Below are 57,552 nucleotides of genomic sequence, written 5' to 3'. Positions count from 1 at the left end.
ACCTTTTAGCTCATTCTTCATACTATATAAAGTAGTTTAAGAAGGAGCGTGAATAGTAAGAATGGATAATCAGTTCTTTAAAAATATTGAAAAGAAAACTGGCGTCAATATGAAGGATGTTCTTGACCTTGCGGGTTCATTGCAAAATGCAAATTTCAAAGACGAAAATACAGTAAGAAGTGTAATTAGAAGAGTTTCTCAAATCGCAAATAAGCCTGTATCTAAAGAAACAGAAGACAAAATTGTAAAATCAATTGTGGCAGACGGCAAGCAGCTTGATTTTAATACAATCAGCAAAATGATGAATAAAAAATAATCCATACTAAAACAGCTAGGGCCTCCTGTTGGATTGGACCCTAGCTGTTTTTTTATGCTAAGCATTGTTTAGCGGGACTTCTTAAGTAATGAAGTCAAGAACCGTGAAGTATTCGTTCTTTTTCCTCGCCGATTTTGCGGAACCGATATAGCTAAGCTGCTTTGTGCCCTTGTCATGGCGACATACAAGAGACGCCGTTCTTCTTCGAGCGGCAGGGAATCTCCGTTTCGATATGCTTCTAATGCATGATCATGAGGCAAAGAGCCATCGACAGCTCCTAAAATATAGACAGCTTTATATTCTAAGCCTTTGGAACGGTGAATGGTGCTGAGTGTAATTGCGTTTTCGAGCGTGCGATTTTGCTTTTTAATTTCTTTATTCATTGCCCGCATATGGTCGGCATGCTCCAAGAAATCTGATATATGCTTGAATCGTTTAGCTGCTACTTTTAAATCCTTTAACTCATCAGACCCTTTTTCAAGCTTATTTCCTTCATTGCCCCGTTTTTTTATAAAATCACCGTATCCTAATTCTTTTTCTGCTATTTCAATAGCTCGTAATGGTGAGAGCCCTTTTAAGGAGCGTATCACGGGCACTGCCTTTTTTAGCTTTGCTTCCTGAAAGGAATAGCCTGTTTTCACATGAGCAAAACATTCAAGCAAAGTCATATCATTTAATATGCTATTAGCTTTCATGTCTTGAAGGATCTGGTTTTTCATAAATAATGCTGGCAATATCAGTTTTACTGCTTCCTGGTCTTCTTCATCAATGGATAATTTTAAAAAACCAAGCATGCTTTTAATGATAAATTTATCGTAAAAGGATTCTGCATCCTGGTCAATTTTAAACGGAAAGCTTGAATATGCCAGCTTTTCAAAGATTGCCCTGCTGCCGGCATGTGTCCGGTAGAGGATGGCAATATCCTCAGGCTTAAAAGAACCTTCAAGCTTCTCACTTATGTCAGTTAAAATCATGGCTGCTTCTTCTTCCTCGTCATAAGGAAAAAACGCAATAGGAGATACGAGACTTTTATACTGGGCATTCATTTTTTTGAGGCGGCGTTCTTTATTAAGCTTAATGACTTCATTTGCCGCACTGACAACCTCATGACTGGAGCGATAATTTTGACTTAATGAGATGACATTTGCCTGTGGATAGTCTTTTTCAAAGTGAAGCAGAAAATGCGGACTGCTGCCTCTAAACGCATAAATGGACTGATCATCATCTCCAACTGCAAATACATTTTTATGTTTGGCGGATAGGATTTTAATGAGTTCATATTGAACTGTATTAATGTCTTGGAATTCGTCAATGAGTATATGATGAAATCGTTCTTGGTACCGCTGGGCTAAATCAGGATTTTCGGTAAAAAGCCGGTAACAGCCTGTCAGCATATCATCAAAATCAAACAACTGTTTTTCTGCCTTGTATTGCTCATATTTTCTAAAAAGGTCCTTCACTGTTTTTTCCCAATCGTTTTCTGCAGAAGCGGATTGAGGTGTCTGCAAAGAATTTTTCCAGTAGCTTATTTGCTGGAGAGCTAAATCATAGGAAAAATCTTTTTCATCCAGATTCATTTCCCGGCCAGCCATCTTCAAGATTTGTTCTTTTTGCCATTCCTTTGCAAGCAGGGAATCACCTGACCAAATGTCACGTTCATGAAAGCTTAAAATCCGGAAAAAAATACTGTGAAAGGTGCCGGTAACCATCTGCCCAATTGAACTTTTGTTCATACTTGGAAATGTCAGCAGTCTTGCTTTCATTTCAGCAGCTGCTTTACTTGTAAAGGTGACAAGCATCAGTTGATTTGGGCTAACCTGCTTTTCCTGTATTAAGTAGGCAGCTCTTGCGGTTAATACTCTTGTTTTACCGCTTCCAGCACCAGCCAGAACGAGGAGGGGACCTTCATCAAAGCAAACAGCTTCCGCTTGCTTTGGATCAAGAGCAGTTCCTGTTTTCGACAGCTGTTCAAGAAAGGCATTGGAGTGGATTGCAGACTTTGGCTGCTGAAGCATTTCTGTTCCTGTTTTTATTTCATAGGCTTCTTTAAATCCTGTCACAGCAGAAGGCTCAGCTGTAATGGAGCGTGATTGAGGAAGTGTAAATCCATTTATTTCCACTGAGACAGCAGACTCGTCTATAGATGACGCTGCTTGGAGCTGATCTTCGCATTCTTTAGCTGTATTACTGTAATGATAAAAATGAGGCTGTTTATAAATACCTAAATATAATCTGACCTTTTCTCCGCATACTGGACATGTCAATTGACCTTGCTTAGCTTGGTTAGAGATTGACACGAGCTCTTCGCGGGCAACTTGATCAATTTGTATAATTCTTTCATTAAATAGCGCAGTTTTCATTTATGACCCAACTTTTCTTTCATTCTATGAATAATTGATTCATAAAATATACTATAGGAATTATGGGCAAGATGCAAAGGGGCTTTTTATAGTTTATATTTCCGCTGACAAGGGTACTGATATAAAAAAGGCAAAGGAGCAGGTGTCATGGGATATATCTTACCAATTAATCATACGCAATATCAGCAATATGCTGAACGGGATTTAAAAGTGAAACCTGATCCATTCCGTTTTCAGCGAGTGGAAAAGGTTCATAACCATTTAGAAACCTTTGAAGAAAATGAAAATTTAGGCAGGCAGGAAGTATTTCTGACTTCAAAAAGTGAGAAAAGTAAAATTCCTGTTTCGAACGAAAAAGCGGAAAGACTATATAGTGAGTTAACAGGAAAAGGCAGATTCTTTAATGAAGTAGTATAGGAGAAGACTAGTACAACTGTACATATAGTCCTTCTCCTTTTTTCCATTCGGCGATCAAAATATCTTTTTCAGATGATGCACCAGCATTTTTAATCTCCATTTTCAGCTTCTCTAAGTCCCATTTTAGCTCCTCTAAATTATCGAAAATGATTTCGCCATCTAAAATTAAGGTAATTGGTATCTCAACAGAAGGCAATTTCATCTTAAAATCGCTTATCGTTGGAACGGCTAATGCCGGCTTTTTCAAGACACTCACAGTACCATCTGTTTCTAAAATCGCATATTCACATTCCCTGACTGAAAAAATATCTTTTGAGCGAAGCAAATGCTGCAGCTGATTTAAATCAAGATGGTTTTTCTTCAAAATGTCAAATTCAATTTTTCCTTTTTTTATAACAATTGATGGCTCGCCTTCAAGCAGTTTGCGAGTGCTTTTATGTTTTTGTGTTATATATTCTGTTGTTAATATGAGTACAGTCCATATGCCTACAGAATAGAGCATCTGCCATATACTTGTATTTTCGTCATATAGCGCATTTCCAACAAGTTCCCCTAAAACAATCGCAGAAATAAAATCAAAGGGGGTTATTTGTGTGATTTGTGTTTTACCAAGTATTTTTGCCATGACGAATAGGGCAATAAATCCAACTAAGAGGACAAACAATATATGTACATATTCCATTGATAATAACCGCCTTAATTCATTTACAGTTATTATGTGAAATGTTTTGAAGTTTTATGAGGGATATAAGTGAAGTGTCAGCACGGCTCATTAGAAGGCAGGCATAGTATGAGCCAAAAGAAAAAAGCGAACAACCATAAACGTTGTCCGCTTTTTATAATTTATCCCCAAATTTCTTTCGAAATATCAACTATATATTTTAGTTTTGCCCATTGTTCTTCTTCAGTTAAAATATTGCCGTGATGTGTTGAAGCAAATCCGCATTGCGGGCTAATGCACAACTGCTCCAGCGGCACATAGTTTGTTGCTTCTTCAACACGAGCTTTAATATTTTCTTTATCTTCTAAGGTTCCATGTTTTGAAGTGAAAACACCTAAAACCACTTTTGGCCCATCATTCGGAATATAGTCTAATGGAGCAAAGTCGCCAGAACGATCATCATCATACTCTAAGAAAAATCCGTTGACTTTTTCTTTAGCAAAAAGGGTTGGTGCAATTTTAGCATAACTGCCTTCAAATGCCCATTTCGAACGATAGTTTCCGCGGCAAAGGTGAGTCGTTACAATAAGGTCCTCTGGCTTATCCTCTAATACGCCGTTTATAACACGCAATGCTAGGCTGATTAATTCTTCACGGGAATAACCACTATCATTGAATGGAATATTCTCAGCATTTAGACCAGCAATATAGACATCATCAAGCTGCAGATAGCGGCAGCCTGCATCATAGAAGGCTTTAATGGCATCACGGTAGGCAACGATGATGTCATTTGCATATTCTTCAACGTCAGGATAGATCTCAAGGTTCCGAATACCAGCGTTAAATAACTGGTTGGGGCTAGGAATTGTTTGCTTTGCAACAGCGCGATCCCCAACAATTTCTTTAAATTCAACAAAGTCTTTAAGGTGAGGGTGATTCTCGTTAAAGGAGATTTTTCCAATGACACGAACATCATATCTTTCCGTTTCTTCTCCTTTAAATGCAAATCCGCTATCTGGAACATAGCCTTCGACACCATTTAAATGCTCGAGAAAGTCAGTATGCCAAAATCGGCGGCGAAATTCTCCATCAGTAACAGCCTGCAGCCCTACTTCAATTTGTTTATCTACGACTTTTTTAATTTCTTCTGTTTCGATTGCATGCAATTCCTGTGCTGAAATGCTGCCATTTTGATAATCCTTTCTTGCAATATGGATTCTTTCCGGGCGCAATAAACTTCCTACATGATCTGCTCTGAATGGAGCTTGGACGCGTGTTTTCAACATTTGTGATCTCCCTCTTTCTTTCAATATTTTGGTATTGAAGTAAGTATAGCAGTTGAAATTATTATAAAGTAACACAATAAATCTATTCCTTGTTATAGCCTTAAACTATAACGGCATTAGTTCTTCTTGAATTGTTTCTTTTAAATACTGAATATAAATATTGGCTAAAGTACTGTTGGTCACATCTTTACGGGTAATATAGCCAACATTGATGACTTCATCTACTAGTAATGGAACTGCTACAATGTCTTTGCTATTTAATTTATGGCTGATGACTCCAGTTGAAATCGTATAGCCGTTTAGACCAATCAGGAGATTAAATAAGGTGGCCCGGTCTGTTACTCGAATATTTTTTGGTCTTGAAAGGGTACTCAGAATTTCTTCGGAAAAATAAAATGAGTTAAAATCGCCCTGTTCATAAGAGAGATATGGATAGGGAGGCAAATCAGCCAAGGTCACATACTCTTTCTGTGCAAGCGGATTTTTTGAACTGATGAAGATATGCGGCTTTGCTTCAAACAGTTCATGAAAAACCAAATTACCTTCTCTTAAAAACTTCTGAATGACTTTTTTATTAAAATCATTTAAATATAAAATACCAATTTCACTTTGCAGATTTTTGACATCATCAATAATTTCATATGTTTTCGTTTCACGGAAGCTAAACTCATATTCTTCCCGTTCATAATCTGTCAGCAGTCGAACAAAAGCACTGACAGCGAAAGCATAATGCTGAGCGGACACTGAGAAATGCTGCTGAGGAGAGCGGGTATTCGTATATCGATTTTCAAGGAGTTCTGTCTGTTCAACAACCTGCCTTGCATATCCTAAAAATTCGGATCCTTCAGGGGTTGGCAAAATGCCCTTATTTGATCTGTGAAAAATGGTAATGCCTAATTCTTCCTCAAGCTCTTTTAATGCATTTGAAAGACTAGGCTGGCTAATAAAGAGTCGCTGTGCAGCCTTGTTGATCGAACGGCTCCTTGCTACTTCTATTACATATTTAAGCTGCTGTAGTGTCATGTTCTTTTCCTTTCTGAGAAAATAGACAATTTCAATAATTCTAGCATTCCTTAATTGAATTGGAAATAGAAAAGAGCATGGATACCTAGTGCACATGCTCTATGATTTATATAACTAGTTTGTTTTCATATGAATATACCTGGATACGAGTGCTGTTAACACGGCATATGTTGTTGCCTTTACGGTAGTAAGGACCTTATTATCTCGTTGAGGGTCAATGCATACAAAATCCATTCCTCGTATGATTGGATATTTGCCCAGTTCAAAAAGAAGGTCAAAAAGTTCATCTGTACGCATTCCGCCTGGTGTTGAAGCGGGTACGCCTGGTGCATAAGAAATGTCTAAAACATCCATATCTACTGTAAGGTAAACGATATCCACTTTTTTCTGCAGCTGTTCCATAACATCCTGTAAAAGTGCTGAAATTCCCTGTTTGCGCAGCTGTTTAAGCGAGATCATATTAACTTTATGTTTCTGTGCAGCTTCTATTAAAGAGGGAGCATTGTAAAAACCGTGAAGACCGATATTATAAATATTTTCACCTTTTACGATATTGTCTTCAACAAGCTGCCGAATAGGCGTTCCATTTGTTGGTCCCTGGCTTAAATCCCTTAAATCCAGATGCGTATCTAGCTGAACAATGCCAATGGATTTATCAGGATTCTCAAGGTTCAATGAACGCAAAATCGGGGCTGTAATCGAATGATCACCACCAATTGATGTATAAAAAGAATTTGGGAAATGGTGCTGAATACTTTGCATTGCAGCTTCTATGTTTTTGTGGCACTGTAAAATATCTGTATAGTGCATTCTGACATCCCCGAGGTCGGCAACCTTAAGCCCGCGAAAATCAACTTGCTCGTCAAAATAATAGGTAGTAAAAAGCTCCCAAGCACTTCGGAAGGCTTTAGGAAATTCAGAAGCTGCCGAAGCGCTGATCGAGGAGCGGGAGAGGGGGACACCAAGTATTACGGCATCCCAGTCTTGCCGGTCTTCCTCCCAGGCTGGTATGATCCAATCCTTAACTTTCATGTCTTTGCCTTGCTCTCGCACCCAAACGGTTGAAGACTTTTGAATGTATTCATATAAATTTGTCATTGCAGTACAGCATCCTTTATAACAATTTCACCATTTTTCAAAACCATATGTGTATGATTCATGCCGTAATGGTACTGCAGCTGCTTGTAGTTGGCAACATTTAAGATTAAAATATCTGCTTTTTTTCCAGTCTCCAGAGAACCGATGAGATGCCCTCTATTAATGGCATAAGCAGCATTGATTGTCGAAGCTGTCAGTACTTCTTCCAGTGTTAAATCCATGTTCATACAAGCCAGATTCATAATAAATGGCAAACTGATGGTAGGGGAGGAGCCAGGATTAAAGTCAGTCGAAATGGCAATTGGAACACCACAATCAATCATCAGCCGGCCGCGTGCGAAAGGAGCACGAAGGAAAAAGGCGGTACCAGGTAGCAAAACGCCAATTGTGCCGGCTTCGGCCATTCTCCTGATGCCTTCATCCGATGCAACGAGCAAATGCTCAGCTGAAATGGCACCAACTTCTGCTGCAAGCTCAGAACCTTCATAAGGCTCAATTTCATCAGCATGGATCTTCGGTGTTAATCCATATTGCTTTCCAGCCTCTAAAATTTTGCGCGATTGTTCTGGCGTAAACACTCCTTTTTCACAGAAAACATCATTGAATTCGGCCAGTTTTTCTTCTGCAACTTTAGGTAGCATTTCATGAATAATAATATCTACGAACTCATCTTCACGGCCTTTAAATTCTCTTGGAACAGCATGTGCACCCATAAACGTGCTGATCACGTCAACAGCATGGGTATCGTGAAGTTTTTTTGCGACTTCAAGCTGTTTTTTTTCATGTTCCCAATCCAATCCATAGCCGCTTTTTGCTTCAACGGTAGTTACACCATACTTTAGGAATTCGTTTAGATGACGATAGGCTTTATCGTATAATTCTTCAAAACTAGCATTACGGGTGCTTTTTGCTGTTGAATGAATACCGCCGCCAGCATTCATAATTTCCATATAAGATGCACCATTTAACCTCATGTTAAATTCATTTTCACGGGTGCCACCATGCACTAAATGGGTGTGGCAGTCAACAAGGCCCGGCATAACTACCTTGCCTGCTGCATCAATTACTTCTGCCTGTTCTAAAAGGTGTGAATAGTCTTGTTGTAACTCTTCTAATGTACCAACTGCTGCAATTTGATCTTGATCAATTAGAACACAGCCGTTTGCGAGAATAGCCAGTTCGCTCATACCTTCCTTTGTACGGGGACGCTTATCAGATCCTTTTAAAGTAATAATCTCGTTTGCATTTATAATGAGTTTAGCCATTGTGATCATCCTTTTTGTTCAGCATTGGTATTTGAATATTTTTCTCTTTGGCCGTTTGAATAGCAAGATCATAACCTGCATCAGCGTGGCGAATAACGCCCATACCCGGATCAGATACAAGAACACGGTTGATTTTATCGGAAGCTAATTGGGTTCCATCCGCAACTAAAACCTGACCTGCATGCTGCGAATAACCCATGCCAACTCCGCCGCCATGGTGTACACTGACCCAGCTTGCTCCGCCAGCCGTATTAATAAGAGCATTAAGAATGGGCCAGTCAGAGACAGCATCTGATCCATCATTCATTCCTTCTGTTTCCCGGTTAGGAGATGCAACAGAACCTGAATCCAAGTGATCGCGTCCAAATACAATTGGTGCACTGAGTTCGCCATTTGCCACCATTTCATTTACCTTTAAGGCAAAGCGGTGGCGATCGCCATAACCGAGCCAGCAAATCCGGGCAGGAAGGCCTTGCCATTTCACCATTTTTTGTGCCATATCGATCCAGTTTGTTAAGCCTTCATCATCGGCAAACATTTCTTTGGCTAATGCATCTGTTTTATAAATGTCCTCTGGATCACCAGACAATGCAGCCCAGCGAAAAGGTCCTTTTCCTTCACAAAATAACGACCGAATATAAGCAGGGACAAACCCCGGAAAATTAAAAGCATCCTCGACACCCATCTCTTTGGCATAGGCTCGTATATTATTTCCATAGTCAAAGACTTCGGCACCTGCCTCTTGAAACTCAAGCATCGCTTGAACATGCTCAGCCATTGCTTGTTTTGCTTTTAGTTCATAAACTTTTGGAGCCTTTTGGCGCAGATCGAATGCTTCTTCTATGCTCATTCCGTTAGGGACATATCCATTGAGCGGGTCATGTGCCGAGGTTTGGTCTGTCACAATATCGGGAATGACCTTGCGGTTGAGCAATTCTCTATGCACATCTACACAGTTTCCAACTAACCCGATGGAAGCAGGTTGTTGCCTTTCACAATGTTCTTTTACTAATTTAAGAGCCTCGTCCACAGACTCTGCTAAGTAATCACAATATCCTTCTGCTATTTTTCGATCAATCCGTTTGCGGTCGACTTCGACTACTAAAATAACAGCACCAGCCATTTTTCCTGCCAGGGGCTGTGCTCCGCTCATGCCGCCCATACCGCCAGTTAAAATAAATTTTCCTCTTAAGTCAGATGTTCCAAACACCTTTTTTCCAGCTTCCACAAAGCTTAAATAAGTGCCTTGTAGAATCCCTTGTGCTCCAATATAGATCCAGCTTCCGGCAGTCATTTGGCCATACATCATCAAATTTCGCTCTTCTAACTGATAAAAATGCTCCCAATTGGCCCATCCTGGAACTAAATTTGAGTTTGCGATTAATACACGAGGGGCATTTTCATGTGTGCGGAAAATACCAACAGGCTTCCCTGATTGTACAAGCAGCGTTTCATCATTTTCTAATACCTTTAAAGATGCAATAATCTGGTCATAGCAATCCCAGTTGCGGGCTGCTTTTCCGATTCCTCCATATACCACAAGTTCATCTGGATTCTCAGCTACTTCAGGGTCCAGATTGTTCATAAGCATCCGAATAGCAGCTTCTTGTTCCCAGCCCTTACAGGTTAATTGATTTCCTCTTGGAGCTTGTATGTTTTTATTAGTGATCATGTCATCATCTCTCCTTTGAATTTATAGATATTGCGTGAAAAAATCCTTATTAAGTAAGTGTTCTTATTATTTATTTTAATGATGATAATTTTATGAAAATATAGAATTTAATAAAAACAATTGGTAGTTGTTCCGGTTTTTTATTAAAATGAACATATATAACTGGAATAATATGCGTTTTATAAATTTTATAAGGTGGGTGATTAATAATGAACATCTTCATTATTGATCGGGATGAGAATGAGGCGAGAGGTCTGCAATGGTATTTGCAATCTTACTTATTGAATAGGGTAGAAGTCATTATTTTAGAATCGATGGTTCAATTAAATAAGAAGAAAGAAGAAATGATACCAGACATCATCATAGTTGAAATGGAATTAATTCAACAGCCCAATGATTTTTCTCTTTTAGGATATTTGAGGGAAAAGGGAACAGATTTATATGCTTTGACAGCTGAACCCCTATTTAAACATGCTTTAAAAGCAATCCAACTGCAAGTGACTCATTTATTTGTAAAACCTGTTGATTTAGAACTTTTAAAAGAAATAATAAATACTTCAAGAACTGTACGTGTTTCGGATGAGCTGGTTATCAGCGAAAGTGAGAATTCAGATCATTTTTACATGCAGCTATTTTCTAGTAGTAAAAACCTTTTTCCGAAAGAGAATCAGTTATTTTTTTTGATTGAGCCAGACAATAGAAAAGATATCATTTCTTTATATAAATGGTTAAATGACATATCCAGCTTTATGAATCTAAAAATATATCCGTTAACAAAACGAATTATTTGTGTATCAGATTTTGTGGAAATAACAGAGTTTGAACACAGAGCAAGAACCATCATGAGAGAATGGAACTCTATCAATGACACTTATATCAATATAGCCGTCTATGATGGTGTGCCTGTAACCTTAAACCAACTCTATTCAGAAATGAAGAAATCGTTGAACCAGCGGTTTTATAAAGGATTTGAGCACATATTTTACGTAAGCAAGCACCTTGTTGTTAAGCATTTAGACCCTTTGTTAACTCCAGAAGATCAACAGCTATGGATCACCAGCCTTGAAAACCATGATATCTCAAGTATTAAAAACTTTCTTTATACATTATCTGCTCAAGGCAGCTATTATGAGGAGGATTTAATACGGATCTACTTGACGAGTGTTTTAGCGCAAATACGCAGATTTATGAAGAAGTATGATTTTCAGCAGAAACCGGATCTTGAAGAAAAATATCTTAAATTATTCCGCATTATTTTAGAGCATCCGATTTTATATACGATTATTCAAGAAATGATCCTTTTCACCCAATCGCTCATGAAGCTTGCAAAGAATGAAAAAGAAAAAGCGAATTATGGAAAGCTGACAGCTGATTTAATCAATGATCAGTATACAAACACGGCTTTTTCTTTAAGCAGTGCAGCTGATACATTAGGAATTACACCCAATTATTTAAGCGCCGTTTTTAGCAAGTATCATGAAATTCCATTTAAACGTTATTTGCAGCAGTACCGTCTTGAGCAATCGAAAAACACGTTAATTCACACAGAATTAACAATAAGTGAAGTAGCTCATGCAAATGGATTTGAAGATCCAAACTATTATTCAAAGACCTTTAAAGAGTATGCTGGTCTGCCGCCGAATAGATATCGAAAAAGGCAAAGGTGGAAGGTGGAGGGAGGGATGGAGTTATAAGGCAGCGTTTACTGTGCAATGTGAAAATTGACATTAAGAAATAAAAGCCTTCAATCTAAAAGACTGAAGGCTCCTCTGTTAAATGGGCTTCACCATTGTACGGTGGGGAATGCCTGCATCAAGAAATTCCTCTGAAACTGCCTCATATCCTAATTTCTCGTAAAATGGGATCGCATGTGTCTGTGCGTTCAGCTTTAATTTCGTTACACCTTGATCAGCTGCATATTGTTCAATGCTCATCATGATTTGTTTTCCTGATCCGCCTTTACGTGCTTCTTTCATCACGCATATTCTTTCAACTTTCCCATAGCCATCGAGGATACGAAATCTTCCAGCACCAACAGGCTGATTATTGTCGTAAAGTACAAAGTGTGTACTTTCGTTTTCATACTGATCAATTTCTTCTTCTACAGATACATTCTGTTCTTCTACGAACACTTTTTTTCGTACATAAAGAGCATCTTGAAACTGCTCCTCAGATTGAGCGATTTTGACTTCCATTACTATTATTCCTTTCCGAGACGAAAAGTTTCATAAACACTCCAGGATCCATTTTCAAGCTGATATAACAGATGAAAACGGTCAACAATCTCTTCGTGTTCAATTCGGTCCATTTTTAAGGAGCCGAACACGTCTGAATGTTCATCGTTTGAAAGCTTTTGGCCAATTGTGATATGTGGGACAAATGCAAATTCAGGCTTGTCCCCAATGATGTTATCATTCACTTTTTCATGAAGAAGATTCAATTCTTCAGTAGGATTTACCTTTAAGTATATAACATTATTGACAGGCTGAAATGAGCTGACTTTTCTAATGGAAAGCTGAAATGGATTTGTTTCCGCTGCTATATTGTGCAGTGTCTCAGACACAGCCTTCATTTGCTCGTCTTCTGCCGAAAAGGCTTTTAATGTTAAATGTGGAGGAATTAATGCATAATGCGGATCATACCGCTTACGGTATGAATTAGCAAGATCTTGCAGTTTTTTTGACGGAAAGATTACGATTCCGAATTTAGTAGTCATAATGTAACCTCCATTATACTTAGAATGTAAACAGTGTTTTCACTATTATAACAAATTTTCTAAATTCATTATAATTAAGAATCTGACCAGAAACAACAACCGTTATAAAACGGTCTAACCTCAGGACTAACAGACTAACGGAAATCAGGAGAACATGTTAATAAGTGCTCTTTTGAGATCAGGCTGCCAATACTTCCATGTATGATTGCCTTCGAATTCCTCATAAAAATATGGAAAGCCTTTTGCTTTGATTACTTTTTCTAATTCCCTGTTAGGTGTAATGAAATCTTCTACTTTTCCGGATGTAGTTTTCACTTCCGTTTCTTCTGTGCCAATTACATGGTAAATTTCCAGCAAATGAGGCTGATCGAAGGATTCAACTGCATCTATAATTGTTTTATTCACTAAAGGTGATTGGAGAATCAGCTTGCCGAACGTATTTGGATACTGTAATGCCGCCATAAGTGAAACAGTTGCTGCCAGCGAATCTCCAGCAAGTGCGCGTCCTGCTCCCATTTGAAAAGTGGAGAACTCTTTATCAATAAATGGAACAAGCTCATGAGCCAGGAAACGAACATAAGCTTCGTGCTGATCGCCCTCGGGATGATATTTTCTGCGCCGATCCTCAACGCTTTTATATGGGATGCCAACAATGATGACATTTTCAATTTCAGATTTGCTTATAAGTTCATCAGCAATTCGCCCGATTCTGCCAAATTGAAAGTAATCTTTTCCATCTGATGCGATTAACACCGAATACTTATAAAGAGGCGAGTAGGAGCTGGGCAGATAAACGAGCAGCTCCATATCCTCGTTTAATTCTTTACTGGAAAAAGTAAGGTCTTTGATTGTTCCTTTTGGGTATTCCATGATAACTTTCCCCTCCGTCATAATATGTAAAGCCTTTCACGGTATTTTATCATATATACAGCCAAAACGCTTAAAACGCCACTTGCTGTGATCGCTTCATTTTTCTTCCAAGAAAAAGCAGTTTTATTAAAATGTTTTTGCCGCAAAGTATTATTTGACAATTCAATAAATTTAATTGTACTATTATTTAGGATATAATCTAAAATTGAGGGGGTTTGTATATGAAAAAGAAAAAGATTATGTTTCCTTTTGTATTGCTAATCGCTCTTTCAATGCTCCTTGCTGCATGCGGCGGCGGAAGTGATGAAGGGAATGGCGGAGACGGCGGAGATGGTGGAGACACTCCAGATTTCATGAGCCTAGTTACAGGTGGAACGGGCGGTACATATTATCCGCTTGGCGGAGCATTTGCTGAGATCATTACAGATGCTACAGACATTCAAACAAATGCAGAGGTATCTGGTGCATCTGCTGAAAACATGAACACGATTCGTGATGGCAATGCTGAAATTGCTTTCTCACAAACAGACATTGCTTCTTATGCAAAAAATGGAGAGCAAATGTTTGAAGGAGAAGCAGTTGAAAATGTAAGTGCTATTGGAACGTTATATCCAGAAACGATTCAAATCGTAACAACTGCTGGTGCAGGCATTGAATCAGTTGAAGACCTTGCAGGCAAAAAAGTCTCAATCGGAGCGCCTGGTTCTGGTACGGCTCTAAATGCAGAGCAAATTCTTGAAGTACATGACATGACACTAGAAGATATTGAAAAGCAGGATTTATCTTTTGATGAATCTACTGCAGGTATCCAAGACGGTACAATTGATGCAGCATTCGTAACAGCTGGAACTCCTACAGGAGCTGTTGAAGGTTTATCTGCAACTGAAGATATTGTCATTGTTCCGATCGAACAAGACAAGATTGATGCATTAATTGAGGCTTATCCATTCTATATTCAGGATGAAGTTCCATCAGGCACTTATAAATTGTCTGAAGCTGTTCCAACTGTAGCCGTACAAGCGATGCTTGTTGTATCTAATGATCTTTCTGAAGATGTTGTATATGATGTAACAAAGGCTATTTTTGAGAATCTTGATAAAGTAGCGCACGACAAAGGAAAGTTAATTAGCGCTGAAAATGCAGTTAATGGTGTTGGAATTGAAATTCACCCTGGTGCACAAAAATATTATGACGAACAAGGCATTGAAGCAGAATAATAAATAACGTCATCAGGTCTTTTGGCCGTCAGGATTGCCCGCAGACAGGCAAACTGGCGGTCAAACCCGTTTAAAGAAGAGGTTTTCACAGCTTGGTGAAGGCCCAAATAAACCTTTGATTAGGTGGGGCTGTTATGAAAGTAAAAAAACCAGGCATATGGAGTATTTTCCTGGTATTCCTCGTCATTACATCCATCGTGGTCATTTTATTCATTCCCTATAGGCAGGCACTCGTATTCGAATACCAGAATACTGGAGATGTTCTGGCCTTTATTCCATTACCGGAGCAAGGCAAATTTAAAATGAAGTACACCCATTCCATTCATTTGTCAGATGTAGTTGAAAGCTATACAATCAATGAGAATCATGAAATTAAACAATATGAGCTTATGTATGAAGATTTTGCGATTGGTATGCCTGAGAATGCAGCTGAGGGAGAAGTATTTGAACAAAAGGATGGGAAATATTATATTAAAAATATGAATAGAGTTTTTCCCTATTTTGATCTGAGAGTAGGAAAGGTTCGGGCGAATCATACGATTATTTTTAAAAATAAGGAGTATCCGTTGTCTCAGTTTGTTGAACCAGGCACGTGGATACGCATTGAAGCAGAAAAATTAAATCTGTTTCAAGTACTGAAAGGAGTGAATATGCTTGGCGGATAAGGTAGAAACATTATCACAGGAAGAACAGCAGCAATTACTAGAGAAATATGATCCCGAAGCCGGTACAAGAAGTCTTGGCGGTGTGATTGGCTGGATCGTCTTCTTTGGACTCTTAGCTTTCTCATTATTCCATTTGTATACTGGAGTATTTGGCATGCTGACAGCACAGCTGCAGCGATCCATTCACCTAGGTTTTGCTTTGGCACTGATTTTTCTTCTTTTCCCAGCTAGAAAGAAATCGCTGAAAAAAAACAAGGTAGCTTGGTATGATATTATTCTTGCCATTTTAGCAGTAGTTGTTTGTGCATATTGGCCGCTCAATATTGAAGAAATAGTAGGGAGAGCTGGACGGTTAACGGACACTGATTTCTACATAGGTTTATTGGCCATTTTACTAGTTTTAGAGGCGACCAGACGTGCAGTTGGATTGCCGATTACGATTATTGCCATTGTCTTTATCGGATATGCTTTATTTGGACCATATATGCCTGGTTTCCTTGCCCATCGCGGTTTGGATTTAGACAGGCTTGTACAGACCATGTTCTTTACAACAGAAGGTATTCTCGGTACACCTCTGGGCGTATCAGCCACGTTTATATTCCTATTTTTACTCTTCGGTTCTTTCCTTGTTAAAACAGGGGTTGGTCAATATTTCAATGACTTGGCTGTATCCATTGCAGGAAAAAGTACAGGTGGACCTGCGAAGGTAGCTATTTTCTCTAGTGCCCTTCAAGGAACCATCAGCGGAAGTTCAGTTGCAAATGTTGTAACTTCCGGATCTTTTACAATCCCTATGATGAAAAAATTGGGATATAAAAAAGAGTTTGCTGGAGCAGTAGAAGCAACAGCTTCTACAGGCGGACAAATTATGCCTCCTATTATGGGTGCTGCTGCATTTTTAATGGTTGAATTTATCGGTGGCGGAATTACATACTGGGATATCGCAAAAGCGGCAGCAATACCTGCATTGCTCTATTTTGCAGGTGTATGGATCATGACTCACTTTGAAGCAAAACGAGTAGGTTTGCGGGGATTAAAAGATGAAGAAATGCCTAACCGCAAGGAAGTTTTCAAGAAGATTTATTTACTTCTCCCAATCTTAGCGGTTATTGTTCTATTAATGTCAGGTATGAGTGTTATCCGAGCAGCTTTATGGTCAATTGTCATCACAATTGCTGTAAGTGCCATTAGGAAGGATACACGCATTACGTTTAGAGGATTTATTGATGCACTTGTTGATGGTGCGCGCACAGCGCTTGGAGTGGCAGCTGCAACTGCTTCTGCTGGTATTATTGTTGGGGTAGTAGTTAAAACTGGCTTGGGTCTTAAAATGGCAAATGGCATTTTGGATTTTGCTGGCGGACTATTAATTCCGACCTTAGTCCTTACAATGGTAGCTGCCATTATCCTTGGGATGGGTTCACCAACAACAGCAAACTATGTTATCACATCAACGATTGCTGCTCCAGCAATTATCCTGCTGGGTGTTCCTGATTTAGCAGCACATTTATTTGTTTTCTATTTTGGTATCGTAGCAGATATTACACCGCCAGTTGCCTTAGCTGCCTTTGCGGCGGCAGGAGTATCTGGAGGCGATCCGATAAAAACAGGGTTCAACGCTTCAAAGCTTGCAATTGGCGCCTTTATTATTCCTTACATGTTTGTGCTTTCACCGGAACTTCTGATGATTGATACAACTTGGTACTACTTAATTTGGGTAGTATTCACAGCCTTAGCAGGAATGATGGCCATTGGTGCTGGAGTTATCGGCTATTGGATCCGTAAATTAAATTGGATGGAAAGAATTTTAGGAATTACTGGCGGTCTCTTGCTGATCTATCCTGAAGGTATTTCAGATATTATTGGATTAGGTATCTTTATTGTTCTGATTGTACTTCAGTTAGTTGTCAACAAAGGGAATAAAACGAAAGCAGAACCTGCATAAAATAAAAAGGAAAGCCGTGATGGCTTTCCTTTTTTGATTAGTTAAAGCATATTGGGTTTCACATTAATCTTCAGTGCCAATCGTCATGGTTGCATTAATGATTTCGTGTTCATCTGAGGTGAGTACCACAGTAAATGTGCCAGGATCATTACCTTCAAATGATTCCTCACTTATATGCTCTACAAGCAATTCACTTTGATATTCAATGATTTCTTCATTTATGTTTTGGTCATTTGTATTGCGAGACATTTCCTTTGCATCAATGGGGATTCTGCCTTCGATAAATGTCAGCTTTTCATCGTCAGTCATTTCTTCGGCAAAATCAGCAAATTGAAGTTCAACGCTTATCGCTCGTTCATTTTCAAAGTTAACAATCATAAAGTCACCTTGATAACGGGCAATTTCCTCATTATTTTCATTTTCACCGTATGCTTCATTAAAAGAGTCTCGAGGATCTCCCAAGCCAACATGTTCAGTGATTTGCCCTCCTGGTTCTTCACCAAGATCAGACTCTGCTTTTTGCTCCTCCAATGAAGGAGTATTTTCATGTTCTTCTGCTGAGTTTATAACTTCGTCACCTTCGTCGTCGCCACAGCCAGCTATAAATAAAAAGGATGCCGAAAATAAAAGTAATAATGGTTTTTTCATATGATTCCCTCTCTCTCTAGTTCGATGTAATTATACAAACTATACCCGAACAGTAAAGGGATAATCTTGTTTAGTGGTAATAATCTCTTGGAGTAGTGAGGGAAAATAGAGGGAGAAGGGGAAATTCTCTTTATATTATAAAGCTGAAAGACTCATGCTGAAGAATATGAGTCTTTCAGCTAATCTGACGTGACGGCTTTTCAGGTAAAATAGACATAATATTATTGAGATTAAAAATCCGCAGCTGTTTTCTTGTTAAGCAGTAAGCAAGAATACTGCTGCCTTTTAACTCTTTAATAAATATTTTTCTTTGTGTGAATGTATTGTTTTTGGACATATAAATGATCTCAACTGGTTTTCTTTCTTCCATAGAACGAAACAAAATTCCTTTCACTTTTCATCCCGCCTTATACTTTTAATTATATTATACAGAACGTTTGTTCTGTTTTCAAGTGTTTTTGTATCTTTTTTACAAATTTTATTTTCAGTGGCGGATACTTATTTTTACCGTTAAAATAGCAGAAACTATTGACTTTTATGCATAAAAATACTATATTAATTATTGTCCTTACATATTCGATTCCGTAGCTCAGCTGGGAGAGCGCTACCTTGACAGGGTAGAGGTCGCTGGTTCGAACCCAGTCGGAATCATCAAAGAAACGTTGAAATAACGCTATTCCTAGTCAAATGGAGATAGCGTTATTTTTTTTAAATAAAAGTATGCGCAACGTTCGGGCAACCAATTGAGCAACAATAAGTTGGCTGCACTTGACTATAGGAAAATATAATTTTAACCTTTATACAAGTCCAATAAATAGAAGATTCTAACAATAGTTGAGAGAGGTAAAAGATGAGAATCATTTGTATTATTTTGTTAACATTTGTGATCCTAGTAGGTTGTTCAAGTGAAAATGAATATGAAGTGTATGGTACGTTTGAAAGCTTGGAAAACAATGAACTGCATCTTAATGTTACTGAATGGACAATAAATGAGGGCTATGTAGCAAAGCAAGCAGATGTGGGTTATGTAAAAGTTTTTAATATAGATGAAAATACTAAAATCACCTTCGAGAATGGAGAAGAGGCTGATATTGAAGATATTGAATCTAATCAGATTCTGGGTATATCTGATTATGAAGGTGATACTGTTAAAGAGATTACTATCTTAAATAAATAACTTGAAAGGCTAGTGGTCTCTGCTCCACACTCAATCAGGGGTCATCATATGAAAGCCTAGAGCCATAATGGTTCTAGGCTTTTTTGTCTGAATTTAAGAACAGTTATGAAAAAATCTTTACATGAACACTAAAAGGCATTTCACTCATTTGAACTTCTTCCCAAGAATTCACATAGGTTCTTTTCGTTTCGTTTTAAGTAAGCACCTTCCCTTAATTGCTTGCTAGCAGCAGTATAAGTAACATTTGTTTTCTTGCCATTTAAGTAAAAATAAAAAAGCACCTCAAAAGAGGCGCCTTGTCATTATGATTCTGTTCCTTTTGGATAATGAAGTGGTGGAGGAATCAACCACCCTTTTTCTTTATTAAGTTTTAACATCTTTGCACCAAATTGGGCTTTATTCATATGGAACTGTCCATACATCATTGCAACGTCTTCTCTAACTGCTTGTCCAATAGCTTGGCTGCAGGCTACCAAACCTGCTGCTGTATCTGCCGAAATAGCTGCACTAATTTCTGGATCAGTGGATCTTGCGCCAACAGGAATGTCCTCTAAATTTGCATTCGGACGAGCCGGTGGTGCAGGAGGCAGTCCAACACCATTACTCTTTAATAATTCTTCTAACTGCTGGTTTTCAGCCTGCAGACTCTTAATTGCTTCTTCCATTAGTTTCTTTAGGTCGCCATCGCCAGCGTGATTAATCATGGTTTGGTAACCAGAAATCATACCGTTGTTTACAGAAAGATGGGTGAACATAGCAAATACTTCACCATAATGTAAAGGTTCATCTTTGGGGTTTCCACTTAAAATGCCCATCATAGCACTCCCTATCTTATCAAATTTCATTCTCCTTATATAAGGATATAGATTACGATAGGTAGTTATGCATTGGTTATAAATAGTATTTGCATGACCTGTTTCTGAAAGATCATATTTATTTTATAATACATAGAATGTGTTAGATGGGCATGCGACAAAATTCCATTCAATGCATCCAGATGTTACATTAAATTTTTTTTTTACTGAAAAATGCACATTTTGAATATGAATATTTTAAAAATAAGGTTTAAAGAAGATCAGGTGGTTGAACAACTATCCACAGCGCTAACACCAATCACCAAAATTCCTAAGATAACCAATAATATATGCATTAAGCCAACTGCTAAGGAAGTAAAAAGTAAGATAGAAGAATTCTTAATTCGTTTGGAACCATATTCTACAATCAGAAGGACCAGGACAGGGATCTCAAATAGCAGATTGGCAGCGAATATTTTATCTGTACTTAGAAGGTAAACAACAATTATAACAGGAATATGGTATGAAGCTATTTTCAAAATGACAGAAGCTATTTTTGCCTTTATAAATCTGGAAGAATAATCGGTTGTGGTGATCAATAATGCTGCAAAAGGGATCATTAGGATGAAAGCAGCATAACTGAAAATTAGAAAATGAGCGGAGAGGGCAGGTAAGGAATTCTGATCATGTAGGTTAATAACAAAAAGATATCCCATCATAGTCCAAACGCTAAAAATATATGCTTGTATAATATTATTAAATAACCTAGTAAGATAACTCTTATGAAACAATTATTATACCTCCAAAATCTCTCTAATTAACTTAGATATATATACTATTATACAATTATTAGTTAAAATAGGGAAAATATAGATCTTTTTGGAATTTTAATATCCTTTTTATGCTGCTCCAAGTAATCAGAGTATTCACAAATAATATACTGAAGGTGTTTATTATGTTATCTAAACAATTATATATGAAGGAAGTAGAAGGTCGGTTTGTATCAAGGAGGATTCATCCTCAATTTCCGGACATTGTTATTTTAAATTACACAGAAAACACGACATATGAAAAGCGCTGGAATGACATTACTTTGTCATGCAGGGGGTTAATTATTAATGAATCAAGTAATGAAGTGTTGGCCAGACCGTTTCCGAAGTTTTTTAATTATGGTGAACTTCCTGAATATGAAGCTGATATTCCTTTTGATGAAACACCTGAATTTACAGTAAAGCTGGACGGATCTTTGGGGATAAGCTATAAAATAAATGGCCAAACATACTGGGCAACAAGGGGATCTTTTGAGTCAGTTCAAGCCCAAATAGCTCAAAAAATATGGGATGAAAAGTATGCAGATGTCATGATACCGGATGAAACGACGTTATTAGTTGAAATAATTGATCCATCAACGAGAGTGGTAGTAGATTATAGCGGTATGTCTGACTTAATCATTATTGGTGCAGTTGATCGGTTTTCAGGTAAAGATTTTCATTATAATGAGCTGCTGCAGCTTGGGACTCAATTGGGGATGAAGGTAACAGAGCAGAAGAAGCTAACTTTAGAAGAAGCGGTCAGATTAAAGGCAACTATTGACCATAATAACGAAGGCTGGGTGTTAAGATGGTCCAGCGGCAAACGACTTAAAGTAAAAGGCGACCGTTATATGGATATTCATAAAATTGCATACGGTCTTTCTGACAAAATGAAGACGGAATACTGGAAAGATGGGAAAATAGATGAACTAATCCTAAAAATGCCGGAAGAATTCCGACATGAAATTGAAGATTTCAAAAAGAAGCTGGATGCAGAGCTGTTAAACCTAAAGTATATAGTAGATGAGTACTTACATGCTTCACTAAGCAATACTCAAGATCGTAAATCATTTGCTATTCATGCATCAAGCAATATACCGCAGGAATATAAATATCTTGTTTTTAAACAATACGACAACAAGCTAAAACAAGAAGATATAAAAGAGCATATTTATAAAAATTATAGTGATTTTGTTAACGGGGAGAAATCATAATGGCTATGTTTATCATGCTGGTCGGGCTTCCGGCGAGCGGGAAAAGTACACTGGCAGAAACGTTGTCTATTAAATATGCTGCTGAAGTGCTGTCTTCTGACAGACTAAGAAAAGAAATACATGGTGATGAGAACATTCAGGCAGATCATAAGAAACTTTTTGAAGAATTAAATAGCAGAGCGAATACTTGCCTTTCACAGGGAAAGAATGTCATCTATGATTCTACTAATCTAAACCGAAAACGCAGGAAACATATGATACAGCATGAGATTAAAGCGGATGAAAAAGTGGTTTATTATCTGAACACACATATAGATAATTGTTATGAGAGAGATAAGGTAAGAGAACGAACAGTTGGTGAAGAAGTGATCAATCGGATGTATAAAAACCTTCATATTCCAGTACTAAAAGAAGGCTGGAAAGAGGTACATACTATTTATGAACCTAAAAGGTTATTTGCCGACCATCACAAAACGGCCCTGGAAGAACATCTAAATAGCGCTTTATCTCATGATGAGTTTATGGATAAATTAATGCAGCTGATCCCGGAATTTCAAATCATTAACCATCTTCCTCATGATTCCAAATATCATTCCTCCTCCGTAAGCAGGCATATTTTTTATGTGTATAAACATATTTACGAATATTATAAGGGGAGCAATAGGCTTGGGCTGTTATATGCCAGCATTTTTCATGATCTTGGCAAAGGTTTCTGTAAATCATTTGTCAATTATAAAGGAGAAGAAACAAGATATGCCAGCTTCATCGGGCATGAATATGTATCCTCACAGCTGGCTGCCTTTTATTTAAATCAATTAGGCTACAGCAGGGAATTTACAGAAAAGGTAGTAACGCTTGTACAGTTTCATATGATGCCAATGAATGCAAGCGAGAAAAAGTTAAGTGGAATCAAAGAACTCATAGGAGATACATTATTTGAAGACTTATTGATCTTACACGAAGCTGACACTGCAGCTAAATAGGTATTAATAAGGTTAACATTTTAACCGCCCTTTCAAAAGATGCATATGATATGAAAAAAAGAAGGGGATGCCAGATGTATTATTATTACCCGTATAACTGCTGGAATCAACAGCAAACGTATCGCATAGCTCCATTTCATCAGAATTGGGAGATACAGGATTACGGTTTTAGACCATATGTAACCAATATTAATGAGGCGGCCAAACAGAATAATACCTTTCGAACCGCCATTTGGACAGGGAAGCATTTGCAGGTGACTTTAATGAGTATTGATGTTGGGGGAGATATTGGATTAGAAATGCATCCGAATGTGGATCAATTTTTACGAATTGAACAGGGGCAAGGATTAGTGAGAATGGGAAATACTAAAGACAATTTACCTTTTCAAAGAAATGTATTCGATGACTCAGCTATTTTAATCCCAGCTGGAACATGGCATAACCTTACGAATACGGGAAATGTTCCGCTAAAGTTATATTCAATATATGCACCGCCTAACCATCCGTTTGGAACCGTTCATCGAACGAAAGCGGAAGCAATGGCAGCAGAATAAAACCTTCTGAAAAAGCCTTAGAGGTTTATAAAAGCTCCTGATATTTTAAAAAAGAAGTCAGCTTTGGCAATCAACCAGAGCTGACTTCTTTTTTATGTCTTCCGTAAAGTTTATTTTACAATACAAGAAAAAATTGAGGCAGATGCTAATCCAGAAAAGCAATATTAGCTTGTTCTCCTGGCAGTTACCAAATAACTTTCCAATTCTCATTTACCGAAGCTTCAATCTTGCCTCTTTCAAGAATATAATTAGCAAGAATCTCGGACATATCCAGAGAGATCTCTTTAATGACGGGTTTGTCTTTAAACATATGATAATCTCCGCCCCCGGCAGCACGATAATTGTTCATGACAACATCGTATTCCGCTGTTAAATCAATATCGAAGCCATCCTTTTTCAATTTAATGACCCTGTTCCCAACAGGCTTTGATATATCTAAAATGTAGTCAATTCCTTCCCACATATCGTAATTATAATGCTGAGGCTTAGGTGTGCTAAAGGAAGGACTAATAGCGACCTCACCATTATTGACCATAAAATAACCAGCACTTCTTTCAAGCGCATCTTTTATATCTTGCCCTGTGATACGAATGACAGTTAATGTGTTTGGATAAATATAATTCGATACGATATCTCTCATTGTGATCTTCTCTTTAAAACCTTTTAATTCATTATTAAAAAGGGCAGTATTAGAAATCTCCGTATTGGCAATCTCCATTTGTACTTTGTTTATAAATTCAACAAGTGCATTATCTTTTAACCGGGCTTTTAATGGATCTGGAATCGTCATATCACCATATACTTTTCCAATGGGCTGATCTAACCATGCTTGTGTTTCCTTTTCATAAACTTGAATAAGATCTATGCTTCTAGCATCTGCTTCAACTTCAGTTGTTTCCAGCAGTATGGCTTTTTTGTCTTTAATTGCCCAATTATTTTTCTCTTTGGCAAGAGTAATGGTTATTTTTCCTAATGCTTGTCCATTAAAGCTAGGCTGAACAATCGTAACTCCGTTTATCTCTCCAGCAAGCTTTCGATGCTGATGTCCTGTGATTAATACATCAATACCTTCAATCTCAGTGCAGATTCGATATCCTTGATTTTCTCCTGTTAAAGCTTCTGTTGGTTCTCCTGTAACAGGATCTTTTTCAAAGCCGCCGTGATAGGAAACAATCAATAGATCCGGTTTTTCGTTTTCACGGATGAACTTCACCCAATCACGTGCAGTCTCGAGAGCTTCATGAAAGGTTAGATTTTTAATATGTTCAGGATTTTCCCAGTTTGGAATATAGTGAGTGGTCAGGCCTAAAATGGCTACTTTCAGGTCTTCTATTTGCTTTACGAAATACGGCTTTCCAAAGTACGGCTTCCCTGTTGTCTTGCTGATAATATTTGCTGATAACCATGGGAAATGGGCTTCTTCTACAGCCTGATTTAATATCTCCATACCGTAATTAAACTCATGATTTCCTAGAATAGCAGCATCATAAGAAAGTTCGTTCAACAGCATGATCATCGGGTTCTTGTTATGGTTCATATAGCGTGCGTAATGATATGTAAGAGGTGTACCTTGGATGAGATCGCCATTGTCTAATAAAATCGTATGTTTGTTTTCTGTTTTTTCTCTTTTAATTAGGGTTGAGATCTTTGCAAGACCGACCTTGGAATACTCATTGCTGCCATAATGAATCGGTAAGACATTTCCGTGCAAATCGCTTGTGACAAGTATGTTGATTTTTATCATCTAAAAATTCCTTCCCTGATATAAAAATGAGTCATTTGTGACTAGCGGTAAATCATATTATACCAATTCAGTATTTTGATTAAAGGAATCTTTACGATATTTACAAAAAGTTAATGATCTTTTAGCTGAATAGAGCAAATTGCAAATAAATATTAATCAGGTTAGCAGATTAATAAAAGAAAGAGGAAAGTTGTTAATAATCATAGGTTTATAGAGCGCCATAATTCAGAATAGTTTTACCTTGCTAGAAATGAAAATGTCAAAATTTGAGGCCATTTATGAGAGGAATAAGCCGTTTGCGGATTGAAAAATTATTTTGTAAATGAATTTACTTTTAATCGAACAATAAAAGCACTTTTCTACGAAGTGCTTTAAATAGGTTAAGTATAATAGCAGGAAAGGCTTTATGTAAGTGTATGATAGTGTGGAAGTCATGCAAAGTATGTTCATATGAAGGTCGTCAAGTTTCAGCCATAATGGAAAAACTGAACGATAATGCAGATAGAAAAAGCGGTCCCCTTAAACAAGCACGCAGATGATCGTTAAAACCACTAATCTTGTTAATGATTCAAGCATCGCTATCAGCTCCTTAAGAATAACTATACCCCTATGTTAAAGCACAAATATAAAGCTTCTTTAAGATCCTTGTAAATTCAATGTTAAGACACTGTTTGTTAAATAATTGTAAATGAATAATTTTTAAGCAGGAACCATATAGGTAATTGAAGAAATTGCATATAAATGGGTGTGCTATTCAATTTTAATTTTTGCGAGCGTTTTTATAATGGTTCATTAGGAGGAATATGATGAGTGTTAAAAAAGCGATTATACCTGCTGCTGGTCTTGGAACAAGATTTTTGCCTGCTACAAAAGCAATGCCAAAGGAAATGCTGCCAATCGTCGATAAGCCGGCGATCCAATTTATCGTTGAAGAAGCGGTACAGTCAGGGATTGAGGACATCATTATTGTGACAGGAAGAGGAAAGCGGGCAATTGAGGACCATTTTGATAAATCTTATGAGCTGGAAGAAACGTTATTTAAAAAGTCCAAGCTGGAAATGTTAAATACGGTTCAGGAAATATCTTGTTTGGCTAATATTCATTATATCCGCCAAAAAGAACCAAGAGGACTTGGGGATGCAATCCTTTGTGCAAGCCGATTTATAGGCAATGAGCCATTTGCCGTTTTGCTTGGGGATGATATTGTTAATTCTCAGGAGCCGTGCCTTCAGCAATTGATTCGAATGTTTAACAGATACAGTTCTTCCATTGTAGGTGTTCAGCGGGTTGATTGGACAGAAGTTCATAAGTATGGGATTATTCAGCCGCGAAACAAAGATCATGAAGAAGAAGCCTTAGCGATTGAAAGGCTAGTAGAAAAGCCGTTAATAGAGGAAGCTCCATCCAATCTTGCCATTTCAGGCAGATATATATTAAAACCGGAGATTTTTGATATTTTAGCCAATCTTCCTGCTGGAGCTGGAGGGGAAGTGCAATTAACGGATGCGATCAATGTTCTGCACGAAAGTCAGGAGGTTTTTGCCTTCGAATTTGAAGGTGAAAGATATGACATTGGGGACAAATTTGGGTATGTAAAAGCTACAATCGATTATGCTCTGCAAAGAGAGGATATGAAAATAGAAGTAATGGACTATATGAAGCAGCTTTTAGAATCTGTAAAAGTCTAAAAGCTATTGACGGGAATTTTGCTGATAATAAATTTGATATTGTGCAATATGTTCATCAAGATCTTGACTGATTTTTAACGTTTGGACATGTTGGAAACCATTTTCCAAGCCGGTTTTAATTAGTTTAGCACGAAGAAAATCGATTCTTTCTCTTAATTCCTGTTGGCCGACTAGGTCATTTGGAGATTGTAAAGTTAACATGCTAAACACTCCTTTAGGAAAATAGTCTTGATTGCCACAATATTAACATTACGAACGCTATTTTAAAAGTAAATAATAACTAAATATGTGTCAAAAGTGGTACATATTTATTCTAGAAGCTTTAACGCACCGCGAATTAAGTAACGGAAGAGGACAAAAAGAGGTTCAATCAGCTCGATTGCTACATCAAAATAGGTCTCCTTTTTACGATTTCTTTTCTTTTTCATAAGAAACACCTCTTTATCATTTGTTTGTTGCTATATATACGAGAAAATGGAAATTTAGTTTCACTCTGCATGAACAAAATTAAGAATTTTTATTAAATAAAATGAGTTTTTTGAGCTTCAGCCGAAAAAACCCGAACCAATTTAGAATGGTTCGGGTTTTTCTCTGCTTTTTGAAAAAAGGGTTTATCTTAAAAATCAAAGTTGTCTGGATCAGGTCCAACTCGTCTGTTCTCATTTAATCCATTAATAGCTTCCATCTCTTGTTGTGTAAGCGTAAAATCGAAAATAGTTGAGTTTTCGATAATTCGATGTTCCTTAATTGACTTAGGGATGGTGATGATGCCGTTTTGAAGATCCCATCGCAAGATCACTTGCGCAACAGATTTACCGTGTGATTCAGCAATCTTAATCAGCTCAGGATGAGACAATAGCTCACCTTGCATTAATGGTGACCATGCTTCAATCTGAATATCGTGCTGCTTGCAGAAGGTGCGTAATTCCATTTGAGTTAATTTCGGATGCAATTCAACTTGGTTCACCATTGGTTTGATTTCAGCTTCAGCCATTAAATCGTCGAGGTGGTGAATTTGAAAGTTACTTACTCCAATAGCTTTTACGCGTCCTTGTTTATATAACTCTTCAAGAGCTTTCCAGGCAGCTTTGTATTTTCCGGCAACTGGCCAATGTATTAAATAAAGATCTAAGTAATCTAATCCAAGCTTTTGGAGGCTTGCTTCATAAGCTGCCAATGTTTCCTCATAGCCAAGATCTGCATTCCATACTTTAGAAGTGATAAATAATTCTTCCCGTTTCAATCCGCTTTGAGCTAATCCTTGGCGAATCCCTTCTCCAACGCCTTCCTCGTTTTGATAAACCGCAGCCGTATCAATGCTTAAGTATCCATTCTTAATGGCTGCTTTCACTGAACTAATTGTGTCAGGACCTTCTTCTACTTTAAATACACCTAGACCGAACCAAGGCATTTGAACACCATTATGAAGAGTTGTTTTATCTTGTAAATTTTTTGCTGTCATTTGTTTTTCCTCCAATATCAATTATATATATGTTTAAATCTTTCGGTTTCAAGGCTTTTTTATAAGGAAATTGAAAAATCACCTCCTGAAATTCAAAAAAAAGCTATGTTTTAAAGAGTTCTTGAATTGGACTATTAAATTACCTTGATATGATAGGCCTTTTCTGCTTTTAAACTACTGCCAGTCAATACTGCTGCTGCTAATACCATAATTCCGCCAACCCAGCCTGTATGGATTAAACCCATATGATCTGATATTAGACCGCCTGCATAGGAACCAATGGCAATTCCTGCGTTAAAGGCAGCAATATTAACAGCGGATGCTACATCAACTGCACTGGGGACATATCGTTCCGCAAGAACCACTACATAGGATTGGAGACCGGGAACATTCATAAAGGCGAATAAACCCATGAACATGATCGTCACTAAACCTGCTATTTTATATGGTGCACTAAATGGCAAGATAAATAATATAGCTGCTTGTATGATAAACATGAAAAACAGTGCCTTAAGAGGGTCTTTATTAGCTAACTTTCCGCCTGTCATATTTCCGATAGCAATAGCAACACCGTAAACCAATAATAAAAGAGCAACTGTATTTTCTTTAAAACCAGTTACGTTCTGCAAAAGCGGTGATAAAAAGGTAAATACAACAAAGGTTCCGCCATAACCTAAAGCTGTAATGAGAAATAGCTGCAGTAATTGTTTTTGTTTAAATAGCTTGAACTGTTCAGTTAATTTTATTGCTTTTCCGCGAGGCATGTTGCCTGGGATTAAGAAGTAATTTGAAATCAGCGAGATTATACCGATTACAACGATAGCAATGAATGCAAGCCGCCATCCGAATTGCTGCCCTAAAAATGTTCCGAATGGGACACCAGTTACAGTAGCTACTGTTAACCCAGTGAACATGATCGAGATAGCGCCAGCCCTTTTGTCCTGTGAAACTAAACTAGCTGCGATGGTTGAGCCGATTGACATGAATACGCCATGAGAAAAGGCTGAAATCAGCCGTGCGATCAGCAGAATTCCGATGTTAGCAGCAGTCGCAGCAATGATATTGCCGATAATGAATATGATCATAATCCAAATCAGCAATGTTTTGCGGGGAATTGCTGCAGTTATGGAAGTTAGAATCGGTGCCCCGATCGTAACGCCTAACGCATAAATGGATACTGTTAATCCTGCGATCGGAAGACTTATATTTAAATCCTCTGCAATGAGAGGAAGAAGACCCACACTGATGAACTCTGTAGTTCCGATAGCAAAGGCGCTTATAGCCAATGCTAACAAAGCGAATTGATTATTTTTCTTTTTCATGCATTTTCCTCCTGAATTGTATTTTCCACTCCTTATGAAAGTGGTATAGTATGGATCGGTGTGCAAAAGCTATTATGGGATATAAGTTTTAAAAAGAGAAGAACGTACTTTTTTGTAATATAGAAACTAAAAAGTACGATAGGAACCTTTTGGTGCCTATCAGAAGGAAGGGAAAAGAAAATGAAGAAAAAGAAATATAACATTGGTGTCGAAGCTACGCTTGAGGTTATCGGAGGTAAGTGGAAGTGTGTGATTCTATGTCATCTGACACACGGTAAAAAACGGACAAGTGAGTTAAAAAGGCTGATGCCGAATATTACGGAGAAAATGCTCACGCAGCAATTGCGGGAGCTTGAAGAAGACGGAGTTATTAACCGTATTGTCTATAACCAAATACCGCCAAAAGTTGAATATGAACTAAGTGAATATGGAGAAAGTCTGGAATCCATTTTGGATCTGCTATGTGCATGGGGAGAGACGCATATAACAAATGTCTATGGAGATAAATCGCAATACTTAGAAGAAAGTATTTTAAATGAGAAAGATCAAATACCACAATGAGGATGATAAAAAGGGATACCATTACTGGCATCCCTTTTATTTATTGCTGATTTTTCAACTGTTCTTCCGCTAATGCGACGAGACGTTTGGTCATTTCGCCGCCGACAGAACCGTTTGCTCTTGAGGTCGTGTCTGCACCAAGCTGTACACCAAACTCCCCTGCAATCTCCTGCTTCATTTGCTCTAAAGCATTTTCAGAACCGGGTACTAAAAGTTTGTTTCTTGCCATGATCCATCACTCCCAACAAGGTAGTCACAATTCATCATTACTCAAGCTTAGAAGCCTTTTATGAAAAAAGAATCCTCACTTTTATAATCATGAATTGCTACTTCTATTTTACCCGCAATTAAGGGAGGTATGTAGATGAAAAAAAGTCATGGAAGATATTCTGACATAAATTTCGGAAAATTTAAAATTTCGTGTTGACTTCTTTTTATTTTCGAGTAAAATAAGAGTTAATTAATAAATGTTATATAATCTAACATCAAATAGTTAGTAAATATAACATAAAATAAAGGGGGAAAAAGAATGGATGCCACGTTTTTAATGAACAGCTTGTGGGTCATGATTAGTGCAATTTTAGTTATTTTTATGATTGGCGGATTCATTATGCTGGAAGCAGGATCTACAAGAATGAAAAATGCAGGGCATATCGCAGGTAAAACAATTGTTACGTTTGGCCTTGCTTCACTTGTATTCTGGGCAGTAGGATTTGGTTTTATATTCGGAGATAATGCAAATTTCTTAGTCGGGTTCTCGAATTTCTTCTACTCAGGTCAGGAACTTGAGGGAATGGGGTTATCTTCAGCTGTATTCTTCGTGTTTCAATTAGCATTTGCGGGAATATCCATAACGGTTGCTTTAGGAGGATTTGCAGAAAGAGCGAAATTATCTGTATATCTTATCTTCACGATAATCTTTTCTGCAATTATCTATCCAGTCGTTGCTCACTGGATTTGGGGAGGCGGCTGGCTGGCGGAACATGGTAAACAAGATTTCGCAGGTTCAACAGTTGTCCACTTAACAGGTGCAATGGCTGCTTTAGCGGCAACCATTTTATTGAAACCTCGTATCGGTAAATACAATAAAGATGGCTCTCCAAATAACATTTTTGGTCATAATCAGGTTTATACTGCATTAGGAGTTTTAATTTTATGGGTAGGCTGGTTCGGCTTTAATGCCGGCAGTACTGTTTCTGTTGATGGAGGGTTTTTCGGTTTTGTAGCTCTTAACACAAATTTAGCAGCAGGTGCTGGAGCTGTTGCAGCAGCCCTGATCTCTTGGATGGTTTTAGGTAAATCTGACGTGCCGACTTTGCTTAATGGAGCTTTAGCCGGCCTAGTAGCCATTACAGCGTCGTGTGCCTTCGTAGATACATGGGCAGCAGTTGTGATCGGTTTAGTTGCTGGTATCCTTGTATTCTATAGTGCGCGTTTCTTTGAAAAGAGAAAAATTGATGATCCGATCTACGCACTTTCTGTTCATGGAGCAGCCGGTATATGGGGAACTTTATCTACTGGGTTCTTTGCAACTCCAGAGCTTGCATCGGTTGGTCAGGCAGGACTTTTCTATGGAGGTGGCTTTACACAGCTTGGTGTTCAAGCATTAGGTGTTACTGTATCAGGAGCATTTGCATTTGCAGTATCGTTTGCAGTTCTTTTTGTTATCAAAAAAGCACTTGGAGGCCTTCGTGTAACGGAAGAAGAAGAAATTATGGGTCTTGATATGAGTGAGCATGGAAGCTATGGCTATCCAGAAGTATTTCTGGCAGAAGAAAATAAGAAATTGAGTTCTTAATTTTTAAAAATAAGTAAACCTTGGCAGCGTCCATAATCAATTGCGATTATGGACGCTATTTTACCTTAATTAATAAACCTGGTATTACTCGATTTGTTAAGCTATAAAGAAGGGTAAGTTTTATACGAAATTTAAAATGCTTTAAAAAGGAAGGGTTAGATTGGAAACATCTTTCTCCAGTTATCGTGATATAAAGAGTTGGAAAAACAAACAAGTGTATCAAAATCTACAAAATACAGATATGTTAAATAAATTTCACGACCATATTATTGGAAATGTTGCACGTCTTGCTATAGAGAAGATTGGTGAACCGCCATGTCATTTTGCCTTTTTCCTTACTGGTAGCGGCGGGAGATTTGAACAGGGGCTTTTCAGTGATCAAGACCATGGGATTATTTATGTAGAGGATACAAAAGAGGCAAATATTTTTTTTCTCCATTTAGGTGAGGAAATATCTATTGGGCTTAATGAGGTTGGTTATCCGTTTTGTGAAGGGAATGTAATGAGCAGCAATCCTTTATGGTGCAAGTCTCATCAAGAATGGGAAAAACAACTGAATCATTGGATGGAAGAGGCAAGCTGGGCTGATATACGCAATTTGCAAATTTTTTATGATGCCAGAGCTTTGATCGGACAGAATCAATTAGTAGAAGATTTAAAGTCTTTTATTCATGAGTACAGTCAAGAGCATCCTAATCTGATTAAACGGGTGATGGAAAATGTACAGCATTTCAAAAACACAATCGGTCCTCTTGGGCAATTGATCGTAGAGGAAAAAGGGAAATATCATGGATGTGTTGATCTAAAATATTCAGCATTTATACCCTTTGTAAATGCTATTCGAATACTAGCTGTTAAGGAAGGAATTCTTGAATCTCCGACTGAGAAAAGGATGCTGATTTTACTTAAAGATAAACAATATGCGATTATGCTGAAAGAATATTATTTTGCCTATAAGGCTTTGCTTCAAATTCGTGTAAATAGGCTGATTTTTGTCAGCTCATATGAAGATGCTCATTATCTGAATGTCACGGAATTATCAAAGGTCGAAAGAGCTGAACTAAAGCATATTTTAAAAAAAGCAAAGCAGCTTCATCAATATGTCATTGCTTTAATTGAGAAGGTGTAAAAATGGCGAATGAACCATGGAGAATGATTAGGAATCTTTTTGGAGGCCTATCTAAAGAGAATTCACAGCATCTCGCATATATAAGGCAGCTGCAGCGGGAGATTGCTGCTAATGATATCATGAACATGCCGCTCAGAAGGTTAAATGCGGTCGTTTTTGATATTGAAACAACTGGATTTTACCCTGACAAGGGAGATCAAATTCTTTCAATTGGAGCAGTGAAAATACAAAATGGGGAACTTTTAGAAAATGAGTCCTTTTACACGCTAATTCATTCGTCTAAAACGCTATCAGAAGAAATCGTTTTGTTAACTGGAATCAAACAAGAACACCTAGCAGATGCTCCTAAGATTTCGGATGCTTTAATGCTTTTTTTTAAGTATGTTAAAGATTTGCCGCTTATTGCTCATCATAGCAGTCACGAGAAAAAATTTATGCAGCAGGTATGCTGGGCGAATTTCAAAACCCCATTTAGGCATCGTTTGTTTGATACATCATTTCTATATCGGCTTGTGGAACAAGAAGAAAGCTCCATTAAGCTGGAAGATTGCTGTAAACGGCATGGAATTGAGGTATATAATCGCCATCACGCTCTTGGGGATGCCATACTAACCGCCAAGCTGTGGTTAAAATATTGCCAAGACGTTGAAACATTAGGCTGTCAAAATATGAATGATGTTTATGAAATGCTCGCAAAAAAATGAAATCGTATGTGATGCTCCCGACAGACTGTTGGGGGTTTTTTATATAAAAAATAAATTGCAATGAAATTTTGTCAGTAGATCATGACAATTGTCATCTCAAATAAATGACAATATCCACTAATGGCATTCATAGCATTGTTGTAGGATGAAGTTGACAATGGAGGTGTGAAAAAAATGGAGACGATTATTACATTAAATGGAGTTACCAAAAAGTTTAAAGAGATGAAGGCTGTTGATGATGTTACTTTGACGATACAAAAGGGAGAAATAGTTGCCATTTTAGGTCCGAATGGTGCCGGGAAAACGACAACTATTATGATGATGCTTGGATTGCTTCAGCAGAGCAGCGGAACGGTCACTTTATTTGGATCCCCGCCGAAAGAAAAAAAAGTAAGAGAGAGAATTGGCACAATGCTTCAAGAGGTGAGCGTCATTGATGCTTTAACAGTGCGTGAAATTCTGCAGCTATTCAGGAGCTATTACCCTAAATCTCTATCCATTCATGAACTGGTTACTCTAACTGGATTGAATGAGGAGGATATGAAAAAAAGAGCAGATAAGCTCTCAGGAGGTCAGAAGAGAAGATTATCATTTGCTCTAGCGCTAGCTGGGGACCCTGATTTGCTCTTTTTTGATGAGCCCACTGTGGGCATGGATATCTCCAGCAGGCGCAAATTTTGGAATACGGTAAAGGAGCTCCAGAATAAAGGTAAAACAGTTGTATTCACAACTCATTATTTACAGGAAGCAGATGATGCTGCTGATCGAATTATCCTCTTTCAAAAAGGAAAGGTAATTGCAGATGGAACACCAGCACAAATAAAGTCAAAATTATCGAGGCAATCCGTTTCGTTTGTGCCAGGTCAAAATGCGCTCTCGTTTGAAGAGTTAAGGTCCATTCCTGCTGTAACGGAAGTTTATCAAAAAGGTGACCGCTGCTATCTTGTTTCAGAAAATAGTGACATCGTGGTAGCTGAAATATTTAACAGAAAGCTTGATGTAAAGGACATACTGGTTGAGAGCGGCCGGCTGGATGAGGCTTTTGAACAGCTGACAGCACAGGAAGGAGCAGATGTCATTGAAAATGTTAATAACGCAGTGTAAAGTGGAGATTATTAGAATATTACGTAATCCTTATTATGTTTTTTGGTCGTTATTTATGCCTATTCTTTTTTACACACTCTTTACGAAAATATTTAATACTGGAATAGGCAACCAAGAGGAATGGCAGGCACATTATTTAATGTCGATGACTGTTTTCAGTGTGATGGGAACAAGTATAATGACATTGGGGATTCGGCTAGTTGAAGAAAGGGCTAAAGGATGGTCAATGTTTATGCGGATCACACCGTTATCTGACAGTGTCTATTTTATTTCTAAGATGGCGGGTCAGACTTTTATCCATGTTTTCTCCATCGTCATAATTTTTTTAGCTGGTGCAATTATAAATGGAGTTAAATTAAGTGCAGTTGAATGGATATCAAGCGGTTCATGGATTTTAGCTGCTTCTTTACCATTCCTTGCAATTGGAACTTTAATCGGCAATATGAAAAAAGTGGATACAGCATCAGGAATCAGTAATATTCTCTATCTTGGCTTTGCCATTACAGGCGGACTTTGGATGCCTATAGATATCCTCCCTGAATTTATTCAAAATATTACAACATATCTTCCTGCTTATAACTATGGAAATGGGGCATGGCTCCTTGTAAAAGGGGAACTTCCGGAATGGAGTAATGTCGTGATTCTAGCAGCATATTTGGCAGTTTTTATGATACTATCAATCTATATAAGGAAAAAACAAGAAGCGGCGGTGGGGTAAGATGTTAAAAAAGATAAGGGAGATTGAAATATTTCCAAAAAGATATGGTTATTTTCCATATGTCTTCCTTATCTATTTTATCATGCCATTTTATTATATTAGCACCGAACAAGGCTGGAAAATGTTTATTGGTTATCTTCTGCTGTTTATTTTTTTCATATCCTATCGACAGCTTTATTTTTTAATTGAGGGACATATATTTCATCAGTGGATCGTTGGCCAGCTGCTGATTATTCTTATATTATCAGTCTTTTATAATTTGAACTTTCTTTTCCTGGGATTTTTCACGGCTCATTTTATAGCTTGGTTTCCAGAGAAACGCAGATTCTATTATGCATTGGGTGGTTTAACCATTACTCTTTTGTTTCCGATCCTGATGCATTTACCATATGTTCTATCAAATGGTTATTATATCTTGTTTATGTTTATTGTGATTATGATAGCCAGTCCATTTGGCATTCGTTCCATGTATCGAAAACTGGAATTAGAAAGAAAGCTGGAAGAGGCAAATGAGCGGATTGAAGTACTAGTCAAAAAAGAAGAACGGCTGAGAATTGCCAGAGACTTACACGATACGCTTGGACACACATTATCACTGATTACGTTAAAAGCCCAATTAGTTGGCAAGTTAACTGAAAAGGATGCACAAAAAGCAAGAGATGAAGCTTTAGAGATTGCCAAAACTTCAAGAATTGCCTTAATGCAAGTAAGAGAGCTTGTTTCCGAAATGAGAACAAAAACCCTTGCAGAAGAAATATTTGAAGCAGAGGCACTTTTACATGCAGCTGGCATCAAGTATGAAGTAGAGGAAAGAACAGATGTAAATACAATTCCAATCGTTCTGCAAAGTATTCTTAGCATGTGTGTCCGCGAATCAGTAACAAATATCGTAAAGCATAGTCAAGCTAAAAAATGCATGCTGGATATCATGAAGGATGATGGGAGCTTGTTCTTAACCATCAGGGACGACGGCAGAGGTATGGTTGGAACGCCTTCAGATGGTAATGGATTAAAAGGGATGGCAGAACGTCTAAGCCTCATAGAAGGAAAACTGCAAGTGAAAAATGACAAAGGAACAACCGTTCAAATATATGTTCCAGTCGTTTCGGGGGGATAGAGATGATAAAAATAGTAATTGCTGAAGATCAGAGCATGTTAAGAGGTGCACTGGGGACATTGCTAGATTTTGAAGAGGACCTGCAAGTGATAGGTCAGGTTGAAAATGGAAGACAAGCATTAGAGCAGATTTATTCATTACATCCTGATGTTTGCTTATTGGATATTGAAATGCCTTATAAAAATGGTCTTGAAGTGGCAGAGACCTTAAATAAGGAAAATCATCCCTGTAAAATGATTATTTTAACTACGTTTGCCCGGCCAGGTTATTTAGAAAGAGCGTTAAACGCAAATGTTTCTGGCTATTTATTAAAGGATGGTTCAAGTGATGAATTAGCGGAAGCCATTCGCAATGTCATGAAAGGAAAAAAAGAGTATGCACCAGAGTTAATTTTTGGAGCCATGAGAAATGAAAATCCTCTAACACACAGGGAACAGGAAATATTAAGGTTGGCATCTGAAGGCAAAACAACAAAAGAAATTGCAGCAAGTCTTTTTCTATCAAACGGCACTGTCAGAAATTATATGTCAGAAATTATCAGCAAAATGCATGCTAAAAACAGAATTGAGGCCATTTCTAGCGCAGAAGAAAAGGGCTGGATTTAGTGATTTCTTCGTGGACTACCAGCCTTTACATAAATGGTGGAATTCCTTTGCTAAACTCTGAAATAAGGGAAGTGATCGACTGAAGCTGTTTATCATCTATGTCAAATGCCATTTTAATTTTATGTTCCAAGTCTTCGGTGACTCTTCTTTTGCCAACTTCTACTAAAGCGATTAGGGAAAAACTGCAGCTGACAATGCGTGCAAAGTCACGTTGCGTCATATTATAGCTTTGTCTAATAAATTTAATAACCTCTTTATTCACTATAAAACACCTCGTAATCTTAAAAACTTCTCTATCATTCTTAAAATTAGCACTTACTAGCTTCCTTGTCAAAGTTAATTCACTAGAAGTTATATCGATTTGCACGAAAAAAAAGCCAGTTTTAAGAACTGACTCCCAGTGCTGGATTTAATTGTTTTTACTGGAAATATTACTTCTAATCACCGCCGAATATTTTTTTCTTTTTAATCGTTTTAAAATCAGCTTCATATTTTTTCTGTGTTGAAGAACTGTCTTTTGTTTTTTCTCCTTCTTCTTCTTCTTTCACTTCTTCGTTTAAATCTTCGACAGGCAGCGGGTCGACATTTTTTTCTGATTCAAATTTATCAAAGAGGCTTTCTTTATCGGTTTTATATTGTTCAGGATGATCATATTTTTTGTGATTGTTCATGGTTACCTTCTCCCTCCATATTTTACTCTACCTTTACCCAAAATGAGAGCGTTTTAACATCTGAAGGAGTTATGCTAGATTCCATTCGAATTCTCATTTTCAGTGGAACCCTTCTTCCCTTAAACCCATAAATTATAAAAGTATTCATGTTTTTAGCAGCATGGCATAAAGGAGGGTACCCCGTTGTCTGTAATCATTAACTATGCCAGCAAGCCGGATATTAGCCAATTCCAGGGGATACAGCGTGAGATTGTTCTTGCTCTTGAAAACAGTCCGACTGTGCATCAATATCAAACACTTCATGAACTTTACTTTGAAATAACGCTAAGAGAGAATATTATCCAAGCTGCCAAGGATTTGCATAAGAGTGAAGTTCAATTTGCGCCGTTTCCAACCTCAAAATTTAATCCTGCCATTTGGAAAAAAATTAAATATGGCTACTTATTAAATCCAGCTGTTCTTCCATCAGATGCCATTATAGATGTTTATAAAAACAGCAGGGAGTATGCATTTGAATGTACGACTGCTATTGTCTTAATGTGCTATAAAGCGGTCTTATCTTCGATCGCAACGAGCCGATTTAATACTTTATTTCAGGGGCTGCTTGTATGGGACTGGAATTATGATCACGACTTAGGGATTGTAACAAAGGAAGGCAGAGATTATATCCCGGGGGATATAGTTTACTTTTATAATCCAGATTTCGATCACCCTGTCTGGACCGGTGAAAATTGCATTTATTTAGGCGGAGATTCGTTTTTCGGACATGGAATAGGCATGGAAAGTTCAAAGGGAATGATTGATGCCCTTAATACGTTAAGAAAAGAAGGAGCAACACAATCAGCTTATCTTCTTCCGCAGCATAGCCGTTTAGATGCAAAATATTTAGCACAATTTGCTCCTCATCCGCTCGCATAATAGCATTTATCCCCCTTCATTAGGACGGGGGATAAGCATCTTTCTCCAATATAAAAAAATTACATGATATGATGATGAAAATGCGGATAATTCCTTAAAGGAAGAGGAAAATGTAATACATACATGCAGAAAGATTAACAAAGGAAGGTGATTGATATGAAAGATAAGTACGGATGGAATTTTGATAACAGTTATGTAAACTTACCGCCTATCTTTTATAAAAAGATGGATGCAAATCCTGTATCTGATCCAAAAGTAGTGATATTTAATAAACCATTAGCAGATTCCCTGCAGCTGGATTCCGATTTATTGGAAAAAGAGTATGGGGCGGAAATCTTAGCAGGAAGCCGCTTTCCAGATAACGCCGAACCGCTTGCCCAGGCTTATGCTGGCCATCAGTTTGCCCATTTTAATAAGCTTGGAGATGGAAGAGCTGTATTAATGGGTGAACAAGTTACAGAAGATCAGCGCATGGATATTCAATTAAAGGGCTCAGGCAGAACACCGTTTTCAAGAGGTGGAGATGGCAGGGCGGCGCTAGGCCCTATGCTTAGAGAATATATTATTAGTGAGGCGATGCATGCTCTTCAAATCACAACAACAAGAAGTCTTGCTGTCACTTTAACAGGAGATAATATTCAGCGGGAAAGGGTCCTGCCAGGCGCTGTTTTAACAAGAGTTGCTTCTAGCCATTTGCGTGTAGGTACGTTCCAATATGCGGCTGCTTTTGGGAATAAGGAGGATCTGCAGGCTTTAGCATCATACGCTATTGATCGGCATTATCCAAGTGTGAAAGACAGTTCAAACCCTAATCTGTCCTTTTTGGAAGAAGTCATAAAACGACAGGCTGAGCTTGTTGCCAATTGGCAATTAGTTGGATTTATTCATGGTGTAATGAATACGGATAACATGACGATTAGCGGAGAAACAATTGATTATGGGCCGTGTGCATTTATGGATGAATACGATCCTTCGACTGTATTTAGCTCAATCGATCGAGAAGGCCGATACGCATATGGTAATCAGCCATATATGGCAGCTTGGAATCTGGCTCGTTTTGCTGAATCACTTTTGCCCATCCTTGATGATCATGAGGAAAAGGCGCTTGAACTTGCACAAGAGGCAATTTCCGGATTTTCTGCTGCATTTGAAATGAAATGGCTTGAAGGAATGAGAAAAAAATTAGGATTATTTCATCATGAAAAAGAAGATGCGAACCTGATTAAGGAGTTATTGGAAATTATGCATAAACATCATGCTGATTTTACCAATACCTTTCTTGCACTCACTTTTCATCATCATGATGAAAATCCGTTATTTAATGAAAAAGACTTTATGAATTGGCATGAAAAATGGCAAAACCGGTTAAGCAGACAAGCTAATAGCAAAGAAGAAGTCCAGGAACTCATGAAAAAACACAATCCAGCTGTAATTCCGAGAAACCATCTGGTTGAAGAAGCACTTAAAGCAGCTGAGGAAAGTGGTCAATATGAGGTTATGAATGAACTGCTGCAAGTTCTCTCACAGCCATTTTTACATTCAAGAGCAATACAGCAGAAGTATAGAAATGCTCCAGCTGCTACAGACCAGCCATATGTAACCTATTGTGGCACTTAAAGATGAAACATAGTAAGCATGAGGTTATTTTATATATCCGGTTCTAATCCTCGTATAATCCGGGCATATGTCATAATACCGCTGTTACTAATTAACCAGAAATGACCCTCATATAACGGGTCATTTTTATTTTGGGGTATCCTTATTGAGTTTTACAGTTTGTTTGGCAGATCATTTAAACAGTTTCAAGTAATCTGTGGCAATTCCGTCAACTGAATATTGTCTAATCTGCTGTAGTTCTTTTTTGGTACGAACGGTCCAAATAAAGGTTTTTAAGTTATAAGCTGTAAGGTAGGATAATAGTTTTTTATTGACTAAGGTCCATTTTAAATTCAGATATTCAGCATATTTTGCAATTTCCTCAGCTTCGTTTTTCTTAATCGGATAGTTGATTAATACGCCAATAGGCAAACCAGGCAGCAGTGAAGCCATTTTTTTCATGGCAGCTTGTTCGAAAGATTGAATGATAATTTGATTCTCACCCCAGCTCTCCCAGTTATGTTTCTTAAGAATGGAAGCAACCATTTCTTCAATGCCTGGATTGGCTGAAGGTTTTTTTAGTTCGATTAGTAAACCAATTTTATTCCTGTATAAGTTAAGCACTTCTTCAAAAGTAAGGATTTTTTCACCGGCGAATTCATTGGAATACCAAGAACCTGCATCGAGCTTACGGAGTTCTTCATAAGTATAATCAATGACTCTGCCTTTTCCATTTGTTGTGCGATCCAATTTTAAATCATGAATAACAACAATTTCTCCGTCTTTTGAAAGCTGGAGATCAAGCTCAATATAATCAGCTTCCATTTCAACAGCCAAGTCAAAGGCTGCCTGAGTATTTTCCGGGCAATAACCAGATGCACCTCTATGGGCGATAGTTTTAAAGGGTATTTCCATTTGATTTCTGATGCCAATTGCAGACCTAAAATAAGCGGTCGTATGTGAAATAGCTCTTTTGAATAACTTCAAGATAGATCTCCTCATTTTTAAATTTTTTCAAGCGGGTTAATTAAACTGAAGTTGTCCCACATCGGCGCTACCATCGTCCCTAAAGCTAGGGTAACTGATTTCCAGTTTAAGAAAATTGGGGTAAGGTTAATGTATTTTTCATTCCCAATTTTCATAGACAACAACCCCACCTGTTAAATCAAGTGTGCTGCGCTCTCCTTTATACAGAAGCTTCCCGTTTTCCTCAACGATTAAATTCTCAAAAGTATATATATTTTTTCCAGTTGGAAGAGTAATGATGATTTTTTCACCTTTATTCTCTTTTGGTGCCTCAATCACAATTTGACTTCTTGCGTAGTAATAAATACTAGCTGCAGTCGCTATACATAAAAAGAACAGTGAGAGAACTATCAGCCAAAAAGGACTTTTTTTCTGCGTATATTTATCAGATCTAGCCATTCAACATATACCTCCATTATATTTCCAATTGCCATGAAATAAAATATGCAGAATAAGAAAGTTTGATGACTGAGTTAGCATTTGAATAACCATTTGTGACAATTGAAAAATTTGTATTATTTTGAAACCTTTTTCCTATTTATCCGTATTACAGGTAGCAGGAAACAGAGAGGAGGAGAGAGGATATAACTTAATTAATTTGCTATAGACAGGGTGGTGTAGATGGAGATTTTTGGACTTTCACTTGAGACAATTTATCTTTATGCACTTATTATTTCAGGAAGCTTAATCATTTTATATGTTTTATTTGGTGACATGGTTGAAGGAGCTGGGGAAGCACTTGGGATTTTACATCCAGTTCTGATATTGGCCTTTATTACCTTTATGTCGGCATCTGGTTACTTATTTGAATTGCTGACATCCTTAAATAGCTTGTTAATAATGGTAATATCTGCTGTGATTGCCTTGGGGCTAGATACGCTTTTAAATGTATTTGTACTTATACCCTTGTCTTCTGCTGAAGAATCGCTCGCATATAGTGAGGATTCATTAAGAGGAAGAATTGCGACCGTATTAATATCCATACCCGAGGATGGCTACGGTGAAATTTTAATTGAAAGCTATAGCGGCAGGATTTCAAAGCCAGCTGCCTGTTTTCATAATGGTGTCATAAGAGAAGGAGAAAAGGTTTTAGTAGTAGATATTAAAGATGGAGTTCTTTATGTAGTGCCAGAAAATAGAATAGGGATTGATAAGGGGGAACTAAAATGATGAATTATGCAATCTGGATTGTCATTGGAATCGTAGCGTTTTTATTAATTGCTTTAATCGGTGTCTTTATTACGAAATACAGAACGGCAGGACCTGATGAAGCGCTGATTGTGACAGGAAGCTTTTTAGGAAGTAAGAATGTGCATGTTGATGAATCAGGAAATAAAATTAAGATAATACGCGGAGGCGGTACATTTGTTCTTCCAGTATTCCAGCAGGCTGAACCATTAAGCTTGCTATCGAGCAAGCTTGAAGTATCAACTCCTGAAGTATATACAGAGCAAGGTGTTCCGGTTATGGCTGATGGAACGGCAATTATTAAAATTGGCGGGTCCATCGGAGAAATCGCAACAGCTGCTGAACAATTTCTTGGCAAAGAGAAATCAGAGCGTGAAAATGAAGCGAGAGAAGTGCTGGAAGGTCACTTAAGGTCTATTCTAGGTTCAATGACGGTGGAAGAAATATATAAAAATCGAGACAAGTTTTCTCAGGAAGTTCAGCGGGTTGCATCACAGGATCTTGCTAAAATGGGATTGATCATTGTTTCGTTTACGATTAAAGATGTTCGTGATAAGAATGGTTATCTCGAGTCATTAGGTAAACCTAGAATTGCCCAGGTTAAAAGAGATGCAGATATTGCTACATCCATCGCTGAAAAAGAAACGAGAATTCAGCAGGCAGAGGCAGATAAGGAAGCAAAGCGTGCAGAATTCCAGCGTGCAACTGAAATTGCTGAAGCAGAAAAAGAAAATCAAATGAAAATTGCAGAGTATCGAAGAGAGCAGGATATTGCTAAAGCTCGTGCTGACCAGGCCTATGACCTTGAAACAGCGCGCTCGAAGCAGGAAGTTACTGAGCAGGAAATGCAAATTAAGATCATTGAGCGTCAAAAGCAAATTGAGTTAGAAGAAAAAGAGATCCAAAGAAGAGAGCGTCAATACGATTCAGAAGTTAAGAAAAAAGCAGATGCAGATCGTTATGCAGTTGAACAGGAGGCAGAAGCAAGTAAACGCAAGCAAATGGCTGATGCAGATGCACATCAATATAGAGTCGAAGCAGAAGCGCGTGCTGAAGCTGAAAGAATTCGAGCTGACGGTTTGGCTAAAGCAGATTCTGAAAGAGCACAAGGGGAAACGGAAGCAGAAATCATCCGCCTAAAAGGTTTAGCCGACGCAGAAGCAAAGCGCAAAATTGCCGAAGCATTCGATCAGTACGGTCAGGCAGCCATTATGGATATGGTCTTAAAGATGCTTCCTGAATATGCCAAAGAGCTTGCTAGCCCATTATCCAATATTGATAAAATTACAGTTGTTGATACAGGCAGCGACAGCGCAAATGGGGGAGCCAATAAAGTGACAGGCTATGCAACAAACCTGATGTCTACTATGCAGGAAACATTAAAAGCTTCCTCTGGCATTGACGTGAAAGAACTGCTGGAGAACTTTTCTGGAAAAGGAAATATTCGAAGCAGCATTGATCAGCTGACATATGAGCTAAAGGATAAAGAAGACAAAGCAGACAAAGCAGAGGATCTAGTAGAAAGCAATTAAGTATAAAAAAAGGCGTTACGGGTATTTAGAAACCCTGTAACGCCTTTTTTGAATTGAGTTAAGAATGAACTCTTAGCCTTTGATTCTATCTAAATCAAAATATATCCTTTTCTTACTCTTTTAAATCCTCAATTGAACTGATATCCATATAAGACGGTACTACAAGTCCAATTTTCGTTCCTTCTAAGTTGGATCCTAGGTCTTCAAATTGGCCTTCAAATTGAGAAGCGTAATCTGCATGTGTCAATGGCAGCCATCCAGCGATATGTGCATCAAGACTACCTTCTGCAACACCAGCCCACATAGGACCTGCTTCTACTTGACTTAATGTTACATCATATCCCATATCCTGCAATACTTGACCGATAACATTTGTACTTGCAATTTCAGTATCCCAAGCAACATAACCAATTGTAATTTGGTCACCATCTACTTCGTCTGCACCAGAAGTCCATTCTGCTACTTTATCTGAATTTTCATCTACCCAAGCGCGAGCAGCTGTTTCTGGGTCTTCACCATCCGTAATTTGAACCATAACATCATTCATATCTGATTCTTCCCAATGGAATTGATCAAGAATAGCATATGCAGATGGGTGGTCTTCAGCTAAACCATTTCTTGCAATTGAGTGAATATTTTCTTCATCTCCAAAAGTCCCTTTTGGATCCTCCAGATATTTTAAATCAAATTTTGAGAATTTCCAGTGTGGACTCCAACCTGTTACGATAATAGGCTCTTCTTTATCATATGCCTTTTTTAAGGCTGCAGTCATAGCTGCTCCAGATCCTTCAACTAAAGTCCAATCTGATAGTTCGTACTCATCAATAACACTTGCTGTAGCCTTCATTATTCCCGCACCTGGATCAATACCGATAATTTCGTGGTCAACTTGAGCTCCAATAGATTCGTTTGAACTGCCATCTTCACCACTTGAGTTAGTATCTGAACCGCAAGCTACTAAACCAAATGTAACTGCTGGTACTAATAAAAGACTCATCCATTTTTTTTTCATTATTTTTTCCTCCCTTTTTTTCTGCTTCCTGCTTTTTGGGTAATGCGATCAAGGATGATGGCAATCACTACAATAGCAATACCAGCCTCAAAACCTTTACCAATCTGAATTTGTGTAACAGCTCGATAAACTTCTGCTCCCAATCCAGGAGCACCAACCATTGAGGCAATAACCACCATAGATAGAGCGAGCATGATACTTTGATTAATGCCAGCCATTATAGTAGGCATGGCCAAAGGCAGCTGCACTTTTATTAAACGCTGACTAGTTGTTGAACCAAAGCTTTCTGTTGCTTCAATAATATCTGCTGGGACTTGCTGAATACCTAAAATCGTTAATCTGATTGTTGGCGGAACAGCAAAAATAACGGAAGCAACAACACCAGGAACAACTCCAATGCTAAAGAAAAAGATTGCCGGAATTAAATAAACAAATGCTGGCATAGTTTGCATAAAGTCAAGCAATGGAGTAACAACTTGTTTGACACCATTCTTTTGTGATGCCCAAATACCTATAGGCAACCCAATTAGAACGGTAATAAATACAGCTGTTAAAACTAATGCCAAAGTCTGGAGCATAGGGTCCCAATATCCTAAATTATCGATCAGAAAAAGGCCAATTATAGTAAATAAAGCAACCCCTTTGCCGGCAAGCCACCATGCTAGTGCAGTGATCAAAATAATCATTAAAATAACTGGGATAAATTCAAAACCTGCTAATAATCCCTCAACAATTCCCTCAAGAACAACTGTTATTCCATCAAAAAGAAATTCAAATGTAATCGTTAGCCAGTCAACAAATACATCGATCCAGCTTCCAAGAGGGAGTTTTGGTAATAAACCTTCCATTATTGTCCCTCCTTGTGTTCTGTATGAGCTGAATTCAATGGTTCATTTTCATTTTTCTGCAGAATATTAATGGCTTCATTATTTCCTGCAAGAGCTCCGATGACAGCGCCCCTAACTAGAATTCCTTTAAGGCGATGATTCTCATCAATGACAGCCACCGGTATGATGGCTTGAGAAACTTTTTCAAATAAGTCTGTTAAAAGAGTATCCTCAGTCACGGTCTGAACGTCTTGATCAAGAATATCCTGCAGCGATTTGCCAGTATCAATTGCTTCACGTGCATCTGCTGCTGTTAAGCCTCCAAGAAGTGTTTTCTTTTTGTCCACAATGTAAATACTGGATATCCCAAGTTTTTTCATCATTTCCAAGGCAACACGCGGACCTTTATCAATTTGTACAGTTTCAGCACGCTTCATGACATGGTTTGCTGTTAAAATTTTTGATAAATCTACATCTTCAACGAAGCGTTCTACATATTGATTTGAAGGGTTAATTAATATTTCTTCTGGTGTGCCTATCTGTACAATAGAACCATCCTTCATCAGTGCAATCCGATCGCCAATCCTTAAAGCCTCATCTAAATCATGTGTAATAAAAACAATGGTTTTCGCCATAGAGGATTGTAATTCTAATAACTCATCTTGCATGTCTTTTCGTATTAATGGATCAAGCGCACTGAATGCTTCATCCATTAAAAGAATATCTGTGTCGTTTGCAAGAGCTCTTGCTAAACCGACACGCTGCTGCATGCCTCCACTTAACTGGCTTGGGTATTGATTTTCATATCCTGCTAATCCAACTAATTTTAATGCACGAACAGCGTCTTCCTTTCTTTTTACCTCGCCTATGCCTTGAATTTCTAACCCATATTCAACATTTTCAAGGACTGTGCGGTGAGGGAGAAGTGCGAATTTTTGGAAGACCATACTAATTTTCTTGCGCCGAACTTCTCTTAACTCATCTTTCTTCATTTTCGTAATGTCTTTGCCATCAATCAAAACCTCGCCGGCGGTCGGATCAATTAGTCTGTTTAAGGTACGAACTAAGGTTGATTTCCCGCTTCCAGATAAACCCATAATCACAAAAATCTCACCAGCGCGTATATCAAATGTTGCCTGACTTACACCTATTGTTGCACCAGTTTGTTTAAGAATATCGGTTTTGTTTGCACCATTATCCAGAAGCTGTATGGCCTTTTTAGTGTTTTTTCCGAAAACCTTAGTAACATTTCGGACACTAATTTTTGAATTTTCCTCATTCATCTTTTTCACCCCAATCTTTTGTCCTGTGCTATTAGGACCTTTTAATTGTAAAAGTAATATCAAAATAGATCAAAGTGGATATAGTGCCATATTTCAGCGTAAACTTTGTACAGAAAAAACTGTATAAACAGAATTAAGTATATGCTAATAAATGCTTAAAATTCCTCTTAGATGCTATCAGATTGGATTCTTTACTTTATAAATATTAATGGTACTCTATTTACAAAGAAGGAGTGTATCGATAAGTTTCAATCGCTTACATCTTTTCCGATCTGGAGATAAAGCTAAATGATCATGTAATAAAATTAATGGATGTGATAAACAAATGAATGAAAAAGAACAGCTAGAAGCTGCTCGAGATCGTGTCATTGAAAATATTGCAAAAAATATGCATTTATATGGAATTAGTGATTCTATAGGCAGAATGTATGGAATGCTGTATTTTAAAAACCAGCCAATGACATTAGATGAAATGAAAGAAGAACTTGGGATGAGCAAAACGAGCATGAGCACATCTGTAAGAACCTTAATGGACTTAAAAATGGTTGAAAAGGTATGGCGAAAGGGAGAACGAAAGGATTTATATAAAGCGGAGGAAGATTGGCATCAAACCTTTGTCGATCAATTTACAATCAGATGGCGGCCCAGCATTTCAATGAATAAGGCTGCAATGGAAAAGTCTAAAAAAGAGCTTCAAAATATGATAATAAATGAGAATACGCCTGAGGAAATAAAAAAACAAGCATTAGATGATATACAAAAGCTCACGAATGCTCTTGATTATTACGATTGGCTAAACCGTTTGGTAACTTTTTTTGAAACAGGCGAGATCTTCGAATATATAAAAAAAGAAAATCAAACTAAAGAATAAGCACAGTTTACTCGTTGTGCTTATTTTTGTTTTACTGAACTGTGAATTTAGATATGGAGGTTAAAATCTGAAAAAAGAAATAAACATAAGTTACAAGATGGTAAATAGAACTTTTCTAAAAATGTGTATTCGTCTAGCGCACAATTTCTCTAAAATGAATAGGATATATGGAAACAAACAAAGGAGGTAATTGACTATGTCAGAAGGCTGCGGATACAACGGAGGTTTTGCTCTGCTAGTTGTATTGTTTATTTTATTAATTATCATTGGAGCTTCTTGGGGCTACGGCGGATACGGCTACTAATATTAAACATTAATGCTTAACAAGAATTATATACAAAAAAAGGGAGGACTTTAATATGTATGGTTATGGCGGATATGGCTATGGCGGCTGCGGTTACGGTGGTGGATATGGCGGCGGATACAGCGGAGGTTTCGCATTAATCGTTGTTTTATTCATCCTATTGATCATCGTAGGAGCTGCTTGCTTTAACTTCTAATTGAGGCAAAGGTATTGCGGGTTTACCTTGTTTCTTATATGCAAAAAAGCATGCCAAGTATGAATAGGCATGCTTTTTTGCTGCTAATTACAAGAAACACTTAGGAAAAGATTTATTTCTTCTTGCCTTTTGACTTAATTTTAGAGTTAATCCAAAGTTTTCCATCTGTTACTTCACGGCTTTCATTGCCATAATCATCAGTAATTTTCACTTCAATTTCTGCTCCAGGTGCTTTTACATTTGAAGTTGCCGTGTAATAGCCTACATAATGACCATCAGATGTTTCCATCATAGGCAATTCTGTAGCATTTGAAAGTTGAGCTCCAGCGTTCGTTAAAGGCATTCTGATGCTGAAGGTAGCATCTAGTCCAGGTTCACTTTCAAATTCAATTTTCACAGATTCGCCTTTCTTTAGTTCAAGATTTTCTGCCGGCACAAGATTCTCAATTACCGGTGCAGTATACTTCGCATCAACTGTGACATTCTTTCTGATGCGGTTGCCTGCTTTGTCTTGCGCAATGACCTTAATGTCATTTTCTCCTTCTTCAAGAAGAAGTCTCAGGGAGAATTGGCCATCCTCAACTTTTGCCTTTTTGCCATTTACTTTAACCCAGTCAAGGTGATCATCAGTTACTGTACCTTCTACTGTCACCGTTTCTTTATTTGTTTTTGAGTCATTTTCAGGGCTTGTAATAACCAGTTCTGGCTTTGTATCATCAAAAATGATGGTTACAGGCTGGGAAGCATCTGTAGCACCAGTTTCTGTTGTTACTTTCGCCGTAAACGTGTTTTCACCTTGTGTTAAAGGCACTTCAGCAGAGAACGTTCCTTCACTTGTAGATTCAGTTTGAGCTGCTTCTTCATCACCATTGAAAATGGCAACTGTCACATTTGGAGCGGTAGTACCTTCAATGACAGCCGTATTATTCTTTGTGAACGAACCATCAGCAGGTGAAGTAATAACAGGAGCTGTTAGTTCATAGCTGACAACAGAACGAATCATGTAATTTCCTTCCTCAGCAGGAACAGGTGACCATGCTCCGTCAACGAATTGCCAGCTTCTTTCAGCATTTGGACCATTTTCATCCGTTCCGAGGCCAGGTGAGGCAGTATTTATATTGCTTTGGATATAGACTAAATAAAAGTCGCCATCTACTGTAATGCCATGTTCCGTTAAGTCAACATGTGTCCATTCTCCATTACGCAATGCGGTTGCATCAAATGGACCGGCGAGTTTCGTGCCAGGAGCACCATCTGTGCCGTCTGCATCATACACTTCTACTTGGAAGTCAGTTCCACCAGGGACTGGCCATTCTGTATCCCAGAAACGGAATAAGCCTCCAGTTACCATTGCTTGATCATGTCCTTCAGCTAAAGACATTTTCACAGCCCAGCCGTTACCAGCATCATAAAATGCACGTGCATTTTCAGCAGTACCGTCATCATATCCAATTTCACCTTCAAAACCGATAAAAGGTTTTAACTGAATATTTTGCTCTACATCTCCTGAAACAATTACGGAAATTTCCTGACTATAGAAGGAAGGAGCCATTACTCTTAACGTATATTCACCTTCATAGGCAGTTAGGCTATATTGTCCATCCTCATCCGTTGTAACAGGTGAGACTGCACCATCTTCAACTAACAGCAGGGTTGCATTTGCAACAGGATCACCAGTCGCTTCATTTGTAACAGTACCGGAAACGGTTCCTTGTGCAAGTTCTTCTAGAACAAAGTCAGCTGTTGTCTCACCATCTTGTTCAATGACAACAGTCTGTGTTGCCGACTGATAGCCATATGCTTCTGCAAGAACCGTATATTCACCGGCTGCGTGTGCAAAAGAATAGGAGCCATCTGCTGGATTTGTTGTTACAGAGCGGCCAGACTCTAAAACACTTACTTTGGCGCTGATCGGAAGAAGAACTGGAGCTGCGTCTTTACCGCCTTTTTCTTGGTCATATTCTTTGCTGAAAGCAGGCAGAATTTTATTTGGATCAATCTTCTTATCTTTTAGAGCAACACTGCTGCCGCTAGGGCTCGTTGTATTTCTATTTACACCAAGACTGATTTTAGATGCAGATTCTAAAGGTGCAGATGAAAGAGCTACATCATCAATATACCAGCCTTCACGTGGAACAGAACCATCTGAAGTAACGTTAAATGCGATATATACCCGCTGTCCTGCATATTCGCTTAAATCAACCTCTCCATCAGTCCAAGAAGCTGTTACATCATTGACACGAAGAGCCTGTGTCCAATTTTCCATATCTGTTGAAACAAATACATGACCATAATCATAATTACGCTCAAGATTATGCCATTGCTTAAATTGCAGATAAGTATTGCCTTCTGGCAGGTCAACTGGCGGCATCAGCAATGTCATATTTGCATTGTTTTCATAGTTGCCGGCTAATGAAGTAGCATAGACATTTTCACCAGATGAAGCACTTCCAGGACCCGAAACAGGAGCACCCCATTCCCAGCTATTCCCTTCACCGTATGATGTCCAGCCAGTAGGAGCTGATTCGAAATCCTGGCTATAGCCTGTTGTAATTCCTGGAACAACGGAGACTTCAAATGTGTCTGAATCAACACCATTTCCGCCGAAGTCTGTTGCTTTCCATTTATAAGACACAGATGGCTCGGCAATTGCTTCTCCTGGAATGACAGCTTCATACGTTCCGTTCTGATAATCTCCTGAAACGCGTTCAGCTTGGATCGTGCTGTAGCTGCCGTCTTCTGTTAAGTATTGAAGTTCAATCTGCGAAATGCTGACATTATCAGATGCTTGCAGCTGTAATGCTAAATCCATTCCCGCAAAAGTTTCTTCAGGTGCAGTATGTTCAATTATTGGTGCTTCTTCATCGTTACCTTCTTTTGCTACATGACCTTTTAAAGTGCCCAGTCCAGTCATGACAGATGAAACGGCATCAAAAGCATTAACAAGCCCATAACCAAAGCCGTTGTTTGGAACTTCTGTATATGTGCCATTCGTTAATGGTGTAGCAGTTGTTATGAGGATTTCTTCTATTTCATCAACGGTTAGACTTGCATCCACTTGGCGCAGGAGAGCAACAACTGCAGAGACATGCGGTCCTGCCATTGATGTGCCGTTCCAGCCGCCTTCATAACCGCCGCCAGGTACAGAAGAACGAATATTTACGCCTGGAGCAGAAATATCAGGTTTAATTTCATCATATGGAGAAGGACCTAATAGAGAAAAACTGCCTAATCCATTGTTGATGTCTGTTGCACCAGTCGCAAAGGATTCAGGATAGTTCGCTGGTGTAGCGACAGAACCAGGTCCGCCTGGATTGAATAATGTTGTATTACCTGCTGAGAATTCTGGGAATATTTCCGCTGCACGCCAAGCTTGAACCATTGGCAAGTACCATTCATCAAGACCAGGGCCGCCTCCCCAAGAATTGTTAACAACGTCTGGTGCGTATTCAGGGTGTGGATTTCCTTCCGCATCCTTTGGTGCCAAAATCCATTCAGCTGCTGCCAGCAGGTCAGCATCTGTGCCGCCATCAGCTGTAAAGGCTTTAACAGCGATCCATTTTGCACCAGGGGCTACACCAACCTGGTTGCTTCCATCAGGTTCTGCTCCAACCATTGTTCCTGTGACATGTGTTCCATGTCCATCATCATCATATGGAGTTGTCTGTCCAGCTGTTGCGTCAAACCAGTTAAATTCATGTGAAGCCTGGTTTGGATTAGCAGGATCAAATCCGCGATATTGATCTTTTAAAGCAGGGTGATTCCATTCAACACCAGTGTCGATAGAGGCAACGACAGTACCAGCACCGTCGACTCCCATTTCCCATACAGCAGGTGCTCCAACACGATCAATATTCCACTCTGTTGCATTTGTCTCTGCATCTTTTGTTGGCTGTACCTGAAGAGATGCTTTTTGCTTTTCTTTTGCTGGCTTATAAAGCTGTCTTGTTTCGTTTGGCAGGATTTTTTCGATCTCAGGGAATTTAGCCAGTTCTTCTAATACATCTTTAGTTGCAGTAACCGCCATTGCATTGACGATATAATAAGATTGTACATTCTTGGCTTTTCCAAGTTCTTCTTGCTTATGAAGAAAGTCTGTTACGGAACCTTGTGTTTCAATTGCAGTCGATCTTAGAGAGGATAAAACAGCCGATCTTTTCATATAAGTTGCTTTTGCAGGAGATGCATTTTGACTGACAGCATTCTTTCCAGCTTTTACAGCTGCAGCTGCAGGATCTGCCTGTTCTTTGAATTTCAGTAAAAATGTTACTTGTTCGTCTTCTTTACTGAATTGCTTTAATAAGGAGCTGTTGATTTTCTTTTGTACAGATTCTACGGCTGCCTTTCTAAATGAAGTGTGAGGTGACCCATTCCCCTCAGCAAAAATGCTGGTTGGAAGCATAAGGGGAAGAATCAGAATAGCTGTAAGTAAAATACTTAACCACCGAAAACCTCTTTTTTTCTTCAAATTATTTTCCCTCCTGTAAATACTTATTTACGGCAGCAAACTCATTTCACCCCTTTCCTGTACCTGCAATTGCCGATACAAAGACTTTATCGAAAAAAAACCGCATAAGTTGTCAGGATATATCGAATTATAAAACGATAAATACAAAATGAGACAATGGGAACAGCTGTATGTGTTGGCAGCGGGACTTAATAAACAACCTTTTTACAAATTAATAGACATTCATGCCCAGAAATAGCAAAAAATCATCTGGGAAGCTTCTACAATATGGAAAAAATGAGAAAAAGGGAGAATAGGGTATAAAAAATGAAACAGCAGGCAGGAAGGAAGAAACAGGAGAGAGGTTGGTAGGTCGATCAGCACTAGTGTTTAGAAAGTAAGAAAAGTTAAGCCGATCTTCCTGATATTTTTGCTGAATAAGTTATTGCTAGATTGAAAATAAAAAGGTTACACTTCGTTCGTACTATTATTGACGAATCCTATTAAAACAAGGCAAACGTATTAAGTGGCTAAGGTATTGCAGGAAAAAAGATACAATAGCATGGGAAAATGTAAAAAATAGGTGGATTTTCATAACGATCATTGGTAATGTAGTAGTATCTTGTTGAGTATTCATAATATTATGTTTATTTTTACAGGAACCATAACAGAAACGGGGAGGCTTCCATTTGGTTAATTCAGTTTCTGATTCAGCATTCGAACAAATTTATGATGAATACAGTGATAAAATTTATAGCTATATTTTCCTTCTCGTACATGAAAAAGGAGCTGCGGAGGATCTCACACAAGATACGTTTATCAGAGCGTACAAATACATGCATCAATTTAACGGAGAATCACATATTTTTACATGGCTGATTAAAATTTCACGTCATATTGCGATAGATTACCTGAGAAAGAAAAACCGATTTTTATTTATCCCAATTGAACATTTTCAGTTTGGCTCTCAAGGTGAAACCCCTCAGGAGATCGTCTTAAAAGGCGAAAAAATTGAAGTCTTATACACAGCGATAAAAAAACTGAAGCTTAGCTATCAGGAAGTGTTAATACTGAGGAAAATCAAAGAGTTTTCCATTAAAGATACAGCATCCATTTTGAATTGGAGTGAAAATAAAGTAAAAATCACAACATCACGGGCATTGGCATCTTTAAAAAAGGAGCTGGAGAAAAAGGGGGAGCGTTATGAGGAAGTCTTCTCAAATGGATGAACCTTTTAACGAATTAAATAAGATCTATAGATCAAATAGACAAAAACAGCAAACCCGCCACCGCATCTTTCATGCTATTGAGCACAGCAGGAAAAAGAAACGCCATATTGTCCCAAGATTTTTAACCGCTATTTTTGCCATTTCAGCTTGTTTTCTGTTCAGTTATATTATGATTTTTGCCGAGGATATTTTGGAAGATAAGGTTGCTGTCGGATCATTAAAAGCTGAGAATATTGAATATATTGTTGTTTCGCCGTCGTTATCTGACTCTGCGTTTTCGGCCATTGAATATTCGTATACAAAGGGGCAATCCATTATACAGGATCCTTCCTATTCTATGATTGTGACTGAAATGATCAACCATGCTAAGGAGGAAGAGTATGTACCTGTATCGGCTGCAAAGTTTGATATTATGCTTGTGTTTTCAGAAAATAAGCAGCTGAAAATAAAGTTATGGGAGGAAAAAGAACAATATTTTATTAAAACACTGGGGAGCGAGCAAGTGTATAGACTGGAAGGGGACGAAGGGAAAGTGTTTATAAATATGGTTAGAATGATTGTTCCTGATTGATTTCTATATGGCTGATCAAAATTGATTTTATGCTCTTAATAAAGACTGACATTTTTGATCACAGAAAAACGCTTAGCAGATTAAGGCTAAGCGTTTATGTATAGAGGTTTAAAACTCCAGACAGATGGGGCTCCAATAACCATCAATACAGCGTTTTCCATAAGGAATTCCATTACCGCCAAAGTACTCGTATTCTGTACAGTACCAGCACATTCTTTCTGCATCAGGCTTTATTACGCCGGGTCCTTCAGCGTCCTTTGCGAGATTCTCTGCTTGTATCGTTGGTGTGAAGGCGAATAGAATTAAAAGCAAACATAGTAATCTTTTTTTCATCTATATTCCTCCCATCTGATAGGTATACTAATAGATTAAATCTACCTTCCAAATTAAGGAATAGGGAGAAGTGTTTATTTTATACTGGGTGAAATTTCCTATTTTTATTAGGATTGCTTATTTTCTTCTTGTAATAATTTGTGCAGCTTCTGTCTAAAGTGAATAAATTCTTCAGATAATGGCAATTGTTCATTTCGAGGACGGGAAAAAGGAACAATCACTTCTTCTTTTATTTTGGCAGGACGGTGAGATAAAATAACAATTCGATCTGATAAAAGAATTGCTTCTTCAATATTATGGGTAACAAAAAGGATGGTCGGTTTATGCTTTTCCCATATTTGCAAAAGCCATTGCTGCATATCAGATCGTGTCAGCTCGTCCAATGCAGAAAAAGGCTCATCTAAAAGCATTAATTCCTGCGGGCTTAAAAGTGCACGAATAAAAGCTGCTCTTTGTTTCATTCCTCCCGATAACTCATGAGGATATGCGTTTAAATACTCTCCGAGACCAGCTACTTTCAGCATTTCCTTTGCACGGCTTTCATCTGTTTTTCCTTGAAGCTCCTGACCTAAGAGCGTGTTATCTAAAATGCTTCTCCAAGGCAGCAGTGATGGAGATTGTGGCATATAGCTGATTTTTCCCGTTATTCCGTTAATCTTTTCTTCGTTTAAAGCAATTGTTCCTTCATCAGGAGTCAGCAATCCGCCAATCATATGAAACAGCGTGCTTTTTCCGCTGCCGGAAGGCCCTAGGATCGAGACAAATTCACTTTTTTTTATATGCAATTCTAGTCCGTCTAAAACATGATTAGAACCAAAACGCTTTGATAGGTTTGTTAAAGATAGTACGGTCATTTTGCTTTATCCTCCTTCCATTTCCAGCGAACCATCAGCTTTTCAAGAAGTTTAATGAGTAAGAAGAATAAAAGACTGAGGATCATAATGGCAAAGATGGCAACAAACACTCGATCAGAGCGGAAGGAAGAAGACGCTAATGTCATGTAAACACCAACTCCCATTCTGGCACCAACCCATTCTGAAATCACTGCACCCATTACACTATAAGTTGCCGAGATCTTAATTCCGGAAAAGATGCCCGGTAAAGCGGCAGGCAGTTCTAACTTCCAAAAAAGCTGCTGTTTAGTTGCTCCAGCCATTTTCATATAATGCTTTAAGTCTGCAGGTGTTTGTTTAAACCCATCGAGTGCAGCAACCGTAATAGGAAAAAAGCAGACAAGCGTAATGACAATGACTTTCGGCAGAATTCCAAAACCGAACCAGATGACCAAAAGCGGGGCAAGAACGATCACTGGCACGTTTTGCGACAGAATGAGAAGCGGATAAACTGATTCTCTAACAAAAGGAAGCATGTGCAGACAAAAGGCAGCGGCAAGCCCAACAGCTGCACCAATCGCAAAGCCATATAGTGATAAACTGGTCGTCGAAAGCAGGTGAGGTGCAAACTGAGACCAGCCGTTATATGCTTCCTGAAAAATCAGGCTTGGTGCAGGGACTAGCCAGGATGGTGCTTCAATAAACCTGACAATCCCTTCCCATAATAAGAATAAAAGGAGGAGAACAAGTATTGGTCTCCATCCTTTCTTTAAAGCAGTATTCATCCTTTATATTTCTCCGTTAACGTATCCATTGTAATGCCATCTGGCTGGAATAGTATTTTGATTTGAGAGATAACATTGGAACTGCCAATCTCAATCATTTTTTCGTTCATTTTCTTAATAACCGCAAAAATTTGATCCAGGTCACCTTCCATAGTGGTTTCAAGAGGGTGTACCTCATATTTGATGCCAGAAGCATCAATAATGGCAATCGCCTCGTCAACGTACGGAATGACATTTTCCCCATTTTTAGTTTTTGGAATTATTTGTATGCTTACTAAAGAATTA

At 38.1% G+C, this 57,552-nt stretch carries 57 protein-coding genes, 1 tRNA gene and 2 pseudogenes (1 of these 60 only partly in view); 29 read left to right on the top strand and 31 right to left on the bottom strand.

The genetic code is table 11. The features are described 5' to 3' along the window. The first annotated feature begins 61 nt into the window (after positions 1-61). Entirely contained in the window at positions 62-316 is a 255-nt protein-coding gene (gene spoVIF / locus A6754_RS15165) for a sporulation-specific transcription regulator SpoVIF (RefSeq protein ID WP_066447447.1), read from the top strand. A gap of 68 nt (positions 317-384) precedes the next feature. Here the strand turns inward: spoVIF and A6754_RS15160 are convergent, their stop codons facing one another. Then, a complete protein-coding gene (locus A6754_RS15160) occupies positions 385-2,676 on the bottom strand; it encodes a UvrD-helicase domain-containing protein (RefSeq protein ID WP_066447444.1) in 2,292 nt (763 codons plus the stop codon). Positions 2,677-2,823: 147 nt separating this feature from the next. Between A6754_RS15160 and A6754_RS15155 the strand changes: the two genes are divergently transcribed. Beyond that, a complete protein-coding gene (locus tag A6754_RS15155; protein ID WP_066447442.1) occupies positions 2,824-3,093 on the top strand; it encodes a hypothetical protein in 270 nt (89 codons plus the stop codon). 7 nt (positions 3,094-3,100) lie between these two features. Here the strand turns inward: A6754_RS15155 and A6754_RS15150 are convergent, their stop codons facing one another. From A6754_RS15150 to hutU, 6 genes are all read right to left on the bottom strand, one after another. Continuing rightward, entirely contained in the window at positions 3,101-3,775 is a 675-nt protein-coding gene (locus A6754_RS15150) for a DUF421 domain-containing protein (protein WP_066447439.1), read from the bottom strand. Between the two features lie 161 nt (positions 3,776-3,936). After that, a complete protein-coding gene (locus A6754_RS15145; RefSeq protein ID WP_066447436.1) occupies positions 3,937-5,040 on the bottom strand; it encodes a 5-methyltetrahydropteroyltriglutamate--homocysteine S-methyltransferase in 1,104 nt (367 codons plus the stop codon). 105 nt (positions 5,041-5,145) lie between these two features. Further along, on the bottom strand, positions 5,146-6,063 hold the full coding sequence (locus tag A6754_RS15140; RefSeq protein ID WP_066447434.1) for a LysR family transcriptional regulator: 918 nt from the start codon (positions 6,061-6,063) through the stop codon (positions 5,146-5,148). Positions 6,064-6,177: 114 nt separating this feature from the next. After that, complete coding sequence (locus tag A6754_RS15135) at positions 6,178-7,161, bottom strand: agmatinase family protein (protein WP_066447431.1); 984 nt, start codon at positions 7,159-7,161, stop codon at positions 6,178-6,180. After that, positions 7,158-8,426, bottom strand: coding sequence for an imidazolonepropionase (gene hutI, locus A6754_RS15130; RefSeq protein ID WP_066447430.1), 1,269 nt, complete (start codon positions 8,424-8,426; stop codon positions 7,158-7,160). The genes A6754_RS15135 and hutI overlap by 4 nt, the downstream gene beginning before the upstream one ends. Next, positions 8,419-10,098 (bottom strand): urocanate hydratase, encoded by a 1,680-nt coding sequence (gene hutU / locus A6754_RS15125; protein ID WP_066447427.1) that lies wholly within the window; start codon positions 10,096-10,098, stop codon positions 8,419-8,421. The genes hutI and hutU overlap by 8 nt, the downstream gene beginning before the upstream one ends. Positions 10,099-10,307: 209 nt before the next feature. On the opposite strand from hutU, the gene A6754_RS15120 reads away from it, so the two are divergent. Further along, entirely contained in the window at positions 10,308-11,792 is a 1,485-nt protein-coding gene (locus A6754_RS15120) for an AraC family transcriptional regulator (protein ID WP_066447425.1), read from the top strand. 78 nt (positions 11,793-11,870) lie between these two features. On the opposite strand, the gene A6754_RS15115 is transcribed toward A6754_RS15120, so the two are convergent. The 3 genes from A6754_RS15115 to A6754_RS15105 all read right to left on the bottom strand — a co-directional run bounded on the left by A6754_RS15115 (position 11,871) and on the right by A6754_RS15105 (position 13,684). Continuing rightward, positions 11,871-12,293 (bottom strand): GNAT family N-acetyltransferase, encoded by a 423-nt coding sequence (locus A6754_RS15115; protein ID WP_066447423.1) that lies wholly within the window; start codon positions 12,291-12,293, stop codon positions 11,871-11,873. 5 nt (positions 12,294-12,298) lie between these two features. Then, on the bottom strand, positions 12,299-12,814 hold the full coding sequence (locus A6754_RS15110; RefSeq protein ID WP_066447422.1) for a YjcG family protein: 516 nt from the start codon (positions 12,812-12,814) through the stop codon (positions 12,299-12,301). Between the two features lie 144 nt (positions 12,815-12,958). Beyond that, positions 12,959-13,684 carry an alpha/beta hydrolase gene (locus A6754_RS15105; protein WP_180320234.1) on the bottom strand — a complete coding sequence of 242 codons (726 nt, stop codon included), beginning with the start codon at positions 13,682-13,684 and terminating at the stop codon, positions 12,959-12,961. Between the two features lie 221 nt (positions 13,685-13,905). On the opposite strand from A6754_RS15105, the gene A6754_RS15100 reads away from it, so the two are divergent. From A6754_RS15100 to A6754_RS15090, 3 genes are all read left to right on the top strand, one after another. After that, the gene (locus tag A6754_RS15100; RefSeq protein WP_066447420.1) at positions 13,906-14,901 is read left to right on the top strand and encodes a TAXI family TRAP transporter solute-binding subunit; all 996 of its coding nucleotides are present in this window, start codon (positions 13,906-13,908) and stop codon (positions 14,899-14,901) included. 134 nt (positions 14,902-15,035) lie between these two features. Then, the gene (locus tag A6754_RS15095) at positions 15,036-15,566 is read left to right on the top strand and encodes a DUF1850 domain-containing protein (protein ID WP_066447419.1); all 531 of its coding nucleotides are present in this window, start codon (positions 15,036-15,038) and stop codon (positions 15,564-15,566) included. Next, positions 15,556-17,511 carry a TRAP transporter permease gene (locus A6754_RS15090; RefSeq protein WP_066447416.1) on the top strand — a complete coding sequence of 652 codons (1,956 nt, stop codon included), beginning with the start codon at positions 15,556-15,558 and terminating at the stop codon, positions 17,509-17,511. Before A6754_RS15095 ends, A6754_RS15090 begins: the two co-directional genes overlap by 11 nt. Before the next feature lie 63 nt (positions 17,512-17,574). Here the strand turns inward: A6754_RS15090 and A6754_RS15085 are convergent, their stop codons facing one another. Together A6754_RS15085 and A6754_RS15080 are read right to left on the bottom strand one after the other, a co-directional pair. After that, a complete protein-coding gene (locus tag A6754_RS15085) occupies positions 17,575-18,159 on the bottom strand; it encodes a hypothetical protein (protein ID WP_066447414.1) in 585 nt (194 codons plus the stop codon). 175 nt (positions 18,160-18,334) lie between these two features. Beyond that, positions 18,335-18,553: a WYL domain-containing protein gene (locus A6754_RS15080; RefSeq protein WP_066447411.1), complete on the bottom strand. Its 219-nt coding sequence runs from the start codon at positions 18,551-18,553 to the stop codon at positions 18,335-18,337. A 184-nt stretch (positions 18,554-18,737) separates the two neighbouring features. Here A6754_RS15080 and A6754_RS15075 point away from each other — a divergent pair. Continuing rightward, positions 18,738-18,810, top strand: a tRNA-Val gene (locus tag A6754_RS15075). A 199-nt stretch (positions 18,811-19,009) separates the two neighbouring features. Continuing rightward, positions 19,010-19,336 (top strand): hypothetical protein, encoded by a 327-nt coding sequence (locus A6754_RS15070; RefSeq protein WP_066447408.1) that lies wholly within the window; start codon positions 19,010-19,012, stop codon positions 19,334-19,336. Between the two features lie 302 nt (positions 19,337-19,638). On the opposite strand, the gene A6754_RS15065 is transcribed toward A6754_RS15070, so the two are convergent. Together A6754_RS15065 and A6754_RS15060 are read right to left on the bottom strand one after the other, a co-directional pair. Next, entirely contained in the window at positions 19,639-20,151 is a 513-nt protein-coding gene (locus tag A6754_RS15065) for a DUF3231 family protein (protein ID WP_066447404.1), read from the bottom strand. 260 nt (positions 20,152-20,411) lie between these two features. Then, complete coding sequence (locus tag A6754_RS15060) at positions 20,412-20,921, bottom strand: hypothetical protein (protein WP_066447401.1); 510 nt, start codon at positions 20,919-20,921, stop codon at positions 20,412-20,414. Between the two features lie 164 nt (positions 20,922-21,085). On the opposite strand from A6754_RS15060, the gene A6754_RS15055 reads away from it, so the two are divergent. From A6754_RS15055 to A6754_RS15045, 3 genes and pseudogenes are all read left to right on the top strand, one after another. After that, positions 21,086-22,156, top strand: coding sequence for an RNA ligase (locus A6754_RS15055; protein WP_066447398.1), 1,071 nt, complete (start codon positions 21,086-21,088; stop codon positions 22,154-22,156). Further along, positions 22,156-23,139 (top strand): ATP-binding protein, encoded by a 984-nt coding sequence (locus tag A6754_RS15050; RefSeq protein ID WP_066447395.1) that lies wholly within the window; start codon positions 22,156-22,158, stop codon positions 23,137-23,139. Before A6754_RS15055 ends, A6754_RS15050 begins: the two co-directional genes overlap by 1 nt. 155 nt (positions 23,140-23,294) lie before the next feature. Next, positions 23,295-23,693: pseudogene (locus A6754_RS15045) on the top strand (cupin domain-containing protein); the annotation flags it as partial. A gap of 184 nt (positions 23,694-23,877) precedes the next feature. On the opposite strand, the gene A6754_RS15040 reads toward A6754_RS15045, so the two are convergent. Then, complete coding sequence (locus A6754_RS15040) at positions 23,878-25,437, bottom strand: bifunctional metallophosphatase/5'-nucleotidase (protein WP_066447386.1); 1,560 nt, start codon at positions 25,435-25,437, stop codon at positions 23,878-23,880. Positions 25,438-26,243: 806 nt separating this feature from the next. On the opposite strand from A6754_RS15040, the gene galU reads away from it, so the two are divergent. Then, on the top strand, positions 26,244-27,125 hold the full coding sequence (galU, locus tag A6754_RS15035; protein WP_066447385.1) for a UTP--glucose-1-phosphate uridylyltransferase GalU: 882 nt from the start codon (positions 26,244-26,246) through the stop codon (positions 27,123-27,125). A gap of 3 nt (positions 27,126-27,128) precedes the next feature. On the opposite strand, the gene A6754_RS15030 is transcribed toward galU, so the two are convergent. The 3 genes from A6754_RS15030 to A6754_RS15020 form a co-directional block, all read right to left on the bottom strand. After that, complete coding sequence (locus A6754_RS15030) at positions 27,129-27,326, bottom strand: aspartyl-phosphate phosphatase Spo0E family protein (RefSeq protein ID WP_066447383.1); 198 nt, start codon at positions 27,324-27,326, stop codon at positions 27,129-27,131. Positions 27,327-27,741: 415 nt separating this feature from the next. Next, on the bottom strand, positions 27,742-28,587 hold the full coding sequence (locus A6754_RS15025) for an aldo/keto reductase (RefSeq protein WP_066447381.1): 846 nt from the start codon (positions 28,585-28,587) through the stop codon (positions 27,742-27,744). Positions 28,588-28,721: 134 nt separating this feature from the next. Then, entirely contained in the window at positions 28,722-29,909 is a 1,188-nt protein-coding gene (locus tag A6754_RS15020; RefSeq protein ID WP_066447378.1) for an MFS transporter, read from the bottom strand. Positions 29,910-30,089: 180 nt separating this feature from the next. Between A6754_RS15020 and A6754_RS15015 the strand changes: the two genes are divergently transcribed. Beyond that, positions 30,090-30,470 carry a winged helix-turn-helix transcriptional regulator gene (locus A6754_RS15015; RefSeq protein ID WP_066447375.1) on the top strand — a complete coding sequence of 127 codons (381 nt, stop codon included), beginning with the start codon at positions 30,090-30,092 and terminating at the stop codon, positions 30,468-30,470. A gap of 40 nt (positions 30,471-30,510) precedes the next feature. On the opposite strand, the gene A6754_RS15010 is transcribed toward A6754_RS15015, so the two are convergent. Continuing rightward, positions 30,511-30,699, bottom strand: coding sequence for an alpha/beta-type small acid-soluble spore protein (locus A6754_RS15010; RefSeq protein ID WP_066447373.1), 189 nt, complete (start codon positions 30,697-30,699; stop codon positions 30,511-30,513). Between the two features lie 300 nt (positions 30,700-30,999). Here A6754_RS15010 and A6754_RS15005 point away from each other — a divergent pair, with 300 nt between their 5' ends. The 7 genes from A6754_RS15005 to A6754_RS14975 all read left to right on the top strand — a co-directional run bounded on the left by A6754_RS15005 (position 31,000) and on the right by A6754_RS14975 (position 37,645). Further along, positions 31,000-32,268, top strand: a complete 1,269-nt coding sequence (locus tag A6754_RS15005; RefSeq protein WP_066447371.1) for an ammonium transporter — start codon at positions 31,000-31,002, stop codon at positions 32,266-32,268. A gap of 160 nt (positions 32,269-32,428) precedes the next feature. Next, positions 32,429-33,397: a DUF294 nucleotidyltransferase-like domain-containing protein gene (locus tag A6754_RS15000; RefSeq protein ID WP_066447369.1), complete on the top strand. Its 969-nt coding sequence runs from the start codon at positions 32,429-32,431 to the stop codon at positions 33,395-33,397. Positions 33,398-33,399: 2 nt separating this feature from the next. Then, positions 33,400-34,101: an exonuclease domain-containing protein gene (locus A6754_RS14995; protein ID WP_066447366.1), complete on the top strand. Its 702-nt coding sequence runs from the start codon at positions 33,400-33,402 to the stop codon at positions 34,099-34,101. Between the two features lie 174 nt (positions 34,102-34,275). Then, positions 34,276-35,205, top strand: a complete 930-nt coding sequence (locus A6754_RS14990) for an ABC transporter ATP-binding protein (protein ID WP_066447363.1) — start codon at positions 34,276-34,278, stop codon at positions 35,203-35,205. Further along, complete coding sequence (locus tag A6754_RS14985; RefSeq protein ID WP_180320233.1) at positions 35,180-35,923, top strand: ABC transporter permease; 744 nt, start codon at positions 35,180-35,182, stop codon at positions 35,921-35,923. The genes A6754_RS14990 and A6754_RS14985 overlap by 26 nt, the downstream gene beginning before the upstream one ends. Position 35,924: 1 nt before the next feature. After that, positions 35,925-37,040: a sensor histidine kinase gene (locus A6754_RS14980; protein ID WP_066447357.1), complete on the top strand. Its 1,116-nt coding sequence runs from the start codon at positions 35,925-35,927 to the stop codon at positions 37,038-37,040. A 2-nt stretch (positions 37,041-37,042) separates the two neighbouring features. Next, positions 37,043-37,645 (top strand): response regulator transcription factor, encoded by a 603-nt coding sequence (locus tag A6754_RS14975; protein WP_066447354.1) that lies wholly within the window; start codon positions 37,043-37,045, stop codon positions 37,643-37,645. Positions 37,646-37,670: 25 nt separating this feature from the next. Here A6754_RS14975 and A6754_RS14970 read toward each other — a convergent pair whose 3' ends face one another. Then, complete coding sequence (locus A6754_RS14970; RefSeq protein ID WP_066447352.1) at positions 37,671-37,907, bottom strand: helix-turn-helix domain-containing protein; 237 nt, start codon at positions 37,905-37,907, stop codon at positions 37,671-37,673. Between the two features lie 175 nt (positions 37,908-38,082). Then, positions 38,083-38,316 carry a YczO family protein gene (locus A6754_RS14965; RefSeq protein ID WP_066447349.1) on the bottom strand — a complete coding sequence of 78 codons (234 nt, stop codon included), beginning with the start codon at positions 38,314-38,316 and terminating at the stop codon, positions 38,083-38,085. A gap of 183 nt (positions 38,317-38,499) precedes the next feature. On the opposite strand from A6754_RS14965, the gene tgl reads away from it, so the two are divergent. Further along, positions 38,500-39,234, top strand: a complete 735-nt coding sequence (tgl, locus tag A6754_RS14960; RefSeq protein WP_066447347.1) for a spore coat transglutaminase TGL — start codon at positions 38,500-38,502, stop codon at positions 39,232-39,234. 156 nt (positions 39,235-39,390) lie between these two features. Further along, on the top strand, positions 39,391-40,851 hold the full coding sequence (locus tag A6754_RS14955) for a protein adenylyltransferase SelO (protein WP_066447343.1): 1,461 nt from the start codon (positions 39,391-39,393) through the stop codon (positions 40,849-40,851). A gap of 171 nt (positions 40,852-41,022) precedes the next feature. Here the strand turns inward: A6754_RS14955 and A6754_RS14950 are convergent, their stop codons facing one another. Then, positions 41,023-41,817, bottom strand: coding sequence for a glycerophosphodiester phosphodiesterase (locus A6754_RS14950; RefSeq protein ID WP_066447336.1), 795 nt, complete (start codon positions 41,815-41,817; stop codon positions 41,023-41,025). Between the two features lie 138 nt (positions 41,818-41,955). Further along, positions 41,956-42,255 (bottom strand): hypothetical protein, encoded by a 300-nt coding sequence (locus A6754_RS14945; protein ID WP_066447334.1) that lies wholly within the window; start codon positions 42,253-42,255, stop codon positions 41,956-41,958. 222 nt (positions 42,256-42,477) lie between these two features. Between A6754_RS14945 and A6754_RS14940 the strand changes: the two genes are divergently transcribed. Next, positions 42,478-43,026 carry an NfeD family membrane protein gene (locus tag A6754_RS14940; protein WP_066447327.1) on the top strand — a complete coding sequence of 183 codons (549 nt, stop codon included), beginning with the start codon at positions 42,478-42,480 and terminating at the stop codon, positions 43,024-43,026. Continuing rightward, positions 43,026-44,576, top strand: a complete 1,551-nt coding sequence (gene floT, locus A6754_RS14935) for a flotillin lipid rafts scaffold protein FloT (RefSeq protein ID WP_156495874.1) — start codon at positions 43,026-43,028, stop codon at positions 44,574-44,576. Before A6754_RS14940 ends, floT begins: the two co-directional genes overlap by 1 nt. A gap of 112 nt (positions 44,577-44,688) precedes the next feature. On the opposite strand, the gene A6754_RS14930 is transcribed toward floT, so the two are convergent. From A6754_RS14930 to A6754_RS14920, 3 genes are read right to left on the bottom strand one after another with little or no spacing between them, the layout of a single operon-like run. After that, positions 44,689-45,588 carry a glycine betaine ABC transporter substrate-binding protein gene (locus tag A6754_RS14930; protein ID WP_066447323.1) on the bottom strand — a complete coding sequence of 300 codons (900 nt, stop codon included), beginning with the start codon at positions 45,586-45,588 and terminating at the stop codon, positions 44,689-44,691. Then, entirely contained in the window at positions 45,588-46,436 is an 849-nt protein-coding gene (locus A6754_RS14925; protein ID WP_066447320.1) for an ABC transporter permease, read from the bottom strand. The genes A6754_RS14930 and A6754_RS14925 overlap by 1 nt, the downstream gene beginning before the upstream one ends. Next, positions 46,436-47,698, bottom strand: a complete 1,263-nt coding sequence (locus tag A6754_RS14920; protein ID WP_066447318.1) for a quaternary amine ABC transporter ATP-binding protein — start codon at positions 47,696-47,698, stop codon at positions 46,436-46,438. Before A6754_RS14920 ends, A6754_RS14925 begins: the two co-directional genes overlap by 1 nt. A gap of 325 nt (positions 47,699-48,023) precedes the next feature. On the opposite strand from A6754_RS14920, the gene A6754_RS14915 reads away from it, so the two are divergent. The 3 genes and pseudogenes from A6754_RS14915 to A6754_RS23230 form a co-directional block, all read left to right on the top strand. Further along, positions 48,024-48,569, top strand: a complete 546-nt coding sequence (locus A6754_RS14915) for a GbsR/MarR family transcriptional regulator (protein WP_066447316.1) — start codon at positions 48,024-48,026, stop codon at positions 48,567-48,569. Between the two features lie 196 nt (positions 48,570-48,765). Beyond that, the gene (locus tag A6754_RS22440; RefSeq protein WP_080846924.1) at positions 48,766-48,873 is read left to right on the top strand and encodes a YjcZ family sporulation protein; all 108 of its coding nucleotides are present in this window, start codon (positions 48,766-48,768) and stop codon (positions 48,871-48,873) included. A gap of 112 nt (positions 48,874-48,985) precedes the next feature. Further along, positions 48,986-49,069: pseudogene (locus A6754_RS23230) on the top strand (YjcZ family sporulation protein); the annotation flags it as partial. A 112-nt stretch (positions 49,070-49,181) separates the two neighbouring features. On the opposite strand, the gene A6754_RS14910 reads toward A6754_RS23230, so the two are convergent. Beyond that, positions 49,182-53,537: a S8 family peptidase gene (locus A6754_RS14910; protein ID WP_066447313.1), complete on the bottom strand. Its 4,356-nt coding sequence runs from the start codon at positions 53,535-53,537 to the stop codon at positions 49,182-49,184. A gap of 668 nt (positions 53,538-54,205) precedes the next feature. On the opposite strand from A6754_RS14910, the gene A6754_RS14905 reads away from it, so the two are divergent. Beyond that, positions 54,206-54,745 (top strand): RNA polymerase sigma factor, encoded by a 540-nt coding sequence (locus A6754_RS14905; RefSeq protein ID WP_066447308.1) that lies wholly within the window; start codon positions 54,206-54,208, stop codon positions 54,743-54,745. Continuing rightward, positions 54,720-55,316 carry a hypothetical protein gene (locus A6754_RS14900; RefSeq protein ID WP_156495807.1) on the top strand — a complete coding sequence of 199 codons (597 nt, stop codon included), beginning with the start codon at positions 54,720-54,722 and terminating at the stop codon, positions 55,314-55,316. The genes A6754_RS14905 and A6754_RS14900 overlap by 26 nt, the downstream gene beginning before the upstream one ends. 108 nt (positions 55,317-55,424) lie before the next feature. On the opposite strand, the gene A6754_RS14895 is transcribed toward A6754_RS14900, so the two are convergent. The 4 genes from A6754_RS14895 to A6754_RS14880 form a co-directional block, all read right to left on the bottom strand. Further along, a complete protein-coding gene (locus tag A6754_RS14895; RefSeq protein WP_066447301.1) occupies positions 55,425-55,649 on the bottom strand; it encodes a hypothetical protein in 225 nt (74 codons plus the stop codon). A gap of 107 nt (positions 55,650-55,756) precedes the next feature. Next, the gene (locus A6754_RS14890; RefSeq protein ID WP_066447300.1) at positions 55,757-56,503 is read right to left on the bottom strand and encodes an ABC transporter ATP-binding protein; all 747 of its coding nucleotides are present in this window, start codon (positions 56,501-56,503) and stop codon (positions 55,757-55,759) included. Continuing rightward, positions 56,500-57,267: an ABC transporter permease gene (locus A6754_RS14885; protein WP_066447297.1), complete on the bottom strand. Its 768-nt coding sequence runs from the start codon at positions 57,265-57,267 to the stop codon at positions 56,500-56,502. Before A6754_RS14885 ends, A6754_RS14890 begins: the two co-directional genes overlap by 4 nt. Then, positions 57,264-57,552, bottom strand: partial view of a thiamine-binding protein gene (locus A6754_RS14880; protein ID WP_066447294.1) — the 3' portion only. Its footprint extends 5 nt past the window's final position; 289 of the gene's 294 nt are visible here — the last part of the coding sequence; its start codon lies off the right edge, out of view; the stop codon is at positions 57,264-57,266. Before A6754_RS14880 ends, A6754_RS14885 begins: the two co-directional genes overlap by 4 nt.

Source organism: Cytobacillus gottheilii (genome assembly GCF_001636345.1).
Classification (GTDB): domain Bacteria; phylum Bacillota; class Bacilli; order Bacillales; family Cytobacillaceae; genus Cytobacillus; species Cytobacillus gottheilii.
The sequence above is the reverse complement of the archived record's forward strand: the minus strand, read 5'-3'. Positions and strand labels throughout refer to the sequence as shown.

Excerpts from the sequence above, each read along its gene's own strand:
- A6754_RS14890 (WP_066447300.1), bottom strand. The coding sequence starts at position 56,503 with ATGACCGTACTATCTTTAACAAACCTATCAAAGCGTTTTGGTTCTAAT.
- A6754_RS14930 (WP_066447323.1), bottom strand. The coding sequence starts at position 45,588 with ATGAAAAAAAAATGGATGAGTCTTTTATTAGTACCAGCAGTTACATTT.
- A6754_RS15105 (WP_180320234.1), bottom strand. The coding sequence starts at position 13,684 with ATGGAATACCCAAAAGGAACAATCAAAGACCTTACTTTTTCCAGTAAA.
- A6754_RS14945 (WP_066447334.1), bottom strand. The coding sequence starts at position 42,255 with ATGGCTAGATCTGATAAATATACGCAGAAAAAAAGTCCTTTTTGGCTG.
- A6754_RS15115 (WP_066447423.1), bottom strand. The coding sequence starts at position 12,293 with ATGGAAGTCAAAATCGCTCAATCTGAGGAGCAGTTTCAAGATGCTCTT.
- A6754_RS15025 (WP_066447381.1), bottom strand. The coding sequence starts at position 28,587 with ATGACAGCAAAAAATTTACAAGATAAAACAACTCTTCATAATGGTGTT.
- A6754_RS14955 (WP_066447343.1), top strand. The coding sequence starts at position 39,391 with ATGAAAGATAAGTACGGATGGAATTTTGATAACAGTTATGTAAACTTA.
- A6754_RS14885 (WP_066447297.1), bottom strand. The coding sequence starts at position 57,267 with ATGAATACTGCTTTAAAGAAAGGATGGAGACCAATACTTGTTCTCCTC.
- A6754_RS14895 (WP_066447301.1), bottom strand. The coding sequence starts at position 55,649 with ATGAAAAAAAGATTACTATGTTTGCTTTTAATTCTATTCGCCTTCACA.
- A6754_RS15055 (WP_066447398.1), top strand. The coding sequence starts at position 21,086 with ATGTTATCTAAACAATTATATATGAAGGAAGTAGAAGGTCGGTTTGTA.
- A6754_RS15140 (WP_066447434.1), bottom strand. The coding sequence starts at position 6,063 with ATGACACTACAGCAGCTTAAATATGTAATAGAAGTAGCAAGGAGCCGT.
- A6754_RS15120 (WP_066447425.1), top strand. The coding sequence starts at position 10,308 with ATGAACATCTTCATTATTGATCGGGATGAGAATGAGGCGAGAGGTCTG.
- A6754_RS15005 (WP_066447371.1), top strand. The coding sequence starts at position 31,000 with ATGGATGCCACGTTTTTAATGAACAGCTTGTGGGTCATGATTAGTGCA.
- A6754_RS14925 (WP_066447320.1), bottom strand. The coding sequence starts at position 46,436 with ATGGAAGGTTTATTACCAAAACTCCCTCTTGGAAGCTGGATCGATGTA.
- A6754_RS15040 (WP_066447386.1), bottom strand. The coding sequence starts at position 25,437 with ATGATAAAAATCAACATACTTGTCACAAGCGATTTGCACGGAAATGTC.
- A6754_RS15155 (WP_066447442.1), top strand. The coding sequence starts at position 2,824 with ATGGGATATATCTTACCAATTAATCATACGCAATATCAGCAATATGCT.
- A6754_RS14965 (WP_066447349.1), bottom strand. The coding sequence starts at position 38,316 with ATGAACAATCACAAAAAATATGATCATCCTGAACAATATAAAACCGAT.
- A6754_RS15135 (WP_066447431.1), bottom strand. The coding sequence starts at position 7,161 with ATGACAAATTTATATGAATACATTCAAAAGTCTTCAACCGTTTGGGTG.
- A6754_RS15020 (WP_066447378.1), bottom strand. The coding sequence starts at position 29,909 with ATGAAAAAGAAAAATAATCAATTCGCTTTGTTAGCATTGGCTATAAGC.
- A6754_RS15145 (WP_066447436.1), bottom strand. The coding sequence starts at position 5,040 with ATGTTGAAAACACGCGTCCAAGCTCCATTCAGAGCAGATCATGTAGGA.
- A6754_RS15015 (WP_066447375.1), top strand. The coding sequence starts at position 30,090 with ATGAAGAAAAAGAAATATAACATTGGTGTCGAAGCTACGCTTGAGGTT.
- A6754_RS15100 (WP_066447420.1), top strand. The coding sequence starts at position 13,906 with ATGAAAAAGAAAAAGATTATGTTTCCTTTTGTATTGCTAATCGCTCTT.
- A6754_RS14975 (WP_066447354.1), top strand. The coding sequence starts at position 37,043 with ATGATAAAAATAGTAATTGCTGAAGATCAGAGCATGTTAAGAGGTGCA.
- A6754_RS14920 (WP_066447318.1), bottom strand. The coding sequence starts at position 47,698 with ATGAATGAGGAAAATTCAAAAATTAGTGTCCGAAATGTTACTAAGGTT.
- floT (WP_156495874.1), top strand. The coding sequence starts at position 43,026 with ATGAATTATGCAATCTGGATTGTCATTGGAATCGTAGCGTTTTTATTA.
- A6754_RS14995 (WP_066447366.1), top strand. The coding sequence starts at position 33,400 with ATGGCGAATGAACCATGGAGAATGATTAGGAATCTTTTTGGAGGCCTA.
- hutI (WP_066447430.1), bottom strand. The coding sequence starts at position 8,426 with ATGGCTAAACTCATTATAAATGCAAACGAGATTATTACTTTAAAAGGA.
- galU (WP_066447385.1), top strand. The coding sequence starts at position 26,244 with ATGAGTGTTAAAAAAGCGATTATACCTGCTGCTGGTCTTGGAACAAGA.
- A6754_RS14980 (WP_066447357.1), top strand. The coding sequence starts at position 35,925 with ATGTTAAAAAAGATAAGGGAGATTGAAATATTTCCAAAAAGATATGGT.
- A6754_RS15050 (WP_066447395.1), top strand. The coding sequence starts at position 22,156 with ATGGCTATGTTTATCATGCTGGTCGGGCTTCCGGCGAGCGGGAAAAGT.
- A6754_RS15150 (WP_066447439.1), bottom strand. The coding sequence starts at position 3,775 with ATGGAATATGTACATATATTGTTTGTCCTCTTAGTTGGATTTATTGCC.
- A6754_RS22440 (WP_080846924.1), top strand. The coding sequence starts at position 48,766 with ATGTCAGAAGGCTGCGGATACAACGGAGGTTTTGCTCTGCTAGTTGTA.
- A6754_RS15070 (WP_066447408.1), top strand. The coding sequence starts at position 19,010 with ATGAGAATCATTTGTATTATTTTGTTAACATTTGTGATCCTAGTAGGT.
- A6754_RS15095 (WP_066447419.1), top strand. The coding sequence starts at position 15,036 with ATGAAAGTAAAAAAACCAGGCATATGGAGTATTTTCCTGGTATTCCTC.
- A6754_RS15010 (WP_066447373.1), bottom strand. The coding sequence starts at position 30,699 with ATGGCAAGAAACAAACTTTTAGTACCCGGTTCTGAAAATGCTTTAGAG.
- A6754_RS14915 (WP_066447316.1), top strand. The coding sequence starts at position 48,024 with ATGAATGAAAAAGAACAGCTAGAAGCTGCTCGAGATCGTGTCATTGAA.
- A6754_RS15110 (WP_066447422.1), bottom strand. The coding sequence starts at position 12,814 with ATGACTACTAAATTCGGAATCGTAATCTTTCCGTCAAAAAAACTGCAA.
- A6754_RS14990 (WP_066447363.1), top strand. The coding sequence starts at position 34,276 with ATGGAGACGATTATTACATTAAATGGAGTTACCAAAAAGTTTAAAGAG.
- hutU (WP_066447427.1), bottom strand. The coding sequence starts at position 10,098 with ATGATCACTAATAAAAACATACAAGCTCCAAGAGGAAATCAATTAACC.
- spoVIF (WP_066447447.1), top strand. The coding sequence starts at position 62 with ATGGATAATCAGTTCTTTAAAAATATTGAAAAGAAAACTGGCGTCAAT.
- A6754_RS14940 (WP_066447327.1), top strand. The coding sequence starts at position 42,478 with ATGGAGATTTTTGGACTTTCACTTGAGACAATTTATCTTTATGCACTT.
- A6754_RS15065 (WP_066447404.1), bottom strand. The coding sequence starts at position 20,151 with ATGGGCATTTTAAGTGGAAACCCCAAAGATGAACCTTTACATTATGGT.
- A6754_RS15030 (WP_066447383.1), bottom strand. The coding sequence starts at position 27,326 with ATGTTAACTTTACAATCTCCAAATGACCTAGTCGGCCAACAGGAATTA.
- A6754_RS15160 (WP_066447444.1), bottom strand. The coding sequence starts at position 2,676 with ATGAAAACTGCGCTATTTAATGAAAGAATTATACAAATTGATCAAGTT.
- A6754_RS14900 (WP_156495807.1), top strand. The coding sequence starts at position 54,720 with ATGAGGAAGTCTTCTCAAATGGATGAACCTTTTAACGAATTAAATAAG.
- A6754_RS15085 (WP_066447414.1), bottom strand. The coding sequence starts at position 18,159 with ATGAAAAAACCATTATTACTTTTATTTTCGGCATCCTTTTTATTTATA.